45 protein-coding genes, 1 tRNA gene, 2 rRNA genes and 2 pseudogenes (2 of these 50 cut by a window edge) are annotated in these 49,944 nt (G+C 37.0%); 25 read left to right on the top strand and 25 right to left on the bottom strand.

Annotated elements, in window-relative coordinates; genetic code table 11:
• The 3 genes from TTHT_RS05795 to TTHT_RS05785 all read left to right on the top strand — a co-directional run.
• Positions 1 to 2,704: ribosomal RNA gene (locus tag TTHT_RS05795) — 23S ribosomal RNA — on the top strand; it begins 528 nt to the left of the window's first position.
• 36 nt (positions 2,705 to 2,740) lie between these two features.
• Positions 2,741 to 2,856: ribosomal RNA gene (gene rrf / locus TTHT_RS05790) — 5S ribosomal RNA — on the top strand.
• 328 nt (positions 2,857 to 3,184) lie between these two features.
• Entirely contained in the window at positions 3,185 to 4,303 is a 1,119-nt protein-coding gene (locus tag TTHT_RS05785; protein ID WP_201327034.1) for an IS110 family RNA-guided transposase, read from the top strand.
• Between the two features lie 426 nt (positions 4,304 to 4,729).
• On the opposite strand, the gene TTHT_RS05780 is transcribed toward TTHT_RS05785, so the two are convergent.
• From TTHT_RS05780 to TTHT_RS05755, 6 genes and pseudogenes are all read right to left on the bottom strand, one after another.
• Positions 4,730 to 6,049 carry an MFS transporter gene (locus tag TTHT_RS05780; RefSeq protein ID WP_201327033.1) on the bottom strand — a complete coding sequence of 440 codons (1,320 nt, stop codon included), beginning with the start codon at positions 6,047 to 6,049 and terminating at the stop codon, positions 4,730 to 4,732.
• 17 nt (positions 6,050 to 6,066) lie between these two features.
• Positions 6,067 to 6,695: pseudogene (gene upp / locus TTHT_RS11025) on the bottom strand (uracil phosphoribosyltransferase).
• Between the two features lie 2 nt (positions 6,696 to 6,697).
• A complete protein-coding gene (gene serS / locus TTHT_RS05770) occupies positions 6,698 to 7,972 on the bottom strand; it encodes a serine--tRNA ligase (RefSeq protein ID WP_201327032.1) in 1,275 nt (424 codons plus the stop codon).
• Between the two features lie 100 nt (positions 7,973 to 8,072).
• Positions 8,073 to 9,152: a glycosyltransferase family 2 protein gene (locus TTHT_RS05765; RefSeq protein WP_201327031.1), complete on the bottom strand. Its 1,080-nt coding sequence runs from the start codon at positions 9,150 to 9,152 to the stop codon at positions 8,073 to 8,075.
• Between the two features lie 38 nt (positions 9,153 to 9,190).
• Complete coding sequence (locus TTHT_RS05760) at positions 9,191 to 10,102, bottom strand: D-2-hydroxyacid dehydrogenase (RefSeq protein WP_201327030.1); 912 nt, start codon at positions 10,100 to 10,102, stop codon at positions 9,191 to 9,193.
• Between the two features lie 15 nt (positions 10,103 to 10,117).
• Positions 10,118 to 10,507: a response regulator gene (locus tag TTHT_RS05755; RefSeq protein WP_201327029.1), complete on the bottom strand. Its 390-nt coding sequence runs from the start codon at positions 10,505 to 10,507 to the stop codon at positions 10,118 to 10,120.
• A 127-nt stretch (positions 10,508 to 10,634) separates the two neighbouring features.
• Between TTHT_RS05755 and TTHT_RS05750 the strand changes: the two genes are divergently transcribed.
• Positions 10,635 to 11,714, top strand: a complete 1,080-nt coding sequence (locus TTHT_RS05750; protein ID WP_201327028.1) for an efflux RND transporter periplasmic adaptor subunit — start codon at positions 10,635 to 10,637, stop codon at positions 11,712 to 11,714.
• Complete coding sequence (locus tag TTHT_RS05745; RefSeq protein WP_201327027.1) at positions 11,704 to 15,018, top strand: efflux RND transporter permease subunit; 3,315 nt, start codon at positions 11,704 to 11,706, stop codon at positions 15,016 to 15,018. The genes TTHT_RS05750 and TTHT_RS05745 overlap by 11 nt, the downstream gene beginning before the upstream one ends.
• A 185-nt stretch (positions 15,019 to 15,203) precedes the next feature.
• Here TTHT_RS05745 and TTHT_RS05740 read toward each other — a convergent pair whose 3' ends face one another.
• From TTHT_RS05740 to TTHT_RS05675, 14 genes are all read right to left on the bottom strand, one after another.
• Positions 15,204 to 16,013 (bottom strand): prepilin peptidase, encoded by an 810-nt coding sequence (locus TTHT_RS05740; protein WP_201327026.1) that lies wholly within the window; start codon positions 16,011 to 16,013, stop codon positions 15,204 to 15,206.
• Positions 16,014 to 16,029: 16 nt separating this feature from the next.
• A complete protein-coding gene (locus TTHT_RS05735; protein ID WP_201327025.1) occupies positions 16,030 to 17,691 on the bottom strand; it encodes an acyl-CoA mutase large subunit family protein in 1,662 nt (553 codons plus the stop codon).
• Between the two features lie 91 nt (positions 17,692 to 17,782).
• Positions 17,783 to 18,772: a phosphate acetyltransferase gene (gene pta / locus TTHT_RS05730; protein ID WP_201327024.1), complete on the bottom strand. Its 990-nt coding sequence runs from the start codon at positions 18,770 to 18,772 to the stop codon at positions 17,783 to 17,785.
• A 163-nt stretch (positions 18,773 to 18,935) separates the two neighbouring features.
• Positions 18,936 to 19,244 (bottom strand): ATP synthase F0 subunit C, encoded by a 309-nt coding sequence (locus TTHT_RS05725; protein WP_201327023.1) that lies wholly within the window; start codon positions 19,242 to 19,244, stop codon positions 18,936 to 18,938.
• 57 nt (positions 19,245 to 19,301) lie between these two features.
• A complete protein-coding gene (atpB, locus tag TTHT_RS05720; RefSeq protein ID WP_201327022.1) occupies positions 19,302 to 19,979 on the bottom strand; it encodes a F0F1 ATP synthase subunit A in 678 nt (225 codons plus the stop codon).
• Positions 19,969 to 20,331, bottom strand: a complete 363-nt coding sequence (locus TTHT_RS05715) for an ATP synthase subunit I (protein ID WP_201327021.1) — start codon at positions 20,329 to 20,331, stop codon at positions 19,969 to 19,971. The genes atpB and TTHT_RS05715 overlap by 11 nt, the downstream gene beginning before the upstream one ends.
• The gene (locus TTHT_RS05710; RefSeq protein WP_201327020.1) at positions 20,321 to 20,584 is read right to left on the bottom strand and encodes an AtpZ/AtpI family protein; all 264 of its coding nucleotides are present in this window, start codon (positions 20,582 to 20,584) and stop codon (positions 20,321 to 20,323) included. The genes TTHT_RS05715 and TTHT_RS05710 overlap by 11 nt, the downstream gene beginning before the upstream one ends.
• Positions 20,585 to 20,740: 156 nt before the next feature.
• Entirely contained in the window at positions 20,741 to 21,286 is a 546-nt protein-coding gene (locus TTHT_RS05705) for a hypothetical protein (protein WP_201327019.1), read from the bottom strand.
• Between the two features lie 127 nt (positions 21,287 to 21,413).
• The gene (locus TTHT_RS05700; RefSeq protein WP_201327018.1) at positions 21,414 to 21,647 is read right to left on the bottom strand and encodes a type II toxin-antitoxin system HicA family toxin; all 234 of its coding nucleotides are present in this window, start codon (positions 21,645 to 21,647) and stop codon (positions 21,414 to 21,416) included.
• Positions 21,644 to 21,868, bottom strand: coding sequence for a type II toxin-antitoxin system HicB family antitoxin (locus tag TTHT_RS05695; RefSeq protein WP_201327017.1), 225 nt, complete (start codon positions 21,866 to 21,868; stop codon positions 21,644 to 21,646). Before TTHT_RS05695 ends, TTHT_RS05700 begins: the two co-directional genes overlap by 4 nt.
• Positions 21,869 to 22,211: 343 nt before the next feature.
• Entirely contained in the window at positions 22,212 to 24,719 is a 2,508-nt protein-coding gene (locus tag TTHT_RS05690; protein ID WP_201327016.1) for an RHS repeat-associated core domain-containing protein, read from the bottom strand.
• A 25-nt stretch (positions 24,720 to 24,744) separates the two neighbouring features.
• Positions 24,745 to 25,416, bottom strand: coding sequence for a hypothetical protein (locus TTHT_RS05685; protein WP_201327015.1), 672 nt, complete (start codon positions 25,414 to 25,416; stop codon positions 24,745 to 24,747).
• The gene (locus TTHT_RS05680; RefSeq protein ID WP_201327014.1) at positions 25,397 to 26,284 is read right to left on the bottom strand and encodes an RHS repeat-associated core domain-containing protein; all 888 of its coding nucleotides are present in this window, start codon (positions 26,282 to 26,284) and stop codon (positions 25,397 to 25,399) included. Before TTHT_RS05680 ends, TTHT_RS05685 begins: the two co-directional genes overlap by 20 nt.
• A gap of 72 nt (positions 26,285 to 26,356) precedes the next feature.
• Complete coding sequence (locus TTHT_RS05675) at positions 26,357 to 27,100, bottom strand: ankyrin repeat domain-containing protein (RefSeq protein ID WP_201327013.1); 744 nt, start codon at positions 27,098 to 27,100, stop codon at positions 26,357 to 26,359.
• 445 nt (positions 27,101 to 27,545) lie between these two features.
• Between TTHT_RS05675 and TTHT_RS05670 the strand changes: the two genes are divergently transcribed.
• Together TTHT_RS05670 and TTHT_RS05665 are read left to right on the top strand one after the other, a co-directional pair.
• A complete protein-coding gene (locus tag TTHT_RS05670; RefSeq protein WP_201327012.1) occupies positions 27,546 to 28,133 on the top strand; it encodes a hypothetical protein in 588 nt (195 codons plus the stop codon).
• Between the two features lie 83 nt (positions 28,134 to 28,216).
• On the top strand, positions 28,217 to 28,660 hold the full coding sequence (locus TTHT_RS05665; RefSeq protein ID WP_201327011.1) for an FKBP-type peptidyl-prolyl cis-trans isomerase: 444 nt from the start codon (positions 28,217 to 28,219) through the stop codon (positions 28,658 to 28,660).
• 71 nt (positions 28,661 to 28,731) lie between these two features.
• On the opposite strand, the gene TTHT_RS05660 is transcribed toward TTHT_RS05665, so the two are convergent.
• The 3 genes from TTHT_RS05660 to TTHT_RS05650 form a co-directional block, all read right to left on the bottom strand.
• Positions 28,732 to 28,986 carry an RNA recognition motif domain-containing protein gene (locus tag TTHT_RS05660; protein ID WP_201327010.1) on the bottom strand — a complete coding sequence of 85 codons (255 nt, stop codon included), beginning with the start codon at positions 28,984 to 28,986 and terminating at the stop codon, positions 28,732 to 28,734.
• A gap of 247 nt (positions 28,987 to 29,233) precedes the next feature.
• Entirely contained in the window at positions 29,234 to 29,491 is a 258-nt protein-coding gene (locus TTHT_RS05655) for an RNA recognition motif domain-containing protein (RefSeq protein WP_201327009.1), read from the bottom strand.
• Positions 29,492 to 29,592: 101 nt separating this feature from the next.
• On the bottom strand, positions 29,593 to 31,200 hold the full coding sequence (locus tag TTHT_RS05650; protein WP_201327008.1) for a carboxyl transferase domain-containing protein: 1,608 nt from the start codon (positions 31,198 to 31,200) through the stop codon (positions 29,593 to 29,595).
• A 143-nt stretch (positions 31,201 to 31,343) separates the two neighbouring features.
• On the opposite strand from TTHT_RS05650, the gene TTHT_RS05645 reads away from it, so the two are divergent.
• From TTHT_RS05645 to TTHT_RS05560, 18 genes and pseudogenes are all read left to right on the top strand, one after another.
• A complete protein-coding gene (locus TTHT_RS05645; protein WP_201327007.1) occupies positions 31,344 to 32,633 on the top strand; it encodes a M23 family metallopeptidase in 1,290 nt (429 codons plus the stop codon).
• A 63-nt stretch (positions 32,634 to 32,696) separates the two neighbouring features.
• Positions 32,697 to 33,458 carry an exodeoxyribonuclease III gene (gene xth / locus TTHT_RS05640; RefSeq protein WP_201327006.1) on the top strand — a complete coding sequence of 254 codons (762 nt, stop codon included), beginning with the start codon at positions 32,697 to 32,699 and terminating at the stop codon, positions 33,456 to 33,458.
• Positions 33,459 to 33,514: 56 nt separating this feature from the next.
• Positions 33,515 to 33,697 (top strand): hypothetical protein, encoded by a 183-nt coding sequence (locus tag TTHT_RS05635; protein WP_201327005.1) that lies wholly within the window; start codon positions 33,515 to 33,517, stop codon positions 33,695 to 33,697.
• Positions 33,648 to 34,490: a polyprenyl synthetase family protein gene (locus tag TTHT_RS05630; protein WP_201327004.1), complete on the top strand. Its 843-nt coding sequence runs from the start codon at positions 33,648 to 33,650 to the stop codon at positions 34,488 to 34,490. Before TTHT_RS05635 ends, TTHT_RS05630 begins: the two co-directional genes overlap by 50 nt.
• The gene (locus TTHT_RS05625; protein ID WP_201327003.1) at positions 34,490 to 35,245 is read left to right on the top strand and encodes an isoprenyl transferase; all 756 of its coding nucleotides are present in this window, start codon (positions 34,490 to 34,492) and stop codon (positions 35,243 to 35,245) included. The genes TTHT_RS05630 and TTHT_RS05625 overlap by 1 nt, the downstream gene beginning before the upstream one ends.
• Positions 35,235 to 36,062, top strand: a complete 828-nt coding sequence (locus TTHT_RS05620; protein WP_201327002.1) for a phosphatidate cytidylyltransferase — start codon at positions 35,235 to 35,237, stop codon at positions 36,060 to 36,062. Before TTHT_RS05625 ends, TTHT_RS05620 begins: the two co-directional genes overlap by 11 nt.
• Before the next feature lie 6 nt (positions 36,063 to 36,068).
• Entirely contained in the window at positions 36,069 to 37,220 is a 1,152-nt protein-coding gene (dxr, locus tag TTHT_RS05615; RefSeq protein WP_201327001.1) for a 1-deoxy-D-xylulose-5-phosphate reductoisomerase, read from the top strand.
• Entirely contained in the window at positions 37,207 to 38,529 is a 1,323-nt protein-coding gene (gene rseP / locus TTHT_RS05610; RefSeq protein WP_201327000.1) for an RIP metalloprotease RseP, read from the top strand. The genes dxr and rseP overlap by 14 nt, the downstream gene beginning before the upstream one ends.
• A 4-nt stretch (positions 38,530 to 38,533) precedes the next feature.
• Complete coding sequence (ispG, locus tag TTHT_RS05605) at positions 38,534 to 39,583, top strand: flavodoxin-dependent (E)-4-hydroxy-3-methylbut-2-enyl-diphosphate synthase (protein ID WP_201326999.1); 1,050 nt, start codon at positions 38,534 to 38,536, stop codon at positions 39,581 to 39,583.
• Positions 39,576 to 39,818 (top strand): DUF370 domain-containing protein, encoded by a 243-nt coding sequence (locus tag TTHT_RS05600; RefSeq protein ID WP_201326998.1) that lies wholly within the window; start codon positions 39,576 to 39,578, stop codon positions 39,816 to 39,818. Before ispG ends, TTHT_RS05600 begins: the two co-directional genes overlap by 8 nt.
• Positions 39,808 to 40,443, top strand: a complete 636-nt coding sequence (gmk, locus tag TTHT_RS05595; RefSeq protein WP_201326997.1) for a guanylate kinase — start codon at positions 39,808 to 39,810, stop codon at positions 40,441 to 40,443. The genes TTHT_RS05600 and gmk overlap by 11 nt, the downstream gene beginning before the upstream one ends.
• Complete coding sequence (rpoZ, locus tag TTHT_RS05590) at positions 40,444 to 40,707, top strand: DNA-directed RNA polymerase subunit omega (RefSeq protein WP_201326996.1); 264 nt, start codon at positions 40,444 to 40,446, stop codon at positions 40,705 to 40,707.
• A 3-nt stretch (positions 40,708 to 40,710) separates the two neighbouring features.
• Positions 40,711 to 41,979: a bifunctional phosphopantothenoylcysteine decarboxylase/phosphopantothenate synthase gene (locus TTHT_RS05585; RefSeq protein WP_201326995.1), complete on the top strand. Its 1,269-nt coding sequence runs from the start codon at positions 40,711 to 40,713 to the stop codon at positions 41,977 to 41,979.
• Positions 41,972 to 42,694: a uracil-DNA glycosylase gene (locus tag TTHT_RS05580; RefSeq protein WP_201326994.1), complete on the top strand. Its 723-nt coding sequence runs from the start codon at positions 41,972 to 41,974 to the stop codon at positions 42,692 to 42,694. Before TTHT_RS05585 ends, TTHT_RS05580 begins: the two co-directional genes overlap by 8 nt.
• On the top strand, positions 42,681 to 43,301 hold the full coding sequence (locus TTHT_RS05575; protein WP_201326993.1) for an IMPACT family protein: 621 nt from the start codon (positions 42,681 to 42,683) through the stop codon (positions 43,299 to 43,301). The genes TTHT_RS05580 and TTHT_RS05575 overlap by 14 nt, the downstream gene beginning before the upstream one ends.
• A pseudogene (gene map / locus TTHT_RS05570) lies at positions 43,288 to 44,034 on the top strand (type I methionyl aminopeptidase); the annotation flags it as partial. The gene TTHT_RS05575 and the pseudogene map, both read left to right, overlap by 14 nt.
• A gap of 155 nt (positions 44,035 to 44,189) precedes the next feature.
• On the top strand, positions 44,190 to 46,769 hold the full coding sequence (gene acnB / locus TTHT_RS05565) for a bifunctional aconitate hydratase 2/2-methylisocitrate dehydratase (RefSeq protein WP_201326992.1): 2,580 nt from the start codon (positions 44,190 to 44,192) through the stop codon (positions 46,767 to 46,769).
• Positions 46,770 to 46,826: 57 nt separating this feature from the next.
• Positions 46,827 to 46,902, top strand: a tRNA-Lys gene (locus tag TTHT_RS05560).
• A gap of 135 nt (positions 46,903 to 47,037) precedes the next feature.
• On the opposite strand, the gene TTHT_RS05555 is transcribed toward TTHT_RS05560, so the two are convergent.
• Together TTHT_RS05555 and TTHT_RS05550 are read right to left on the bottom strand one after the other, a co-directional pair.
• Positions 47,038 to 47,643 carry an ankyrin repeat domain-containing protein gene (locus tag TTHT_RS05555; protein ID WP_201326991.1) on the bottom strand — a complete coding sequence of 202 codons (606 nt, stop codon included), beginning with the start codon at positions 47,641 to 47,643 and terminating at the stop codon, positions 47,038 to 47,040.
• Positions 47,644 to 47,844: 201 nt separating this feature from the next.
• Positions 47,845 to 49,944 carry the 3' end of an SBBP repeat-containing protein gene (locus TTHT_RS05550; protein ID WP_201326990.1) on the bottom strand. The gene runs 2,403 nt beyond the window's last position, so only the last 2,100 of its 4,503 coding nucleotides appear in the window; its start codon lies off the right edge, out of view; its stop codon occupies positions 47,845 to 47,847.

The raw sequence follows: 49,944 nt of genomic DNA, 5'->3' as shown, positions 1-49,944 counted from the left end.
CGTGAGGGAAAGGTGAAAAGAACCCCTGTTAGGGGAGTGAAATAGAACCTGAAACCGTGTGCCTACAAGCGGTCGGAGCCCAGCACCTATTTTAATCTTATCTAAGGAGACGCTAATGTACTATGTATACCTAATCCAAAACGAAGAAGGCAAAAGATACATAGGCTACACCAAAGACCTAAAAAGAAGGATATCAGAGCACAACAGTAACGACAACACATCAACAAAAAGACATCAATGGGAACTAATATACTACGAAGCATACAAAAGTGAAAAGGACGCAAAGACAAGAGAGCAAAAGCTCAAACAAGATGGAAGAAGCAGAAGACAACTATACCAAAGAGTAAACAACAGTCTCAACAGGTAAAATTAAAATAGGTGCTGGGTGACGGCGTGCCTTTTGCATAATGAGCCGGCTAGTTACTGGTACCAGCGAGGCTAAGGGCTTAAGGTCCGGAGTCGAAGGGAAACCGAGTCTTAAAAGGGCGTAAAGTTGGTATCAGTAGACGCGAAACCAGGTGATCTATCCTTGTCCAGGGTGAAGTTCCGGTGACACGGGATGGAGGCCCGAACCAATGTGGGTTGAAAACCGCTTGGATGAGGTGAGGATAGGGGTGAAAGGCCAATCAAACCTGGTTATAGCTCGTTCTCCCCGAAATAGCTTTAGGGCTAGCCTCACATGATGCCTTACGGAGGTAGAGATACTGGATGGACTAGGGGGCATACCAGCCTACCGAATCCAACCAAACTCCGAATGCCGTAAGGTTGCAATGTGGGAGTCAGACTGCGTGCGATAAGGTTCGTAGTCGAGAGGGCAAGAACCCAGACCGTTGGCTAAGGTCCCGAAGAGTGTACTAAGTGGGAAAGGATGTAGTGGTGCTAAGACAACCAGGAGGTTGGCTTAGAAGCAGCCATCCTTTAAAGAAAGCGTAACAGCTCACTGGTCAAGTGCCACTGCGCCTAAAATGGACGGGGCTCAAGTACACCACCGAAGCCACGGTACCGACGCAAGTTGGTAGGTAGGGGAGCGTACCCTAGGCCTGTGAAGTCGTGTTGTGAGACACGGTGGAGGTATGGGTAGTGACTCTGCCGGCACGAGTAGCGAAAACTCGGGTGAAAAACCCGGGCGCCGTAAGCCTAAGGCTTCCTGTCCAATGTTAATCAGGGCAGGGTTAGTCGGCCCCTAAGGCGAGGCCGAAAGGCGTAGCTGATGGGAATCCGGTTAAAATTCCGGAACCACCTAATGTTTCGAAGGGGTGACGCAGAAGGGTATGCCTACCCACTGATGGATTAGTGGGGTCAAGCGTGTAGGGTGTCCCGGCAGGCAAATCCGTCGGGATAGACCTGAGGCGTGATGACGAGTCGCTTATAGACGAAGTGGCAAATCCCCCGCTGCCGAGAAAAACCTCTAAGGTAAGGCATTAGGTGACCGTACCGCAAACCGACACAGGTAGGCGAGGAGAGAATCCTAAGGCGCTTGAGAAAACTCTGGCTAAGGAACTCGGCAAATTAGCCCCGTAACTTCGGGAGAAGGGGTGCTCTAAGTAGGTGAAACCTCACGCAGGTGGAGCCGAAAGGAGTTGCAGTGAAGAGGCCCAGGCGACTGTTTAGCAAAAACACAGCACTCTGCGAACTCGTAAGAGGACGTATAGGGTGTGACGCCTGCCCGGTGCCGGAAGGTTACGTGGAGGGGTTATCTCGACTTTGTCGGGAGAAGCTCCGAAACTAAGCCCCGGTAAACGGCGGCCGTAACTATAACGGTCCTAAGGTAGCGAAATTCCTTGTCGGGTAAGTTCCGACCTGCACGAATGGCGTAACGATCTGGGCACTGTCTCGGCCAGAGACTCAGTGAAACTGTAGTAGCGGTGAAGATGCCGCTTACCCGCAGCAAGACGGAAAGACCCCGTGGACCTTTACTACAGCCTGGTATTGGTATCTGGTACATCATGTGCAGGATAGGTGGGAGGCTGTGAAGCCGGGACGCCAGTCTCGGTGGAGCCGCCCTTGAGATACCACCCTTGATGTATTGGATACCTAACGGAGGGGAGTGAATCCTCCCCCCGGACAGTGACAGGTGGGTAGTTTGACTGGGGCGGTCGCCTCCTAAAGCGTAACGGAGGCGTGCGAAGGTTGGCTCAGGCTGATTGGAAACCAGCCGCAGAGTGCAAAGGCAAAAGCCAGCCTGACTGCGAGACCGACGGGTCGAGCAGGGACGAAAGTCGGCCTTAGTGATCCGGCGGTTCCGAGTGGAAGGGCCGTCGCTCAACGGATAAAAGGTACCCCGGGGATAACAGGCTGATCTCCCCCAAGAGTCCACATCGACGGGGAGGTTTGGCACCTCGATGTCGGCTCATCGCATCCTGGGGCTGAAGCAGGTCCCAAGGGTTCGGCTGTTCGCCGATTAAAGCGGTACGCGAGCTGGGTTCAGAACGTCGTGAGACAGTTCGGTCCCTATCTGCTGTGGGCGTAGGATACTTGAGGGGGCCTGACCCTAGTACGAGAGGACCGGGTCGGGGGTAGCGCTAGTGTACCGGTTGTTCCGCCAGGGGCAATGCCGGGTAGCTATCTACCACAGGATAACCGCTGAAGGCATCTAAGCGGGAAGCCGGCCCCAAGATAAGGTATCCCAATGAGGAACCTTGGAGACTACAGGGTGGCGACACCTTTAGCTGACCGGTACTAATCATCCCACTGGCTTGACCATAAATCCTGTTTTGCATTCTCTTGATTTAAGATATTGCCTGGTAGCCATACCGAGGGGGCCACACCCGTACCCATTCCGAACACGGTAGTTAAGCCCCTCAGGGCCGATGATACTGCGGCGTTTAGTCGTGGGAAAGTAGGTCGCTGCCAGGCTTTTTTATTTTATGAATTATGAATTATGGATTCTGAATGCTGGATTGAGGAAGGGATTTTTTTAATTAAAAGGATTTTTACCTTAATCAAGAATTAAGAATTCATCATTTAACATCTTCTAAAAAAAAATTCTAAATTATGAATTATGAATTATGGATTTTAGATTATGGATTTTGGATTTTAGATTATGGATTTTGTTGCTATAAACAAAGTCAAGCCCCCGGGGCCTATTCTTCGAGGTCTATGCCTCACTATTTCTTTCACGAGGTCTGTGCCTCACTTTTGATAAAATAGGCCCTAAGAAACCCTTACAGAAAGGAGGCTTGACATGAAACATTGTACCTCAAAAAAACCGAAATTATACTGCGGAATTGACCTGCACACTAAAAAAAGTTACATCTACATTATAAACGAGCAGGGAACAAAGGTTAAAAGCAAAGAAATTGACACTGAAGAGCAAACATTTATTACCTTTTTTGAAAGCCTAATTGAAGAAAACGAAATCTATTCGGCAATTGAAATCAGTTCATTAACCTTTCAATACTGCAACATACTCAAAGCCATAGGAATATCTGTATATGTGGTAAACACCTTAAAAAACGCCTACATCTCAAAGTCAATGAAAAAAACAGATAAAGAAGATGCAAAACGGCTTGCAATAAGCTTATGGAAAGAAATCCTTCCAGAACCTGTATATATCCCGTCGGAAAAAGAACATAGTTTACGCAAACTCATATCCCACCGTGCTGACCTTGTAAAAAGCAGAACAAGGCTAATAAACAGAATAAGGCAAAGATTAAGGGAAAAAGAAATAAAAATACCTTTAAGAACACTCAATAAAGCTAAAAAGATTGAATCTGTTCTAAAAAGCATATCATCTGAAACACAACCTATACTCCACTTTGAAATATCCCACATGTTTGAACAATTCAAACTACTTGAAAAGCAAATAGAACAAACGGAACAATTAATACACTCTCAAATAAACAAAGATGCCGACTTTAAAGAAATGTACAATCTGCTATTAACCGTCCCCGGAATGGGGAAAATAACTTCTGCCGCATTTATCTCAAGGGTAGGAAAAAACATAGAAAGATTTAAAAATGTACGCAAACTCATATCCTACTTCGGTCAATGCCCTAAAATAAGAGAAAGCGGAGGCAAAACAATAGGCAATCAGGGAATAACCAAACAGGGAAACGGAATGCTCAGGGGATACCTCTCACAGGTGGCAATAGCTGTTTTAAGATCAAAAAGTTGTAACTCCATACCGCTAAAAAAATGGTATGAAAACATAAAAAGAAGAAAAGGCTGGAAAAAAGCAAGAGTGGCACTATCAAGAAAAATAGCGGCAATATGCTACGGGGTACTTATACACAAAAGGCCGTATAACCCAATGCTTGTAACGGGAGAAAACAAATGTGAGAAACCATTGATAACAACTTAAAGCAGGGAGCGGTTCGCCTTTCAATCAGGCGATTCCATTTAAGCCGGGACACCCTGTCAGAATTCATGTGCATATAAGCACTAAATTTTGTTTAGGAACCGGCTTATGGAAAGCAAAGTGAGGCAATGACCTCGGATAAATGAATGAAGAATCCCTGATAATGCTAAAAAGCAAAGGTGAACCGATAGATATATAACCTTTAACCTGAATTCAAGAAAGGAGGTGAAACAAAAAATTATTTCCCCACTTGACTTTGTTTATAAATGGATTATGAATGCTGGATTGAGGAAGGGATTTTTTAAATTAAAGTTTTTCCTCAATCCATAATTCAACATCCATCATCTAAAATTCAGAATCTGTTTAAAGTTGGTATAAAAAAAAGGGGGGGAAAATTCCCCCTTTTTTCTTTTATTTTAAATTTAAAAATTAAGGCTTTTCTAAAACTCCGCCTGCTTCTGCATCGGCTTTTTTAAGGAGATAAGCAAAGATTAGCCCAACAAATCCCAATGATGCAAACATAATCATTGATGCGGTGTATGAGTGGGTCACATCTCTTAGTTTTCCGTTTAAAAATGGGAATAAAGCAAGCCCTAAGTTTTGCACCATTGTCATTAAACCGTATGCAGAGCCCTGAAATCTCTCTTCCACAATTAGAGGTATTGAAGGCCACATTGCAGCAGGCACTAAAACAAATGCTGCTCCCAAAATCATCATTGGATATTTAGGCGGTACATAGGTAAATCCCATAATAAGGTATGCCACAACCATTAAAACAGAACCAAAGGTCATTAAGGTTGCACGCTTTCCTATTTTGTCCACTAAACTTCCTGCAAAGGGTGCAAGAAACATTGAAGCTGCAATGATAATTGTTGTTGTTCCGCCTGCTGTGTCAAACATGTGGATTATGTTGTAAAAAGCCTGATAGAAGAAGCCACCACCACTTGGCACTGTTAACGGCAGGTGATATTTGTCGTGGAAAAAGTCTGTTGAAAGTGCGGTAAATGGGAAGATTGCGGAATAGAATGTAACGCATAGAATTGTTACATACCAGAATGATTTAGAGAAAACTTTTACATCAGAAAGTTTTACTTTTTCATCAGCCAGAGGTTTTGGAAGGTTTAAAATATTCTCCCCGTGTTTGTCCATTATTGCGTAAACAAATGCCGCACCTAAAGAGAAGGCGCAGAAAATTACCGCTGCCCACAATGCTGCTTTGTAATTTCCAAAGTGTTTTGCAATTAATGCCTCTGTGTTAAATGAGAACAATGTTCCAAGTCTGCTTATTGTAAGGGCTATCCCGAATGATAGGGCAAGCTCTTTTCCTTTAAACCACCTTGCCAAGATTGCACTTTGAGCCACAACCAATGATTCGCTTCCAGCACCAAAGATAAACCTTCCAATCATAAGCACGGTAACATTTGGGGCAAAGGCAACAATAGCAGCACCTATTGTAACAAGAGTTGCAAATATTATTGTTGCAAGCCTTGTGCCGATAAGGTCAATAAGCATTCCGCCCAAGAAAACTGAAACAATAGCAGCGATTGAATAGACAGTGTACATTGTGCCTATGACGCTTCTTGAAACCCCTAACTCCTTAATCAGGGTGGGGGCTATTGCACCTATTGAGTCATAGGCAAAGTAAGAGCCGTAAGTCAAAAGGCTTACAAAAAAGAGAACTGTGAATCTGTAAAACCTTGTGGAAGGGTGAAAAAAACCAACTTCTTCCTGTAATGCGTTTTCTGTCATAACCAACTCCTTTTATTTTAAACTGTTCCGTATAGCCTGTCTCCTGCGTCTCCCAATCCAGGGAGTATATAACCCTTGTCGTTTAACTCTCTATCAAGTGCACAGGTGTATATTTCAATATCTGAATGCTTTTCATTGAATTTTGAAACTCCTTCGGGAGCAGATATCAGGTTCATAAATTTTATATTCTTTACGCCATTCTTCTTTAAAACATCAGCTGCAAAGCTTGCACTTCCCCCTGTCGCAAGCATTGGGTCTATAAGGATAAATAGATGGTTTTTTTGCAAGGGTTAAAGTAGTAACTTACAGGCTGTAATGTTTTATGGTCTCTGTAAAGCCCTATATGCCCTATTTTTGCAAAGGGGATTATCCTTAAAATGCCGTCAACCATTCCCATTCCTGCCCTTAAAATAGGTACAAGCACAACCTGAAAATCTAAAATTTGTTTGCACTTTGTCTTTTCAAGTGGTGTTTCTATTTCAACCTCTTTTAGGGGTAAATCCCTTGTGATTTCATAGGTCATCAACATTGCAATTTCGTCAATCAACTCTTTAAACTCTTTTCTTCCCGTGTCTTTGCTTCTTAAAAGGCTTAATTTGTGAACTACCAAAGGGTGATTAAGTTCCCTTAAATTTTTAAATTTCATACTCACTCCTTTGTGATTTTAGTAATTCCCCCCATATAAGGGACAAGGGCATCAGGGATTGTAACGCTTCCGTCTTCATTTTGATAGTTTTCAAGTATTGCAACAACTGTTCTCCCTATTGCAAGCCCTGAGCCGTTAAGGGTGTGTACATATTTCTTTTTCCCATCTTTATCTTTGAATTTTATTCCTGCCCTTCTTGCCTGAAAGTCTTCAAAGTTTGAGCATGATGATATTTCTCTGTAGGTATTTTGAGAGGGTATCCATACTTCAATATCGTAAGTTTTTGCAGCGGAGAACCCTAAATCTCCTGAACATAATGTTACAACTCTGTAAGGTAATCCCAATAGTTGTAATATGTATTCAGCGTCTTTGGTTAACTCTTCCAATTCATTGTATGAGTTTTCAGGGTGTGCAAATTTTACAAGTTCAACCTTGTTAAACTGGTGTTGCCTTATCAAGCCTCTTACATCTTTTCCATAAGAGCCTGCTTCAGCCCTGAAACAGGGGGTATAGGCGCAGTATTTTAAGGGAAGTTGTTCAAAGAAAAGGGTTTCTTCAGAGTGAAGGTTTGTTACAGGCACCTCTGCTGTGGGGATAAGATAGTACTCTTTTTCAGTGCAAAGTTTAAACAAGTCTTCTTCAAATTTCGGTAATTGCCCTGTGCCGTACATTGTTTTTGAATTTACAATAAAGGGTGGCAAAACCTCTTTGTAACCTTTTTTTGTATGGGTATCAAGCATAAAGTTTATGAGAGCTCTTTCAAGCCTTGCCCCAAGGCCTTTCATTACGGCAAACCTTGAGCCTGTAATCTTTGCAGCCCTTTCAAAGTCTATAATGTCAAGTTCTTCCCCTATTTCCCAGTGAGGTTTTGCTTTGAATGTAAAGCATGATGGTTCTCCCCATCTTCTAACCTCAACATTTGCGCTTTCATCTTCCCCAATTGGCACACTTTCGTGAAACATATTTGGAATTGTTTTCATTATTGAAAAGTATTCTTCTTCAATTTCTTTTAGTTTTTCTTCAAGGGAATTTAATTCCTCGCTTATACTTTTCATCTTTTCCATAACTGAAGATGCGTCTTTCCCCTCTCTTTTCAACATTCCTATTTCTTTGCCTAACTTCTTCTTTTCAGAGTTTAAGGCTTCAACCTTTCCTATTAAGTTTCTCCTTTCAATATCAAGTTTTTCAAGCTTATCTATGTCAACTTCAGTATGCCTTTTTTTAAGCATATCTTTTACTTTGTCAAGGTTGTTTCTTACAAACTTTAAATCAAGCATAACTCCTCCTTTTGCTATTCTTTAAACAATCATTAAGGATTTTACAGTAAATTCCGTTTTTATTAAAGGAATAAAATCAGGAATTAGATGACAGGCTTTTTTATAAAACAAAGGGAATGATTCTTTTTTTGTGGGTGTTGAAGAATTGTTTTAACTCTTCGTTTGGGTTCTGGTGTAAGGAATAGGCTAATATAAGGTATGAATTTGAATCAATCTGTTCTGGGGTAATGAGGGGAATCCCTCTCACTGTGCCTCTAATTCTTTTGCCTGAAAAATCAAGCACTCCCTTTAGTTCAATTTCATAGTGTTTTAATGCACCTATTAGTTTTTTTCCGAACTTTCCAACACCTATAACATAAACTCCGTTTTTGCTTCTTTTGTCAAAGTTTTTGAAAAAGTATGCCTTTTGAAAGAATAGTTTGTCTTTTTTCAAATTCTTGTTTGTCCTTGTTTCTCTGTTTTCGTGGTCTCTCCACTTTAAGAGTATTTCAGGAACCTTTCCTAACTTAAATCCTGAATATACTGCCCTGAAAACAAGGTCATAGTCTTCGGCAAACTCTGTTTCAGCATAGCCGCCTAATTTTTCAAAAAATTCTTTTTTTGCGAAAAATGTTGGGTGGACAATTGGACAGTCTATGTATAGGTTTTCAAGCATTTGTTCATGGGCAATTAAGGAGTTGTTCCACTTTTGATAAATTTTAACACCTTCGGTTAACTCCTTTTCTTTTTGAATGTTTTTCAATGCTGTTGAAAAGTCAATGTCAAGAGATTTTATCCTGCATCCGCAGTAAACAGGTGGTTTTTCATACTCTTTGAAAATCTCAACCTGTGTCCCAATTAAGTCTAATTCAGGGTTTTTGTTTAAGAATTCAATCTGCTTTTCAAGCCTTTCAGGGAGCATAATGTCGTCCCCGTCCATTCTTGCAATGTAATTCCCACTTGCCTTATCTAATCCATTGTTTAAGGCTTTAACAATCCCTAAATTTTTTTTATGGGTTAAAAGTTTAAATCCGTACTTTTTCTTTAGTTTTTCAAGAATGTAAGAGGTTTCATCAGTTGAGCCGTCGTCAATGACTATTAGTTCAAAGTCGTTGTGTGTCTGGGAATAGACTGAATCTATTGCTTTTTCAATATAGTCTTGCTGGTTTTTAACAGGCAGGATTATTGAAATTTCAGGCATAATACTAAAAATCCCCCCGAAATTCGGGGGGAGAAAAATTACATATACTCTTTCAAAATTTTAAGGATTTCGTCCCCAATTCTGTCCTGAGCCTCTTTAGTCTGTGCCCCTATGTGTGGGGATGCTTCAAAGTTGTCAAGTTCAAGGAGTTTTAAATCCTTGGGAGGCTCTTCTGCAAAAACATCAAAAGCCGCTCCACCTAATTCTCCGTTCTTCAGCCTTTCGTATAGCGCTTCTTCGTCAATCAATCCGCCTCTTGCTGTGTTTATAAGGCAGGCTCCCTTTTTCATTGAGTAAATTCTGTCTTTGTTGATAAATCCCTTTGTATGCTCATTTAAAGGCACATGAAGGGTTATAAAGTCGGAATTTTTAATTAACTCGTCCATATCGGTAAGGAATTTTCCGCCTAACTCTTCTAATTTTGGTTTGTTTGCGTCAACAACATCAAAGCCTAAAACATCCATTCCAATTCCCCTTGCCATTTTCGCAACGGTGAGCCCGATGTTTCCGACACCTATAATTCCTAATGTTTTGCCACCTAATTCAAAGCCTTTCAGTTTCTTCTTTTCCCATTTTCCCTCTCTCATTGTTCTGTCTGCATAAGCAATCTTTCTTGCAAGGGAAAACATATGAGCCATTACAAGCTCAGCAACAGCTCTTGCGCTTGCAGCAGGGGTGTTCCTGACGGCTATTCCCATCTCTTTTGCTGCAACTCTGTCAACATTGTCAAGTCCAACGCCTGCCCTTATTATCACTTTTAATCCGCTTGTTTTTTCAAGGATATCTCTTCTTAATTTGGTTTTTGACCTGATAATAACAACATCAAAGCCCTGTAACCTTTCTCCAACTTCTTCGCTTGTAAGTTCTGTTTCAACCACAACCTCATGCCCTTCATTTTTTAAGGCTTCAATTGTTTTTTCTGCAATAGGGTCAGCAACAAAAATCTTCATAGTTTCCCCCTTAATTTACCTTCCCTGAAAGTTGTTTTTCTTTAACAGGGAAATAATTTTGTTAACAAGGTCTTTTCTTTTAAAAGGCTTGGAAATCTTTTCTCCAACTTCTTCTTCAACAACCTTTGCCTCTTCTAAAAACGCAGAGAGAAGGAGAATTTTGTTTTTACCCTGTAATTCGTTTAGCCTTTTCACCCATTCTTCTCCGCCTAAAACAGGCATTTTATAGTCTGTTATGATAACATCAAAATTTTGTAATTCCATTAATTCTAATGCTTCCTGTCCATTGCTTACTGATGCAACGCAAAAGCCTTCCCTTATTAGAATCTTCATTAAGGTTTTTCTTAAGTTATCATCGTCTTCTGCTATTAGTATTTTTGCTGAAAGGTAATCAACCTGAGCCATAATTTACTCCTTATCTTTTTTATTTACAGAGGTATTTTACCATAAACAAAAGTTTATTTAAAAATCAGGAAACATTAGAGAAAAATTTTCGTAATAGTCTCTGAAAAAAAAATTTTTGGGGGTTGAGGTGAAAAAAGGCTTTGTGGAAAAATTATTGCTTGTTTTTGTTGCGATGATTTTGACTGTTTCAATTTCAGGTTGCAGGGGAAAAAGGGATTTTAAGAAATGGAATAAAGATAAAAAAGATATAAAAAAAACAGCAGTTCCTGTAAAGGTTGAAAAACTAAAGATTGGGGATATCTCTTCCTTTATCCTCTCTTCTTCAACAATTCAGGCTGAGTATTCAGTTGATGTTGTTGTTGAGACATCAGGCATTGTTGAAAAGATTTTTTATGACGAAGGGGATAATGTTAAAAAGGGAGATGTGCTTGCTGTTGTAAATTACGAAGAGTTAAAGTTAACCAAGGATAAGAAGTATATGGCTTACCTTGATGCAAAGAAGAAGTTTGAAAGAACAAAAAACCTTTTTGAGAAAAAACTTGTCTCAAAAGAGGATTACGATAAAGCGGAATTCACTTTAAAACAGAGTGAGATTGATTACAAAGATGCAAAGGTTAAGTTTGATAAGAGTATGATAAAGGCGCCATTTGATGGAGTAATTACCGAAAGGTATATAACCTTAGGTCAGTATGTTTCTCCCTCCCAGAAGGCTTTTTCAATTGTTAACACAAAGATTTTAAAGGCTATTGTTTATATTCCTGAGGAGAATGTTTCAAAGTTGAAGAAGGGACAGAGAGTTGTTCTTGAAAGCGATACTATAAACAAAGATTTTGAGGGAAAAGTTGAAAAGATTTCTTCAGTTGTTGACCCTGAAAGCGGCACTGTAAAGGTTACCGTGAGGGTTAAACCGGATAAAGATATAAGGCCTGGAATGTTTGTGAATGTGAAGATAATTACCGACACAAAGCACAATGTGCTTTTAGTTCCTAAAAAGGCTGTAATTTACCAGAATGATAGAAAGTATATTTTTGTTGTTGATAGAGATACCAAAAAGGTTAAAAAGGTTGAATTGAAAACAGGATACGAAAACAAAGATTACTTTGAATGCCTGAATAAGGGGTTTAGCGAAAAAACACTTGTTGTTGTTGCAGGGCAGAATACATTGAAGGATGGAGATAAGGTGAGGGTAATAGGAAATGAAAAATAAGACTATTTTTAACATTACTGTTACAAGGCCTGTGGCTATTACAATGATAATTCTTGCAGTGGCAGTATTTGGCTTTGTATCATACAAACAATTAAAGATGAATTTAATGCCAAATATCACCTATCCAACAATTACCATTAGGACTGAAATGGAAGGCTCTGCGCCGGAGGAGATTGAAAACAATGTTACAAAAAGAATAGAAGAAGCCCTTGCTGTTGTAAATAATTTAAAGAGGATTTCCTCTGTTTCAAGAACCGGGGTTTCAGATGTTATTTTAGAGTTTTACTGGGGAACGAATATTAATACCGCTGTTCAGGACATAAGGGAAAAACTTGACCAGGTTTTTCTGCCGGAAGAGGCTAAAAAGCCTGTTATTTTAAGGTATGACCCAACTTTAGACCCTATCTGTGTATTTGCCATTACTTCAGACAAGATGAATTTAATGGATTTGAGAACCTTTTGCGATGAACAGTTGAAGCCTGCCCTTGATAAACTTAAAGGTGTTGCTGCCGCAAAGGTAAGGGGAGGGCTTGAAGAAGAGATAAGGGTTGAGATTGACCAGAAAAAACTTGAAAACCTGAACCTGAATATAAACAGGATAAATACAAGGCTTGCAAACGAAAACATAAACCTTGCAGGTGGAATTTTAAGGGAAGGCTCAACTGAATACATTGTGAGAACTGTTAACCAGTTTAAAAACCTTGACGAAATAAGAAACCTAATAATAGGCAGATTTAATAATGCAGATGTCAGGTTAAAGGATATAGGCACTGTAAAAAAGACTTATAAAGACAGAGAGGTAATTACAAGGGTTAACGGTAAAGAGTGTGTGCTTTTGGAAATTTACAAAGAGGGTGGAGCAAACATTGTTCAGGTTGCAAACAGGGTGAAAAAGCAACTTCTTTCCGATAAAGGCAAAACAGTTTATTCAAGGTTTAAGGGGTTGATTAATGTTTCTCTTTTAAGTGACCAGAGTGTTTTTATTAAAAAGGCTATAGATGAGGTTAAATCAAATGCCGTTATAGGCGGAATACTTGCAATTCTTGTTTTATTCCTGTTTTTGAAAAACCTTAAGTCAACCTTTATTGTTTCTCTAACAATTCCCCTGTCTATTATTACCACATTTGCTTTAATGAATTTCTTTAATGTAACCTTGAATATTATGTCCCTTGGTGGAATTGCATTAGGTGTTGGAATGTTGGTGGATAACGCAATTGTTGTGCTTGAAAGCATTTTCAGGGTTTCAGAGCAGAGGGGAGATAGCGAAGAAAGTGTTGTAATAGGAGTTCAGGAGGTTGGAACAGCAGTTGTTGCATCAACATTGACAACAGTTGCCGTATTTTTCCCAATTGTTTTTATTGAGGGGATTGCGGGGCAAATTTTCAAGGATATGTCTTTAACCGTTGTTTTTGCACTTTTAGCGTCGTTGGTTCTTGCATTATTCTTTATCCCAATGGTTGCTTCAAGAAGGTTTGGCTTAAAGGCAGATAAAAAAGATTTAAATGTAAAACAAATGCTATTTACATTCTATTCAGTTAAATCATTTGCCGAAGATTTGTCAAATGCAAAGGGATTAAAAAGGTATGTCTTTTTTCTCTTTATCCTGATTAAATTTATAATTTATTTCATTCTTGAAATTGTTGGCAAAGTAATTGTTGGGATTTATTTAATTTTGCTTGGTATTGTTTTTGTTAGTGCTAAAATTTACAACTTTCTTGACAAAAATTTTCTTTCAAAAATTGTGGGCGGTTTTAATTCAGGCTTTTCCTGGTTTCAAAAGAAATTTTACCCCTCTATATTGGATTGGTCTCTTGAAAACAAAATAGCAGTTTTATTGATTATAATTCTGGCATTTGTCATTACCTATTTTTCTTTCAAATCCCTTGATGTTGAGTTGCTTCCCAATATGCACCAGGGTGAGTTTTCTGCAGTAATTACAATGCCTATAGGCACTCCTGTTGAGGAGATAGATTCAAGGCTTTTACCTTTTATAAAAAAGATTTCAAAGATAAAAGAGGTAAAAACTGTTTTTGTGAAAAGCGGGGTTGAAAGTGATTCTTACCCTAAATCCTATGAGGGGGAGAATATTGCAAATGTGGGGATTATTTTAAAGCCTTCAAAGAATTTAATTAAAACTGAAGAGTATGTAATAAACAGGGTAAGGAAAGTTCTTGCTGATATACCTGATGCTGAGGTAAGGATTAGATTCCCTGAACTCTTTACCACAAAACCGCCTGTGCAGGTTGAGATTCATACATACAACCTTGATGAATTGAAGAAGTACACAATGCTTGTTTACGAAAATATAAAGGATTTGCCTGAATTGAAAGATGTTCAGACAAACATAAAACCTGGGAATCCTGAGATTGAAATAAGGTTTGACAGGGATAAGTTGGCAAGGCTTAATTTAAATGTAAGAGATGTTGCAGACCTTGTAAAAAACGAAATTTTAGGGAATATTCCAACCAAGTTTGTAAAAGAGGATAGAAGGATTGACATAAGGGTGAGGTTAAAAGACAGTATTCATAAATCTATAAATGAGTTGAAAAACCTGATTATAAATCCCGGAGGGCAAAAGCCTATCCCCTTAAAATCTGTTGCTAAATTCAGCATTCAGGAAGGGCCGGGAGAAATCAGACGAATTGACCAGCAGAGGGTTGGTTTAATAACTGCAAATATTCAGGGAATAGGTTTAAAGAATGTGACCAACAAGATAGAGAGAATAGTAAATAACTTAAATCTTCCTGAAAATGTAACTGTTATGATGGGTGGCCAGCAGATGGAAATGGAAAAGTCTTCAAGCAGTTTATACCTTGCACTTTTATTATCTGTTTTTCTCGTTTACATTGTTATGGCCTCTCAGTTTGAATCTTTGATTCATCCACTTATAATTATGGTTACTATTCCACTTGCCCTGTTTGGTGTTGGGGTAACTCTGTATGCATTTAATATTCCCCTTTCTGTGCTTGTTTTTATTGGAATGATGATGCTTGCAGGTATTGTTGTAAACAATGCAATTGTATTAATTGATTACATAAACCTATTGAGAAGCAGGGGAATGGCTTTAAAAGAGGCTATAAAAGAGGCAGGCATTGTAAGATTAAGGCCGATTTTTATGACAACCCTTACAACTGTTTTAGGTTTGCTTCCAATGGTTATAGGATTTGGGGAAGGCTCAGAGATTAGAAAGCCTATGGCAATAACCGTAATTGCAGGCCTTATCTTTTCAACAATGCTTACCCTGATTGTTATTCCTGTAATTTACCACTTTGTTGAATCATTTCGTGAAAAAAAAGAACAGTAAAGAGTGTCCTGTGCTAAGTCCTGATATAAGTTAACAGAAACAACAATATCAGAAGGGATAGGATTTTAATTTCCTAAATCCAACATCCAACATCCAAAATTCAAAATTCAAAATTTATATAAAATGTACTTGCTTTTTGGGAATAGGACATAAAAAGGAAAAATTTTTCGCTATACACCTAAAAATTAATAATGCTGCAGAAAGTGTGTTACATAGTAATGGATTAAATTGTCTCCGTAAAGGTAAGTGATTACAGTGCCTATCGCAAGAAAACACCCAAATGGAATTTCATAATGTCTGCCTTTTTTCAGTACATAGATAATAAATAAGCCGACAATAGTTCCAATAATTGAGCCAATCATTAAGGCTAAAAATGCTTTTTTACCTAAAAATGTTCCCATCAGGGCAAGCATTTTAACATCCCCCATTCCCATTCCTTCAATCCCTTTAATTTTCAGATAGATGTAAGCTAACAGGAATAAAAGCCCTGCACCAATAACTCCAACAACAAGGGATTCTAAAAAGCCCCTTTCAGGGGAAAAGTATGCGAAGATTAAACCAATCGGGATAAATCCAAGTGTGATTTCATCAGGCAAAATCCTTTCGTATAAATCTGTGAAAAAGAGGATAAGCATTAAGGATGTTAGTACAATAAATTCAAGCGCTTTTAGACTAAAACCGAACTTGTAAACTCCGAAGGTAAAAATTAAAGCAGTTAATAATTCAACAAAAAAGTACCTGAATGATATCTTTGCCCCGCAGTATGCGCATTTTCCCCTTAAATAAAGCCAGCTGATTAAGGGGATATTGTAATACCAGGGTATAGTTTTGTTGCAGGATGGGCAAAAGGAGCGGGGTTTAATTATGGATAATTCTTTTGGTAGTCTGTAAATACATACATTGAAAAATGAACCAAACATTGAACCTAATACAAATGCAAAAATAAGCCCAATTTTAGATTGAAAAAATACATTTAAATAATCGGCAAAACTCATATATTACCTCTCTTTTTTATAGTGATACAGTATCCTGATACTCTCCGAAAACCTCTCTCAAGGTGTCTGCCATTTCCCCTAATGTACAGTAAGCCCTTACGCAGTCAAGTATGTAAGGCATAAGGTTATCTCTTCCTGATGCTGCCTTTTTCAAAGAAGTAAGCCTGTCTTTAACAAGGGAATTATCCCTCTCTTGTTTCAATTTTTTCAACTTCTCAACCTGTTTTTTTTCAACTTCTTCGTTTATCTTTAAAATTTCCAGGTCTTTTTTATCCTCTTCTATTGTAAACTTGTTTACCCCTACAACAATTTGTTCTCCACTTTCAATTGCTTTTTGATAGTTGTATGCGCTTTCTGCAATCTCCCTTTGAACATAACCGCTTTCAATTGCCTTTAGCATTCCACCCATTTTGTCTATCTTCTCAATGTATTCAAATGCTTTTTTTTCTATTTCATTTGTAAGGTTTTCAATATAGTAAGAGCCTGCAAGTGGGTCAACTGTATTCCCAACGCCGCTTTCATAGGCAATTATCTGCTGTGTTCTTAAAGCAATTCTTACCGATTTTTCAGTGGGAAGGGCAAGGGCTTCATCCATTGAGTTTGTGTGAAGGCTCTGCGTTCCCCCTAAAACAGCCGCTAATGCCTGTAATGTTACCCTTACTATGTTGTTTTCTGGCTGTTGTGCTGTTAAAGTGCTTCCCCCTGTCTGAGTGTGAAACCTTAGCATTAAAGATTTTGGATTTTTTGCTTTAAACCTCTCCTTCATTATCTTTGCCCACATTCTCCTTGCTGCCCTGAATTTTGCAATCTCTTCAAAAAAGTTGTTGTGTGCGTTGAAAAAGAATGAAAGCCTTGGGGCAAATTTATCAACATCAAGCCCTGCTTTAATTGCTTCTTCAACATAGGTGATTCCGTCTGCAAGGGTAAACGCAACTTCCTGCACCGCTGTTGAACCTGCTTCCCTTATGTGGTATCCGCTAATTGAAATTGTGTTCCACTTTGGCACATGGTTTGAACAGAATTCAAATATGTTTGAGATTATCCTCAACGATGGTTCAGGTGGATAGATATAGGTTCCCCTTGCTATGTATTCCTTTAAAATATCGTTTTGTATTGTCCCTGAAACCTTATCAAAGGAGATTCCCTGTTTTTCAGCCACGATTAAGTACATTGCAAGGAGAAATGCAGCAGTTGCGTTTATTGTCATTGATGTTGAAACCTTATCAAGGGGAATTCCGTCAAAAAGTATTTCCATATCTTTAAGAGAATCAATAGCCACCCCAACTTTTCCAACCTCTCCTTTTGCCATAATATTGTCAGAATCGTAACCAATCTGGGTTGGCAAATCAAAGGCAACAGACAAGCCCATTGTCCCCTGTTGAAGAAGGTACTTATACCTCTTGTTTGATTCTTCTGCAGTTGCAAAGCCTGCATACTGCCTCATTGTCCAGAACCTTGAGCGGTACATTGTTGGCTGTACTCCCCTTGTGAAGGGGTATTCTGCAGGGAAGGATAAATCTTTTACATAGTCTAAATTTTCAATATCTTCTGGGGTGTAAACCCTCTTTATTTCAATACCTGACGAAGTTTCAAACTTCTCTTTTCTCTCAGGAAACCTCTCTGTTGCCTTTTTAACTTTTTCTTCATAACTTTTTTTCAACTCTTTGTAATCAGACATATCCCCTCCGAATGCGTTTTAATCTATTATAAAAAAAAATCCCTCCGATTTATACATCGGAGGGAAAATAAAAGTATATTTTTCAAAAAAATTAAAGTGTTTGAATTACTGTTAAAACACCTGTGTCAACAATATCCTGCCAGGAGCATCCCCTTGATAAGTCGTTGCAGGGTTTGTTTAATCCCTGCAATACCGGGCCAATTGCGGCAGCGTTTCCAATCCTCTGGGTTAATTTGTAGCCAATATTTCCTGCGTCAAGGTCTGGAAAGATTAAAACATTTGCATTGCCTGCAACTGGAGAGCCCGGGGCTTTCTTCTTTCCAACAGAATCAACAATAGCAGCATCTGCCTGCAATTCTCCGTCAACAACAATGTCAGGCCTTCTTGTTTTAATGTATTCAAGGGCTTCCCTTACCTTATCAACATCAGGGTGGTTTGCGCTTCCCTTTGTTGAAAATGACAATAGGGCAACCTTTGGCTCTACTTCAAGGAATTTTTTGCAATTGTCTGCTGTATCAATTGCTATCTCTGCAAGCTGAATTGCTGTGGGATTTGGAACAATCGCACAGTCTGCAAAAAGCATTGCTCCGTCAACTCCAAATGCTGGATTCTGAGTAATCATCAGAAAGAATGAGGAAACTGTCTTGCTTCCAGGTTTTGTTCCTATAATGTGAAGTGCTGCTCTGACTGTATGTGCTGTTGTGTTTAATGCGCCTGCAACTGAGCCATCTGCTTTCTCGTCTTCAACCATCATTGCCCCAAAAAACAGCGGATCTTTCATAATCTCTTCAGCCTCTTCTTTTGTAATCCCTTTTGCCTTTCTCTTTTGATAGTAAAATTCAGCATATTTATCAAAAAAATCTGCCTTTAAATGGTCCAATACCTCAAAGTTCATCTCAATGCCTAACTCTTCGCACCTTTTAGAAATCTTATCAGGGTTTCCAAGAACAACAGGTTTAAACACTCCCTCTTTTACCGCAGCATTAGCCGCTTTTAGTGTCCTGTCATCTGTTCCTTCTGGAAGAACAATAGTTTTGCCAGCCTTTCTCGCTCTTTCTTTGAATCTGTCCATTAAATTCATTTTCTCCCCCTCATATACACTGATAGGTATAAGACCACACTCTAATTTTCTATTTTTTTGGAATTAAAATCAATAAAAAAGGAATAAAAAGATAAAAAAAAAGCAGGCATTGTGCCTGCAATTTTTATAGTTATGATGGGAATGAAGGCTTTTTTGCCGCAAATTACTTAATAGCAAACGCTATAACAAGAACATAAAGAACAAGAGACTCGATAAATGCAAGACCAATGAGAAGGGTGGTCCTGATATTACCGGTTGCTCCAGGGTTTCTTGCAATTCCTTCGCAAGCGGCAACAATTGCCTTCCCCTGTCCAATTGCGCCGAAAGCGGCAGCAAATGCAAGGGATATACCTGCTGCTACAGAGCCCCAGGGGGTTTTAGCAACTGCTTCTGCGCCTTCTGCAGCCATTGCAGGGTTTACAGCGAATAAAATTGCTGCTGCGATGATTGCTAATGAAAAAAACTTCCTCACAGCAAACCTCCTTTCATAGATTTATGATTACGGCTTCGGAAACCGTAAAAGCCTTTATTAATGCTCTTCAGCAACTGCTCCCGCAAGGTAAACAACTGTAAGCATAACGAAAATCAATGTTTGTATAAAGCAAACAAACAATCCCAGTGCAAGGAATGGAATTGGGATTACAAATGGGATAAGTGTTAAAAATACTAAAAATACTGAGTGGTCTCCAAACATATTTGCAAAAAGCCTTATTGAAAGAGAGAAAGGCCTTGCTAAATGGGAGATAATTTCAATTGGTAGCATTAAAGGAGCAAGCCACCACACAGGCCCTAAAAAGTGTTTAATGTATTTGAATCCGTGTTTTTTTATCCCTATGTAGTTGTAGTAGAAAAATACAAGAATTGCCAATGCGGCAGTAGTGTTTAAGTTCCCTGTTGCAGCAGAAAAGCCGGGAATTAACCCTAATGCATTGGATATAAATATGTAAATAGCAAGTGTAGTTACAAAGGGCAGAAACTCTTTTCCTTCCTTCCCTATATTATCTTCAAGCATTGTGCTTATACTATTTATCACACCTTCGTAAAACTGCTGGGCAGGTGTTGGAATAATGTCAGGATCTTTTTTCAGGATTACAAAAATAATAAATGAAACCAAAAAGGCAATAACTCCCATTACCACATTGTCGTGTAAGTGAGTATGGAACAAATTATTGATAAACTGAGTAATTAATGATGCTTCATGACCCATTTTTCTTTATACCTCCCGAAATTGGTGAAAGAAATAATCCAAAAACAAGTGCTGTCATCCCTATAACAAAGGGGATAGCTTTAAAATTCTTCCACTGGATAATACCATAAATGATTAATGCTATCAAGGGATAACGAATAAGATTTATCAGTATTATAACTTTTGCCTGAGATGGATTTTTTGAGGTAACTGAAAGTGTTAATTTTTCAAGGTAAATAAAATTTACAAATACCAGAATAAAACCTGCAGCAAAATTTAAAATCCCATAAAAATCTCTTTTAAAGGTAAAAAACAATATCCCGCATATAAAGTAAATCAAACTTGCAATCTTTACCAATCTCTCAGTCTTCATCTTTTAACTTCCTCTCTTTTTCTTCTAACTTTGTCAATTGTGAGTTTAGCCTGAATATATTTACAAACGCTGCAACAACTCCAAAAATTGAGAAAATAATTGTTAAATATGGATAGGTATTAAACCATTTGTCTAAATACTTGCCCATAAAATAGCCTATTCCAATGCTTACGGGAAATTGAATTCCCGCTGAACTTAATTCTGCCCAAAGTCTTCTTTTTTGTGCCCTTATTTCTTTATCTTTGTTTTCCATAGCTGTTTTATTTTACTTAAACAAACACTAAATTCAAAGCATTTTTGGATTAGTTTTTTGTATTAACTTTCTTGAAATAAAGGTGTAGAAGTTTCTACTATGAAATTACATATAAAAAACAAAGAAGATTTTCAGAAGATATTAATAAAACTATATTTAACATAAGTTTTTTCGAGTTAATTTGTTTCTTTCAATTTTTTCTAATAATTTTTTTAATAATACTTCTCGATTTAATGGACAAATATAGAATTCTTGAGGGTATCCTTTTTTCATCTTGAACCAAATTTTTTTAGAAAGTTTGAATTTTTTCAAAGATATTTGTTCAACATCTTTATAAGAAAATTTAAATATCTTAAAAACCCAGACAATAACAAAAAAATCTTTATATAAACTTATTCTCGACAAAGGATAAGAAGCGCAATTAAACATTAAGCGGTAATTAGAAAGATTACAAAACTCAACTTTACATGAGTATTCTTTTTTACTTGTTAACTCTGTTGGCTCAACAAAAATTTCATTTATATTAGATACAAAGTAAAAAATTCCTGCTGAAAATAAAATAAAGGATAAAACAGATAATGGGATTATAAAATTATCCCATTCTGTTTTATTGTTGTGTAATAGCAATAGTATGAAGCAAAAAGGTGTTTCCGTTAAAACAAATATAATTAGATATTTAATTAACTTTTGCTTTAATATCATAATGCTCTTTCCGAAAGTTTTTGTGGTGCTTTATCCTGTCGTTTTCAAAGGGTGCGGTGAGTTCTTTGCCATTTGAAGTTGATAGGTAAAAAATTTTTTCATGAATAATAATTTTATTCATATTGGCTTATTTCTTTAGTATTTTTCTCAACTCTTCAACAGTTATATCGGCGTCATTAAGTATACTCTTTAACAGTTTTGGGTGAAGGATTTTGCCAGAATGAAAGGAGACTGTTACACGCAGCCCTTTTGCATTTCTATATATTTTGTGGCTTCCACTTTGCCTTGCAAGTTTAAATCCTTTTTGTTCTAAAACTTTAATTATTTCACTGGCAGTGATTCTCGGAAGCTTTTTTGTCATACCTCAACTTCCACCGCTGTTAAACTTATAAATTCAGATTGAGGAATTTCTTCATTGTTTTCAAGTCTGTCTTCTATGTTCAATTTTATAACATCTTTTATGTTCTCTATTATTTCATCGTATGTTTCCCCCTGTGTATAACAGCCCTGTAATTCGGGACAGAATGCAAAGTATCCTTCTTTTGTTTTCTCTATAACAACAGACAATTTATAATTTTTCATTCTTCCCCCCTGTTTTTATGTTTCTTAATTTTATTTTACATTTTCATATTCCTTTTAACAATAAAAAAAGCAGGCCGATGAAGACCTGCAGAGTTATTGAGAATTTTGTATTTAAATTGATAAAAATAATAGAAAGAAAATTATTATCATTATTACCTTCAAAATACGCCTGAGCAAATTATTGGTTATCTCTATCTCGCTCCAACCTCTACCACCAATAGCGATTTTTTTTGTTTCCTTTCTAATTATATCTCTCACCATCAAATCATACAAATAAACAAAAATTATTAAGAAAAGAGAGAATTTTAAAAAAACGACTGTTGCATTCACTATTAACCTCTCATTAATTATCATTATTTTGATCTTCTGCATAACTGAAAGCAGAATCTACTATTGTGGACAAAACATTAACAACTTTATTAAAAGTACCATCATTATTTGGTATTGTAAAAGACAATGACCATCCACCTAAAAAATTAATTGATGCAACCCCTAACTGAACTCTTGTCATTTCTAAATTCTTCTTATTTTTTTCTGTTGGGTCAAGCTTGTACTTTGCCTCTGCATAATGCATTTTACCCCAGCCAGCAACGAAATAAATTCCCTGACCTATGCCCTCAAATACAGGGGAACCTGAAAAAGTCAATGGAGTAGCCACATAGGTCTGTATATTGTTACATACTCGTTCACCTGTTTCAGATCCTTCTCTAGTTTTACCATAATTAGCAGGTGGATTTATTGTTTTCTTCGCTAAAGGTCCTATCATTAATTTTTTTATTGAGGTATCTACTTTGCTCCAATCAACATGTTTTAAATAACCATTTACCTTTAAATCTATTACCGTTGAATTAAAATCCTCCTGTCCACTATATTCTGCGTTCCATTCATTGTATTTGTCCATTCTGTCCTGAAGAATTGAACGAATTTCCTTGTCAAGTTCTTTAAACTCGCCTTGTTTATATAATTCTTCTAACCTTTTCTTTTCTTCGGTTGATAATTCTAAACCTGTTGGGTCAAAGTGGTTAATCGGATTCCCCCTCACATATGCGTACAGGTTCCAGGACATTGGGTCTAATTGGTCGTAGTCGTAGCCGGGGTCGGGGGAGAGGAAGCGGCCTGTCTCGGATGAGTAATACCTTGCGAGCATATATGTTAAATCTGTTTCGTAGTCTTTTTCGTGGCCTGTGTAGGTTATTGTGTTTAACACTTCGTCTTTGTTGTTTTCGTAAGGTGCTGTGAGTTCTTCTCCGTAGGCAAGGGTGTCTGTTGTGTGCAGGATTTCTCCTGAATCGTTTGTTATGTATCTTGTTGTGCTAAGGTGGTCCTGGTGATAGAAGGTTAGATTAAATGGCATGTTGATTAGATTTATTTGTTTGTGTGTTGTGTCTGTTGATGCATAGTGTGTTGTATAGACTTGTATTGTATAACTTGTGTTTTGTGTGAGGTTCTGTGGCATCTGTTGTGGCTTTTCTGTGTAGCCAAAGAGGTAATATTCTGGGATGGTGATTGTTATTTTGTTGTTTTCGTAGTCTTCTTTTACTTCGGTTATTTTCTGGTTGTTTTCGTCGTAGGTTGTTGTGATTTCTGTTTTAGGAAGTATTATTTCAGTTCCTTTCATTATTTCTATCCATCTTCTTAGTTTCGGTTGGTTGTCTCCATTTTCTAATGTTTTCCCTGTGAAGTGGTCTGAGTTTATTGTAATGGTTATTTTGCCTTTTTGCAATGTGTCAAGTTTCATGGTTGCTGTGTTGATTGTTGAGGGGGTGATTGTGGTTTGGGGGGTTGTGTAATGGCTTGTGATTGTAATTTTTGGAAGTAGATCTGCTCTGTCTGGTAGCATTTCAAAGAGTTTGTAGGTGTTATTTTCTGGTTGTAGGATTACTGCTTTGTATGTGCCTGCTGGTATGTTTTGGTTGAAGGTTATTAGATGGCATTCTAATTTTTGAGGGTCAAAGAGGTCGGGGGTGAAGGTTGTGGTTGATAGGTAGCATATTGGATTTTGGTTAGGGTTTTGAGATTCAAGACAATCTTGTATTTTGCTAGGACTAATTGTTTGTGGGTCATCGTCTTTTGATATGTTTGTATTTTCAGGGATTAAGAGGAGTTTTAAATTCTGGTATTTTAAGATGTTTGTATCATCCTGGGTTTTGATTAGATAGTTTAGTTTTGGAAGTGTGATTGAGAGTGTTGTTTTTGTGTTTTCTGCTGATGAGATGTAGGTTGCTTTGTAGAGCTTTTGTGGGTGGAGTTTGAAGTTTGTGTCTGGGGTTACTTTCATCCTGAGTATGGCTTCCGGGGTTGCGATTTGATTTGAAGGGAAATTGATATCGTTTAATTGAATCAGGCAGTTGTATTCTCCTTTGGTTATTGAGTGGGATACGAGGAAGTTTTGGAGGCTTTCTGTTGATGTGTCTATTACTGGAATGAGTATGTAGGTGTAGTATAGGATTGTGCTTCCTTCTTCCTGGGGTCTGGTTAACTGGATTATGGGTATGTTTCCTGTGTTGGTTGTGGAGGTTAGGTCTGTATCAAGGTTTAGAGCTTGAATGAGGCTGTCTCTATCTATTGTTCCGTCTTCATTTATGTAGTTGTTGTTGTCAGCACTTATGTAATTTTTTACTTTGGAGTTGCTTCCTACTGTGAGGCTGTATTTTTCTATGCCGAGGGAGTTGTTTGGTGTGGGCTGGTAGATTGTGGATTTTATGTTTATTGGGTCGTTGTTCTGGATGGTTATTTGTCTGGTGGTTTTTAGTACTGCATAGCCGAGTATTGGTTTATCAAGCCAGCTATAGAGGATTGCTTGTTTTTCGCTTATTGGAGTGTACTGGTATATGGTGGCGCTTAGAAACAAAAAAGCAGGCCGTATGGCCTGCGGGTTATTTATTTCTTGGTTTTAAGATGTTTCCCTCTAACACATATATACATTTTACGCAATCTATATTGCTTACAAAAATCCTATATTTAAAAAACAAATATGCTTGCAATGAGATGGCTTTTTGAGGTGTTTTGAATTTTTCATAATCCCAGACATAGCCATATAATTTATTGTAAGTGGTATATTTTGACAGTAATTCATCTAAACTTAATTTATCCCATTCTTTTGCAAGTTTTTTGTAATAATCATACCGAACAAAAACGGGACAAAATTTATAAAGATTTTTTTTCATATCTTTATCAACAGAAATCGGAAAATTAAATTCTAAAAGTTTTGTGAGAAAAACTGAATAACCATACAAATCAAAATCGTTTTTACACTTGCAAGGAAAAATACGATCTCTTAATGTGTTAAGATTCAATATTATAATATATTTTGTTTTCCCGTCTGTAATCCTTAAAGGAATGTCATAAAACTGCGAAGAGCCACTTTTATATATGCCATAGAACTCATTTCTCTTTAATTCCTTTTTAATCTCCTTTTCTCTCCTAACCATTTCATTTTTATTATCTATGTACTTTTTGTGTGTGGAGTACAAAAGATATGCTTCAAATAACAATACAACACTTAAAATAAGCAAAAGCAACTTGCATTTAAAAATCATCTTCATCATAGTCGTCCCCCAGAGCATACTTGAACATTTCTTCAGTTATTGATTTTCCTCCATATTTAAATCTCAATTTATTGTCATAGGTTCTTGTTCTCACTATATTTTCATAATATACAGCTCTTATTTCTCCCATTTTAACTCCTTTATAACGAACTTCCATATCTTTATAATTATGGTCATCATCCCATGCGTGTTTTACTTCATGGGCTAATGTTGCTAAAGGTGAAGCAATTTTTCCATCATATCCTTCATTCCCCAATAAATGCAACACATAAATATGAGTATTTCCTGATGTCGAATCATCTTTTACTACGGCATCAGGAACACGATCCCCATAATATTTAATGTAAGATTTAATTTGCATAACATGATGATTCTTTGATTTAACCAGATCTCTCACTAATTTATTTAATTTCTTATGGATTCTCATTAAACTTGTTAGAGCTTGAGCCATTCGATGAATCTTTTCCCCATATTTTTTAGGGTCATAATATTTTCCTATTTTAAATTTAACAATTCTGTCTCCATCCTTTAAATAGATTTCTTTCCTATTTTTATCAATAAAATTCACTGGATTCCCCCTTACATAGGAGTACAGGTTCCAACTCATTGGGTCTAATTGGTCGTAGTCGTAGCCGGGGTCGGGGGAGAGGAAACGGCCTGTTTGGGATGAGTAATACCTTGCAAGCATGTAGGTGAGGTCTGTTTCGTAGTCTTTTTCGTGGCCAGTGTAGGTTATGGTGTTTAGTACTTCGTCTTTGTTGTTTTCATAAGGTGCGGTTAGTTCTTCTCCGTAAGCAAGGGTGTCTGTTGTGTGGAGGATTTCCCCTGAGTCGTTTAATTTTAATTTTAATCTTTTATCACTATTCAATCCCTAATCCTTATTCTTTTTACAAAAATTTTATCAAATCACACCACACAAAAAAAGCAGACCAAATGGGAATTATTCCTCTTTTGCTCCGTATTGTTTGAGGAGTTTTACTATGTCTTTGTAACCTTTCTTTTCTGCCAATTTCAAGGCTGTGTAACCTTTATATTCTCCCTTTTTAACCTTCAAGTTCGGGTTTGCTCCATGTTCAAGCAATAGTTTTACAATATTAAAATGGCCATTTTTTGATGCCACCATAAGTGCAGTAAATCCGTCTGGTATTGTATAATTCACATCAATTCCTTTTTTAATAAGTTTCTTAATCAAAGATTCCATTCCTGCCCAGCTTGCTTGCATTAAATAATTACTCCTATCCTCTGTTTTAGAGTTTATATCTATACCTTTATCTACTAAAAGGAGAGCAATTTTTTCTATTCGTTTTGCCTTCTGTTTGTCATGTTTTTTATAATAAGCGTAACCACTTATTGCAAAGTATAAGGCTGTTTGTCCTTCCAATCCAGCTAACATTGTCCCATAATATTTTTTATTTACATTTGCCCCTTTCTTTAAAAGCAATTGGGTTAATTCAATGTAACCATTATACGCAGCAACCATTAGACCTGTTAATCCATCATCTGTTATATCAGGGTCAACTCCCATTGCAAGCATTAGTTTTATTTCTGATATGTTATTGGCTTTGCATGCATTTATAAATTCTTTTGCTGTTTCTTTGTTGTTTGGGAGATGACATCCCATTGTAAATGTTAAAATTAAAATCAATAATACCTGGGAAAATCTTTTAAAAAATCTTTTTTTCATAGTTGACTCCTTAAATACAGTTTAAAGTTGATGTTCTATCCAAAAAATGGATAGATTTTTATAATCCCTTTTAAGGGAGAACTTTCAAAAGAGATTAAATAATAAACACTAAAATTATTAAGCAATTAAAAGAAAAATTCAAGGAACAATTGGCAGCGTGATTTTAAAAGTAGATAGATAATTTAAATGTAAATAATGAAAAGTAAAGAAAGGAATAAAAAGTTTGTATCTCTCTGATTTAAGAATACTGGTTGTAAAAATAAGAGTTTCATGTATTTGGAAGTTGAAATATAGAATTTAAGAAATCTAAATTAACCAATGTGATTGTTTATAATAAAACTTTCTTTAATAGAGAGAACAATTAACTTTATACATCTCGTATTTTTGCAAGATTTAAGTTCAAGGATTATATTTTTAATAAAGAATAATCTTAAGGAGAAAATCTATGGGTAAAAAGTTTGTTGAAATGGTTTTTGATTGTCCTTTTATTCTTTTAAAAGGCTTTTTAAGGGGGTTAATTAGTTGTAAAGATGAGGAAGTTGAGTATTTTTTCCCAAAACTTGCAGGGATTGAGGCTGAGACTTTAAAAGAAACACTTAAAGAATGGTTGGGGCTTGAAAGTCATGTTCATCTGTGTATTGAGAAAAAATTCGCAGATTATTTGCAGACAGCCCTTGAAAAGAATTATGAAAGGCTAAAGGTTAAGGTTGTATCAAAAAGGGAAATTGAGAAGGCTTATTTTGATTTTAAGTTTGCTTTTTTTGAAGAAAAGGCTTTGAATGAATTTAGAAAGAAAATTGAAAACGCTGTTAAAGGATGTGAAGGATGCAATGTGAAGATTGAAAAGAGCGAGGGTTTTGAGCCTTTGTCAGATGATTTTGGCGGGGGGTTAGCCCCTGTTGTGCCTGCAAAGAGGTATTTTCTTGAGGGAAGAATTGAGGGATACCTTCCTTCAGTTGTAAAAATGAGAGATTTTATGGTTAACGAGAGGATAGGGGATATTTCAAAAATCAAGCTTGTTTTAAAAGATTAACTTAAACTTTATTTTTAATAAATGAATTAATCTGTTAACATTGTGTTGAGGTTTATCCTCGTAAAAAAATTAGGAGTATTTTTATGACCAAAGCACAAAATGGAGACAAAGTAAGGGTTCATTATACAGGAACTCTTGATAGTGGAGAGGTGTTTGATTCCTCTTATGAAAGAGAACCTTTAGAATTCGTTATTGGAGAAGGGAAACTTATTCCTGGATTTGAAAAAGCAGTTGAAGGTATGGAAGTTGGGGAAAAGAAAAATATTAAAATCCCTTATCAGGAAGCATACGGAGAAAAAAGAGATGAGCTTATGCTTGAAGTTCCTAAAACTGATTTGCCTGAAGGTTTAGAACCGCAAGTTGGAATGCAGTTTCAGTTAAACACTCCAACAGGGGGAACAATTATTGCTGAATTGACAGAGGTGAGGGATGAAACTGTTATTCTTGATGCAAACCATCCTCTTTCAGGGAAGGATTTGAATTTTGAGATTGAGCTTGTTGAAATAGTAAGCCCAATAATTACATAAGATAATTTCAAATCAAATAAAAAAAGGCGGGAAATTTTCCCGCCTTTTCTTTTTTAAGTCTATTTTTAAACTTAATAATTTCTTGGTTTAGATAAGCTAACCTTTAAGTTCCTTCCTCCAAGGTCAGAACCGTTTAAAGCTGTAATAGCAGCGTTAGTTTCTTCTTCGGTTGACATTTCAACAAAACCAAATCCTCTTGACCTGCCTGTTTCCCTATCCCTGATAATCTTAACATTATCAACATTACCGTGTGCTTCAAAAACTTCCCTTAAATCGCTTTCCTGTGTGTTGTATGGCAGGTTGCCAACATAAATACTCTGAGACATAAAATAAACTCCTAAAAATTTTCTTTCACTAAAACCCACTAAGTTGTGCGTTCCGTGTTCATTAACAATAACACATAAAAAGCCTATTGCAAGGAAAAAGATAAAAAAGTTTAATATTTATTTTTAAAATAGGTTTTGGAATGATGAAAATTGTGAGAGTAAAAGAAAGTATTTTTATTCAAGGTTTTTCAATAAATAAAAAAGGCGGGATATTTCCCGCCAAATTTTTTTAATTGCTTTATTTTGCTTATCTGTTTTCTCTTGGTTTTGAAAGGCTAACCTTTAAGGTTCTTCCTCCCAGATCTGAGCCGTTTAAAGCGTTAATAGCTGCGTTTGTTTCTTCTTCAGTTGACATTTCAACAAAACCAAATCCTCTTGACCTGCCTGTTTCCCTATCTCTGATAATCTTAACATTTTCAACATTACCGTGTGCTTCAAAAACTTCCCTTAACTCTTCTTCCCTTGTGGAATAAGGCAGATTACCAACATAAATACTCTGAGACATAAAAAACTCCTAAAAAAAAATTCTTAACGAAAACACACCAAATTGTGATGTGTATCGCTGGAATGAATTTATCACAAAAAATAAACTTTTCAAACACTTTTTTACATTCTAAATACTCCAAACCTTGTCGGTGCAAATGGCATATTTAAGCTTGCTGAAAGTGCAAGCCCTAACGCTTCTCTTGTTGTAAGCGGATTCAGTATCCCGTCGTCCCATAACCTTGCACTTGAATAGTATGGATGGCCTTCCTTTTCATACTTTGCAAGTATGGGGTTGACTATTTTTTCCTCTTCCTCTTTTGTAAGTTCTTTTCCTTCCCTCTTTAATTGCTCTCTTTTTACAGTTAAGAGAACGCTTGCAGCCTGTTCTCCCCCCATAACAGAAATTCTGCCGTTTGGCCACATAAAGAGAAATCTCGGGTTGTATGCCCTTCCGCACATCCCGTAGTTGCCTGCGCCGAATGATCCACCCATAATAAGGGTAATTTTAGGCACATTTGCGTTTGAAACAGCCATAACCATTTTTGCTCCGTCTTTTGCAATTCCCTGGTGTTCATACTTTTTCCCAACAATAAAGCCTGTTATGTTTTGCAAAAATAGAAGGGGTATGTTTTCTGTGCAGCATAACTCAATAAAATGCGTTGCTTTAAATGCACTTTCGGAGAACAACACGCCGTTATTTGCAAGAATTCCAACAGGTATTCCGTAAATGTGTGCAAAGCCTGTAACTATTGTTGGCGCATACATCTTTTTAAACTCAAAAAACCTGCTTCCGTCAACAAGGCGGGCAATTATTTCGTAAGCGTCCATATTCTTTTTCAAATCAGTTGGAATTATCCCTAAAATCTCATCGGCAGGGTACAGAGGGTCTTCTGGGGTTTCAAGTTTGAGGCTTTGCCTTTCTCTTTTTCCTAAATGCTTAACTATATCCCTTGCAATTAAAATTGCGTGGTGCTCGTTTTCAGCATAGTGGTCTGCAACTCCGCTAATCCTGCAGTGAACATCGGCACCGCCTAACTCCTCTGCAGATACATCCTCCCCAGTTGCCGCCTTTACAAGAGGTGGCCCCCCTAAGAATATTGTACCGGTGCCTTTTACTATTACTGTCTGGTCGCTCATTGCAGGGATATACGCCCCACCTGCTGTGCAGTATCCAAATACAACAGAAATCTGTGTTATTCCCTTTGCAGACATTCTTGCCTGATTATAAAAGATTCTTCCAAAATGCTCTTTGTCAGGGAAAACCTCAGCCTGTAAGGGCAAGAATGCCCCACCTGAATCAACAAGGTAAATGCAGGGTAAGTTGTTTTGCTCTGCTATTTCCTGTGCACGAAGGTGTTTTTTTACGGTTATAGGGTAATAGCATCCTCCTTTAACAGTTGGGTCGTTTGCAACAATCATTACCTCTCTTCCCTCAACTCTTCCCACACCTGTTATTATTCCCCCTGCCGGCACTTCATCTTGATAAAGGTTGTATCCTGCCAATGTTGAGAGTTCTAAAAATGGTGAGTCTTCGTCTAAAAGAAGTTCTATCCTCTTTCTTGCCGGTAATTTATTTAATTGCTCAAGCCTCTTAAAAGCCTTTTCTGGTCCCCCTTTTCTTGCCCACTCTAATTTTTCCTTTAAATCTTCTATAAGCCTTTTGTTATGCTCGTAATTCTTTTTAAATTCCTCTGATTTTGTGTTTATCCTTGATTTAATAACAGGCATTCCCCCTCCCTTTTCTTTTTAAAAACTTATATTTAATTTAATCAGAAATTCCTTTTGCAGACAAGATATTTTGATTGCAGGGGTTAAGTTAAAAAAATTAAAGTTAAATTTTTCCTGTAATTTATGCTATAACTTTTATCGGCATGGATAAATTAATTGATTTTGTATTTAAAAATAAATATAGAGTTGTTTTTTATCTTTTTCTATTTTTTTACCTTACTTTGGGGATTTTATTTTTTGCCTCATTGAAGTTTGATTTTTTTAGATGCACACCTAAAAACGACAAAAATCTATTGAAGGCAATAACAAACAATCAGGCAGATTTATGGTATTTTGGAGAGATTCTTCCATATAAGGGGTTTGAAGATTCAATAATGGCTGTTGATGGGGTTAAACTCTATCAGGCTTTAAAAATAGTTAACTCTTTGAGAAATTATGTTGATTTCCGATTTTTAAAAGCCGGGGAGAAATTTCGCTTTAAACTCTCAAAGGATGGAAAGGTTGTTGAAAGGTTTATCTATTGTCCAAATCCCGTTATATTTCATATTCTTGAGTGGGATTACAAAAGTGGTAAATATATTTATTCTAAAAAAGTATTGCCAACAAAGATAAGGTATAAATTGATAGAGGGAGAATTAAAGACAACTTTAAACGATGCTTTGAAAGAAACAGGTGTTAGTGATAATGTCAGGAATACTGTAAACAATGTAATTGAGTGTTTCGTTCCAATTAGAACTTCTGCAAGAAGGGGAGATAAGTTTAAAGTATTGCTTGAAGAGAGGGTTTTTGATGGAAGGGTTGTACTTCCTGAAAAGGTTTTGTATGCCTGTTACAACGGAAAGAAGACAGGCAGGAAAGAGGCTTTTTACTATAGAGAGGCAGATGAGAAATCTTCTTACAACGGGCATTACTCTGCCGACGGGAAAGCATTGATTGCCTCTGCATTTCGTTATCCTTTAAGGAGAATTCATGTAACTTCAACATTTGGCTGGAGAAGGCATCCTGTGACAGGGAAAAGGAGTTTTCACAATGGGGTGGATTACAGGGCAAGGGTTGGAGAGCCTGTTTTTGCAGTTTACAACGGGGTTGTTATTCAAACAGGCTATTCAAAATACAATGGGAAGTTTATTGTTATAAAGCATCCTGGGAATATTAAGACCTATTACCTTCATTTAAGCCGCATTCTTGTTAGAAAGGGCTTAAATGTTAAGGCAGGGCAGATTATAGGCAGAACAGGGGCAACTGGAAGGGTTAATGGGCCACACCTTCACTTTGGGATAAGGGATGCAAGGGGAAAGTGGGTTAATCCTCTGTTAAAGAGAATGATTGCAACGCCTAAGTTAAAGGGAAAGAGGCTGAAAGAATTTAAAAAACAAGTGGAAGAGATTAGAAAAATCCTTAAAAGTATTGAGAAGGAAAAGTTAAAGGGTTAAATCTTTAAAATAAAGTAAAAATTATTTAAAATAAAAAAGAGGAAAAACAATAAGGAGTTATATATGAAATTAATTTCATGGAATGTAAATGGAATAAGGGCAATACATAAAAAAGGATTTGTTGAATGGGTGAAGGAAGAAAATCCTGATGTACTCTGTCTTCAGGAGACAAAGGCAACTGAAGAGCAAATTCCAAAAGATATTAAAAGCCTTGATTACTTTCAATTTTATTCTTCTTCAAGGGCAAGAAAGGGGTACAGCGGAGTTGCCTTGTTTACAAAAGTACAGCCTGAGAGGGTTGAGTATGATTTAGGGGTTGAAGAGTTTGATGTTGAGGGAAGGGTTATTGCTGCGTATTTTAAGGATTTTATTCTTTTTAATGTTTATTTCCCGAACGGTAAGGCAAGTAAAGAAAGGCTTGATTTTAAGTTAAGGTTTTATGACAAGTTTCTGGAGATAGTGAATAGTCTAAAGGATAAAGGCTATGGAGTGATTATTTGCGGGGATGTTAACACAGCACACAAAGAGATTGACCTTGCAAGGCCTAAAGAAAATGAAAAAGTCTCTGGTTTTTTGCCTGTTGAAAGAGAATGGATTGACAAATTAATTGCTTCTGGATTTGTTGATACCTTTAGAATGTTTAATAAAGAGGGTGGCAACTATACCTGGTGGGATTACAAGTCAAGGGCAAGGGAGAGGAATGTTGGCTGGAGGATAGATTACTTTTTTGTTAGTGAAAATATTAAAGACAGGGTGAAAGACGCTTTTATACTCTCTGAAGTCTATGGGTCAGACCATTGTCCTATAGGGATAATTTTTGAATAAAAATTAATGGTATATTTGTGATAAAATGATTAATCGTTAGTCTAAAAGGAGTTGTTGTGGCTGTTGATTTTTTAAAAGGTATATCAAAGGAATTAAAAAGCGTTGAAACTTTGATTGGCGATAGATTAAAGTCTGAGTATTCTGAAGTTTCCCCTCTTGTTGAGCATTCTCTTAAAAAAAACAGGAAAAATGTTGAGGCCTGCCTTTGCAATTCTCTTTGGAAAGATTGTAAAAATTGAAGATGAAAAGGGGATAAAGATAGGGGCAACCCTTGAGTTGTTGCACAATTCAACCCTTGTACACGACGATGTTATAGACAATGCAGATATGAGAAGGGGGCAAAAAACGCATAATTCTATCTGGGATAACACATTAACGGTACTTTACGGTGATTATATGTTTGCAACCGCAATGAATATAGCGGTTGAATTAAAGAATATTGAAGTTTTAAAAAGGATTGCTTTAGTTTCAAAGTCTCTTGTAACAGGAGAGTTACTCCAGAATGCCAACGCCTTTAACTTTCCCCCTAAAAAAGAGGTTTACTTTGAGATTATAAAATTAAAAACTGCTGTTTTGTTTTCAGCATGTTGTTCCCTTCCTTTAATTGTTGCGGAAAGAAATGATTTATTGCCTCTTGCTGAAAAGTTTGGAGAAAAACTGGGAATTGCATTTCAAATTGTTGACGATTGCCTTGATTTTAAGGCTGATTTAAAAAAGTTGGGCAAGCCTAAATTGATAGATTTGCCTGAAGGAAAGGCAACTTTACCTGTTCTTCTTGCAATGGAAAACAATGAGGAAGAAGTAATTGATATTGTAAAAAGGGTTTTTGATTCAAAAGGCGAGGTTTTTGAAGCAAAGGATAAAAAGAGGCTTGTAAACATTTTAGAAAAAAAGGGTTATTTGAAAAAAGCCTTTAGTTTTGCAAAAAAATTAATTTCAGAAAATATGGAAATTTTAGACAACTTTGAGGATAGTGAGCATAGACAGACACTTTTAAAGATTTGTGATTTTATTATAGACAGGGAGTTTTAATGAAACCGCCTGCAAATGCAACAGAGAAAGAACGCTTGCTGTGGCTTGAAATAGATGAAAACAAAATCCCTGAGCATGTTGCAATAATTATGGATGGCAATGGCAGATGGGCAAAGAAAAGGGGTTTATCAAGGATAAAGGGGCATAAGGCAGGTGCAAAGGCTATTGAAAATGCACTTGATTCTGCTTTGCATTTAGGGGTTAAAGTAATTACAGTTTACGCTTTTTCAACTGAAAACTGGATAAGGCCTGAATACGAGGTTTCTGTTTTAATGACTCTTCTCTTTCAATTTTTAAAATTGCAGAAAAAAAAGTTAATGGATAAAGACATAAAACTGTCAATAATTGGAGATAGAAGCAAGTTGCCTTTATTTGTAAACAGGGAAATAGATAGGGTTTTAGATGAGACAAGAGAAAATAAATCCTTAATTTTCAATATAGCCTTAAATTACGGCGGCAGGGCAGATATTTTAAATGCTGTAAAAAATCTAATTGAAGCAGGGATAAAGCCTGATGATTTAAACGAAAAACTTTTTTCTTCTTATCTCTATACAAAAGATTTGCCTGACCCTGATTTGTTGATAAGGACAAGCGGGGAGATAAGGGTTTCAAATTTCCTTTTATGGCAGATTGCCTATTCAGAGCTATATTTTACAGATATTCTATGGCCTGATTTTGATACAATAGAGATGTTAAAAGCAATTTTAGAGTATCAAAAAAGAGAAAGAAGATTTGGGGGGACAGGTGGCATTTAATATTAAATCTTTTATTTTAAGAGCAATTTCCACAATTGTTTTTGTTCCGCTTTTTTTTGTTGTCGTTAAGTATTTGCCTGTTTATTACTTTTATTTTCTCGTTATTATTGCTATATTTTTAGGCATTCAGGAGTTTAAAAGCCTATCGGTACACATTGGTTCAAACTTTTATGCAGTGCCTGCATTTATAATTGCCGCATTGATTCCCACAAGTTTTGTATTGAAAAATCTATCATTTGAGTTTGTTATATCAGGCGGTTTTGTTTTCTTGTTAATATATGCTTTTTTTAAAGACCCTGATACTGAAAAATCTTTACAATCGGTTGCAAATACTCTTTTAGGGGCTTTGTATCTTGGAATTCCATTAGGCTATCAGGTTGCCTTGAAAAACTCCAACAGGCTTTATGAGGGATTGGGGGCTGACCTTGTGTTTCTCCTCTATGTTGTAATCTGGTTTGGAGATTCAGGTGCATACTGGATAGGCAGTATGTTTGGTAAGCACAAACTTGCACCAAATATCAGCCCTAACAAATCTATTGAGGGGGCAATTGGGAATATAATCTTCAATTTTTTAGGTGCAACGCTTGCAAAGATGTGGTTTTTTACAAGGCTTACCTGGCACGATGTTATAGCAATAACAATTATAATTGGAGTTAGCGGGATAATCGGTGATTTGATAGAATCTTTATGGAAAAGGTGTGCAGGAGTCAAAGACAGTGCAACCTTAATTCCGGGGCACGGCGGGATTTTAGACAGAATAGATTCTTTTGTTTTATCTTCTCCGCTTCTTTACTTTTACTTCCTTTATTTAATGTAGAGTAATATGAAAACATTGAAGATATACGGTTCAACAGGTTCAATAGGGAAGAGTTGTTTAAAATTATTAAAACTTAAAAGGGAAGATTTTTCAGTTAAACTTCTTGCAGCAGGGAACAATATTGATTTGTTGAAAGAACAGATAGTTGAATTTCAGCCTGAATTTGCAACAATATTTAACGGTGAAAAGGCAAAGGAGTTAAAAACTTTCCTTGAAAATTTAAGCATTAAAACAAGTTTCATTCCCTTTGAGGAATCCTTTTCCCTTGAATCGGATATAACTCTATCTGCAATTGTTGGCAGTGCAGGTTTAATTCCAACCTTTAAATCAATACCTTATACAAAAAGGCTTGCTCTGGCAAACAAAGAGTCAATGGTGCTTGCCGGGGAATTTGTAAACAGCGAGTGCGAAAAGTATAACACAGAGTTAATCCCTGTTGATAGCGAGCACAATGCTATTCATCAATCTTTAAGGGCAGGTAAAAAACATGAGGTAAAATCCTTAATCCTTACAGCATCAGGGGGGCCTTTTTTCGGAAAGGGTGTTGAGGAGTTAAAAAATGTAACTGTTGCCCAGACATTAAACCATCCAACCTGGGATATGGGACAGAAGATTACAGTTGATTCAGCAACCTTAATGAACAAAGGGCTTGAGGTAATTGAGGCACACTTTCTATTTGGAATTGATTACGACAAAATCAATGTAAGGATTCACCCTCAAAGTGTTGTGCACTCAATGGTTGAGTTTATAGACGGTTCTATTATATGCCAGATGGGAAAAACAGATATGATGCTTCCAATTCAGTATGCCCTGTATTTTCCTGAAAGGGTGCATACTGAAGACTTCTCCTTTGACTTTGGAAAGGCTTTAAGGCTTGATTTTTTTGAGCCTGATATTGAAACATTTAAATCTCTTAAGCTTGCCTATAAGTGCGGTAAAGGGGACATAGGGGATAGAGTTATTTTAAATTCTGCAAACGAGGTTGCCGTAAATTACTTTTTAGATGAAAAGATTAAATTTCTTCAAATTCCTGAATTTATTGAGAGAATGCTTGATAAAATAGAGAGGCCTGTTATTAGAACAATAGGCGATGTTATTGATTTTAATGAAAGAGTAAAAAATATATGTATTGAGGAGGTAAAGAGTGGGAATTTTTAACTTGCCAATAATCGGCAACATAGTTGCCGTTGTAATAATGTTTGGGGTGCTTGTAACAATACACGAATTCGGACATTTCATAATGGCAAAGCTTTTCGGGGTTTATGTTAAAACCTTTTCAATAGGGTTTGGGAAGAAACTTGCCTGCAAAAAATGGGGAGAAACAGAGTACTGCCTATCATTGGTTCCTTTAGGCGGATATGTTGCAATGTTAGGGGAAGAGCCAGATGAAGCTGAGGACGATAACCCAAGAAACTTTAACAACAAACCAAAATGGCAGAGGTTTATAATTCTTGTTATGGGGGCAACCTTAAACATAATTCTTGCAATAGTCCTTTTTACCTTTGTAAATGCTTTACACAGGCCAGTTCCAGTATGGAAAGACAAGCCTGTTGTTGTTGGCTGGGTTGATAATGAATCCCCTGCTTTTGTTTCAGAGTTAAAGTATGGGGATAAAATACTTTACTTTGACGATAAAAAGGTTGAAAATTGGGACCAGTTTTTAATTCTTGTTGCAACAAATCCAAACAGAACGGTTAATTTAAAGATTGAGAGAAACGGTAATTTAATTGAAAAACAGGTAAAGATTGTTGAAAAGGGGAAGGATAGGGCAGGTTATTTGGGAGTTTTCCCAGCTTTAAGGGTTCAGGTTAGAATGGTTATGCCAGATTCCCCTGCAGAGAAGGCTGGAATAAAGCCTGGTGACAAAATAATTTCAGTTAATGGGAAAAATATTGTAAAAGGCCTTGAACAGTTTATTGATTTGGTCAAGCATTCAAAGGGAGAGCTTGAAATAAAGTTAGAGAGAAACGGTGAATTAAAAACTGTTAAGGTGTTGCCAGAGGGAGAGGGTGAAAACAGGAAGATTGGCGTGGTTATTGAGTTGCCCTATAAAATTGTTAAATTACCTTTAGGTAAAGCCTTTGTTACTGCATTGAAAGATACAAAAAAGTATACAGAGTTAACATTTAGCGTAATTGGGAAGCTGTTAAAGGGAGAGATGTCAATAAGGAGTATTTCAGGCCCTGTTGATATTGCCAGAATTTCAGGTCAGGCTGCAAGAAGCGGGTTAACCAATTTTATTTATATAATGGGATTAATCTCTTTACAGTTGGGAATATTTAATTTGCTTCCAATCCCAATGCTTGATGGTGGCCATATATTCATACTCTTGATAGAGGCTATAAGGAGAAAGGATTTAAGTGCAAAGTTAAAGGAGAGAATTACAACTGTTGGTTTTTTCCTTTTAATAACCTTAATGACACTTGTAATTATTAGTGACATTCTCAAAAACCTTAACTTGAAGTGAGGAAATGTATAAAAAGACAAAGGTAATCTATGTAGGGAATATTCCCATAGGTGGCGGGAACCCAATCCCCGTTCAAACAATGACAAAAACAGATACAAGGGATGTTGAAGCAACCTGTGAGCAGATTAAAGACATTGTTGGGGCAGGGTGCGACATTGTCAGATGTGCTGTGCCGGATATGGAAGCAGCGGAGAGGATTAAGGAAATTGTTGAATTTTCCCCAATCCCGATAATTGCGGACATACACTTTGATTACAGGCTTGCAATAAAGTGTGCTGAAAACGGGGTTGCCTGTTTAAGGATTAACCCGGGAAATATTGGAAGCAAACAGAGGATAAAAGAGGTTGTTGCAGCCTGCAAACACTATGGAATACCAATTAGAATAGGGGTTAATTCAGGTTCTCTTGAAAAGGATTTGCTTGAGAGGTATGGGAATAGCCCAAAGGCAATGGTTGAAAGTGCAAAAAGGCACATAGGTTTCCTTGAAGAATTCAATTTTTACGAGATAAAGGTTTCACTAAAATCTTCAGATGTAAAGAAAACTGTTGAAGCCTGCAGAATGTTTGCAAAAGAATTTGAATATCCCCAGCACATTGGGGTAACTGAAGCAGGCACTGAAAATATTGGCACATACAAGTCAGTAATAGGAATTGGTGCACTGTTGCTTGACGGAATAGGGGATACCTTAAGGGTTTCATTAACAGATAGCCCTGTGAAAGAGGTAATTGTAGGAAGAAATATTTTGAAAGCATTAAACCTTGTTCCCAACACTCCAAAGTTTGTTTCCTGCCCAACCTGCGGAAGGATAGAGTTTGACATTAAAAAATTTGCCTCAATTATTGAAAAAGAGGTTGATGGGATAAAAAAATCAATAACAATTGCCGTTATGGGTTGTGCGGTTAATGGTCCTGGAGAGGCAAGGGAAGCTGATTACGCTATTTGCGGCGGTAAAGGGTATGCAGCAATATACAAGAAGGGTAAACTTGTTAAAAAGGTTAAAGAGGACAACCTTATTGAGGAATTCTTAAAGATTGTAAGGAGTGAAAATGAGTGATTTTATTTCACTTGGATTTGACAACTTTGTTGATAGAAAACGAATTGTTGCTGTTTTGAAGCCGGGTTCTTCCCCAATGAGAAAGTTAAAAGAGTTAAAGAAAAAAGAGGGGTTGCTTGTTGATGCAACCTCAGGTAAGCCGACAAGGAGTTTTATTCTTTTAGATAACGGGGTTTTGTTTTTGTCTTCCCATTTGCCAGAAACAATAATTGAAAGGATTGGAAATGAAAATTAGACTGAAAACAAGGGGGGAACTCTTTATAATCTCTGCCCCCTCTGGAAGCGGAAAGAGCACTTTGATTAAACTTCTTCTTGAGCAGGTGGAAAACCTTGAGTATTCAATTTCATACACAACGAGAGAGCCGAGAAAGGGAGAAATAAACGGGAAAGATTACTTCTTTGTCTCTGAAAAAGAGTTTAAAAAAATGATAGAAAATAACGAATTTATTGAGTATGCAAAGGTGTTTGATAAGTTTTATTACGGAACTTCAAAAAAACAGGTTTACTCAAGGATTAAACAAGGCAAAGATGTAATTATGGACATTGATGTGCAGGGTGCATACCAGATTATGAAAAAGAAAGAATTGGATTTTACGTCAATTTTTATAATCCCCCCTTCAATTGAGGAATTAAGAAAAAGGCTTATTAGTAGAGGAAGAGACAGTATTGAAGAGATAGAAAAAAGATTGAATACTGCAAGAAATGAGTTAAAATATTTAAGGCATTTTGATTACGTTGTTGTTAACGATATACTTGAAGAAGCATTATCTTCTTTAAAATCAATAATTTTTTCTGAAAGACACAGGGTAAAAAGGCTTGTGGATACAGAAAATATTTACAAACACTTTGCGGAGGAATAAATGACTGCTGAAGAAACACTTAAAAAGGTACTTGAAAATCCTTTCAGGTTAATTTTAGTTGCCGGAGAGAGGGTTGAACAATTGAGGAAAGGGGCAAAGCCAAAGGCAAAGGCGCCTATTAACAAACCAACCTTTATTGCCCTTGAAGAATTAAAACAGGGGAAATTTGAAATTAGGCTTATTGAAAGAGAGAAGGAAGAGGAAGGATTCTCAGCTGAAGACCTTGATTCTCTGGTTGACGAAATTGAAGTAACAGAAGAATAACTAATGAAACTTATAGATTATCAAGCAGGCATTCTAATAGGGGTATCAAGCGGAATTGCCTGCTACAAATCTATAGAAGTTATAAGGGAATTACAGAAAAGAGGCTATAAAAATATTGAAACGGTGTTAACAAAAAACACCGTTAATTTTTTATCCCCGAATCTTTTTGAAGCAATAACTGGAAATAAGCCTTACATTGATGTCTTTGAAGAGGGAAGGCTTCTCTCTCACATTAAGGCTGTTGAGGATAAAAAGGTTTTTGCTATAGTTCCTGCAACTGCAAACATTATAGGAAAACTTGCAAATGGAATTGCAGACGATTTTTTAACAACCTGTTACCTTGCATTTAAAGGTAAAACATTGATTTTCCCCTCAATGAATGTAAATATGCTTGAACACCCTGTAACAGAGAGAAATCTTTTAAGGTTGCAGCAGGATGGTTGCTTTGTTGTTGAGCCTGATTCAGGTTACCTTGCCTGCGGATACAGCGGAAAGGGAAGATTGCCTTCAATTGAAATAATTGCCGATTACATTGAGTTATTCGCAAATTTAAAAGGCAAAAGTATATTTAATCAACCTGTGCAGATTAAAATGTTTGAGAATGAAGAGCCGGCACCAGAACCTATAGACCCCCTTGCAGGGAAAAAGGTTTTAATTACTTCAGGGGGAACAGTTGAGCCGATTGATTCTGTTAGAGTTATTACAAACCGTTCAAGCGGTACAATGGGCAGGCAGCTGGCAAAGGTTTTTTCAATTTTAGGGGCTGATGTCACAGTTATTACAGGAAATCATTCTGTTAGATACCCTGTTTATGCAAAGGTTGTTGAGGTTAAAACTGTTGAAGAGATGTACAGAGAGGTTGCAATTAGATTTGAGGAATCAGACATTGTTGTTATGGCTGCTGCAATTTCAGATTTTAAAGTAAAAAATTATTCGTCCAACAAAATAAAGAAAAAACAAAGTTTAACACTTGAACTTGAAAAGACAATTGATATTTTAGAAACTTTAGGGAAAACAAAAAAACACCAGATTCTTGTTGGTTTTGCGGCAGAAACTAACGATTTGCTTGAAAATGCTAAAGACAAATTGAAAAGGAAAAATGCAGACTTGATTGTTGCGAACAAGGTTGGGGAAAATTCAGGCTTTGGTGACAGAAAGTTAGATGGATATTTTGTTTTTAAAGATGGAAGAGCTGAAGAGTTTTCTTTGACAAAAACAGAAACTGCTGAAAAGATTGGTGAAATAGTTATAAAGGAATTTTTTAATGGATAATGAGATTATTGAATACCTTAAGTTTTTAAAAGATATAGGAATTGATGAAATCCCAAGAGTAAAGCTAACCGTCTCAAAGCCTGTAAATACAGAGAAAAAAAGCGTTGAAGAGGTTTTAAAACAGATGGCTAAAGAGGTTGCAAACTGCAAAGCCTGTCCCCTTTCTCAGAAGAGGCAAAACAGCGTGCTGGGAGAGGGCAATCCCCATACAGACTTAATGTTTATTGGCGAAGGGCCTGGTGCAGATGAAGACAGGCAGGGCAGGCCGTTTGTTGGAAGGGCAGGGCAACTGTTAACAAAGATTATCAACGCAATGGGGCTTGAAAGAAGCGATGTTTATATCTCAAATGTTGTAAAGTGCAGGCCGCCGTTTAACAGAGACCCTGAACCTGAAGAGATTGCAGCCTGCTGGCATTTTATTGAAAAGCAAATTGAATTGATAAAGCCAAAGGTAATATGCACTTTAGGAAGGATTTCAACAAAGACAATTCTAATGACGACAGAATCAATTTCAAGGTTAAGGGGAAGGTTTGGGGAGTACAAAGGAATTAAGGTAATGCCAACCTTTCACCCATCATACCTTTTAAGAAACCCATCAGCAAAAAAACAGGTCTGGGAAGATATGCAAAAGATTATGCATTACCTTGCTGAACATTCAGAAACTTTAGGGGAAAAGATTAAGAAAAAGTTAGAAGAGTACAATGGAAAAAATTAAAGTTCCTGTTGAAGAAAAAAAAGAATCTCTAACGATAAAAGGTTCAAAGTTTATTTCAACTATAATTCCTGTAAAAACAAGGGATGAGGCTGAAAGTACTCTTGAAAAAATAAGAAAGCATTACTATGATGCAACCCATAACTGTTTTGCATACAGGATTTACCCTGATATTGAAAGGTATTCTGATGATGGAGAGCCTTCCAACACAGCAGGTAAGCCAATAATGTCTGCTATTAAAGGAGAAGAAATGTACAATACCCTTGTTGTTGTAACAAGGTATTTTGGGGGAACAAAGTTGGGAGTTGGGGGGCTTATAAAGGCATACACCGAAAGTGCTAAAAAGGTTCTTCAATCTGTAAAAACCGTTTACCTTGAAAATATAAAAACAGTAAATGTTGAGGTAAACTTCAACGAGGTAAATTATGTTTACCACCTTACGAGGCTTGAGAGTGTAAAAATTAGCGGAGAGGAATACTCCAACAATGGAGTTTCCTTTACAATAAGGTTAAAAGCAGATATGCTTGAAGTGTTAAAGGAAAATTTAAGGGAGAAATTAAACAGAATCCCTGAAATTATTGAACTGGAGGAAAGACTTGATACGCTTTAAAACAAAAGAAGAAATAGACATAATGAGGGAATCAGGCAGATTAACCGCAATGGTATTTGCCTATTTAAAAAACTATGTTGAACCTGGAATAACAACAAGGGAATTAGATAGAATTGCGGAAGACTTTATCAGAAAGAACGGGGCTGTACCTTCCTTTAAAGGTTACAGAGGCTACAGGCACACTTTATGCACCTCTGTAAACAATCAGGTTGTGCACGGTATTCCTTCAAAGTATAAGTTGAAAAAGGGAGACATTATTTCAATTGATGTTGGAGTATTCAAAAACGGTTTTCACGGAGATGCAACAAGAACATTTGTTGTTGGTGGAAAAACCTCAAAAGAGGCTTTAAGGCTTGTTAGAACTGTGTACAAATCAATGCTTCTTGGAATAGAGCAAGCAAAACCAGGGAAAAAGTTAGGGGATATTGGCCACGCAATTCAATCATTTGCTGAAAAAATGGGATATTCGGTTGTAAGGGAATATATTGGTCACGGAGTTGGCAGGCAATTGCACGAAGACCCAGAGGTTTTACATTACGGAAGGCCAAACACTGGAATTAAACTTGAGCCTGGAATGGTTATTACAATTGAGCCTATTTTAAATCAGGGGGCAAGGTTTTGCAGAACATTAAAAGATGGCTGGACTGTTGTTACTGCTGACAAGAAACTATCAGCACAATTTGAAAATACAATTGCAATACTTGATGACGGAAATGAGGTTTTAACAAGGCTTGAGGACAACTCAGACATCCCTGATTGCGTAAAAGATATAACGATAGATACTTTTATAGAATAACTGAAGTCTTTGACAGCCTAAATTTCTTTATAAATTAATATCCATACTGTATAATCAAAAAGTACACTATTTATTAGTTTCTGGGAGGGAATATGTTAGAAGAATATTTAAAACATGCTAAAGAGCGTGAAGAAATGGGAATACCCCCGTTGCCTTTAAATCCTGCACAGGTTGAAGAGTTAACAAAACTTCTTGAAAACCCGGGGGATAATGATACAGCTTTTTTAAAAGACTTGATTACAAACAGGGTTGCCCCAGGTGTTGACCCTGCAGCAAAGGTTAAAGCGGAGTGGCTTTACAGGGTTGCAAAGGGAGAGGTTTCATCACCTGTTATCTCAAAGGAAGAGGCTGTAAGGCTTTTAGGTACAATGCTTGGCGGGTACAATGTTCAGCCTTTGATTGATTTGTTGAATAATGACGAACTTGGAGATGCTGCAGCTGACGCTTTAAAACACACAATACTTGTTTACGCTGCCTTTGATAAGGTTGCAGAGCTTTCAAAATCGAATGATAGGGCAAAATCTGTTATTGAATCCTGGGCAAATGCAGAGTGGTTTTTAGAAAAAGAGGCATTGCCAAAGGAGATAAAGGTAAAGATTTACAAGGTTGATGGAGAGATAAACACAGACGATTTTTCACCTGCAAAGCATGCGTGGAGCAGGCCAGACATTCCATTGCACGCTCTCTCAATGGGGGAGACAAGATTTCCTGATGGAATTGAGACAATAAACAAATTCAGAGAAGAGGGATACAAGGTTGCTTTTGTTGGTGATGTTGTTGGTACAGGTTCTTCAAGAAAGTCTGCAACAAACTCTCTTATGTGGTGGATTGGGGATGATATTCCCTATGTACCAAACAAAAGGAGAGCAGGTATTGTTATAGGTGGGCTCATAGCTCCCATTTTCTTCAATACATGGGAAGACTCCGGCGGTTTGCCGATTATGTGTGATGTTTCAAACCTCAAAACTGGAGATGTTGTAATAATTGATACTGAAAAGGGAGAGATAAGAACAGAAGACGGAAAGGTTCTTACAACATTTGAATTAAAACCAAAAACAATAAAAGACGAATTTAGAGCAGGCGGAAGACTTTCTCTCATTATAGGGAAAGATTTAACAGAAAAGGCAAGGATGTTTTTAGGGTTGGGAGAGTCTGAAATCTTTATAAAACTTGATAACCCAAAACCAAAAGAAGGGCAAGGATATACACTTGCACAAAAGATTGTTGGAAAGGCTTGTGGAATTGACGGAGCTCTTCCAGGTGGCTACTATCAGCCTAAAATGGCAACCGTAGGCTCACAGGATACAACAGGTTTAATGACAGCTGACGAATTAAAAGAGCTTGCCTGTCTTGAATTTCAATGTGGGTTATTTATGCAGTCGTTCTGCCACACAGCTGCTTATCCAAAGCCTGCTGATGTTAAAATGCATCAGAATTTACCTGAATTTATTGTTGAAAGAAAGGGTGTTTCACTGCTTCCCGGTGACGGTGTAATCCACACCTGGGTTAACAGGCTTGGGTTACCAGATACAGTTGGTACAGGTGGTGACTCACATACAAGATTTCCAATGGGAATATCCTTTCCTGCAGGAAGTGGTCTTGTTGCCTTTGCTGGTGCATTAGGGTTTATGCCACTTGATATGCCAGAATCTGTTCTTGTTAAGTTTAAAGGAGAATTAAATCCTGGAATTACCTTGAGGGATGTTGTTAACGCAATTCCTTATTATGCAATAAAGCAGGGCTTGTTAACAGTTGAAAAGAAGAATAAGAAAAACATATTCAACGGAAGAATTCTTGAAATGGAAGGCTTGCCAAATTTAACAGTTGAGCAGGCTTTTGAATTGACAGATGCTTCAGCAGAGAGAAGTGCCGCTGCGGCAACAATTAAGCTTTCAGAAGAAAGTGTAATTAATTACCTTAAATCAAATATAGCTTTAATGAAAAAGATGATTGAAGCAGGTTATCAGGATGCTGATACATTAAAGAGAAGGATTGAAGAGGCTGAAAAATGGCTTGAAAACCCTGTTCTCCTTGAAAGGGATGAAAACGCAGAGTATGCAGCAGTAATAGAAATTGACCTTGCCGACATAAAAGAGCCTATTGTTGCATGCCCAAATGACCCTGATGATGTTAAGCTTTTAAGCGAAGTTGCTGGAGATAAGGTTGACGAGGTATTCATAGGCTCATGTATGACAAATATAGGCCATTACAGGGCAGCAGGCCACATCTGGAAGGGAGAGCCTTATATTACCCACACAAGGGTATGGCTTGCACCTCCATCAAAAATGGATAAGGCACAGCTTATGAAAGAAGGCTATTACTCAATATTCTCAGCTGTTGGTGCAAGAACTGAAATTCCAGGTTGCTCTTTGTGCATGGGTAACCAGGCAAGGGTTGCACCAAAATCAACTGTTTTCTCAACATCAACGAGGAACTTTGACAATAGAATGGGAGATGGTGCAAGGGTTTACTTAGGTTCTGCAGAGCTTGCAGCAGTTACAGCACTTTTAGGCAAATTGCCTCAGCCAGAGGAATACTTTGAATTCTTGAATAAAAAGGTTGTTCCTCACAGGGATGAAATTTACAGATACCTTGAATTCCACAAGATGGAAGATTTTACCCTTGACTATGTTGAAGTTGCGTGCGAAATGTATCTAAAAATGAAAAGATAATTCTTGACTTTTTGGCCAAGCCGTTGTAAATTATTACACGGCTTGACCGCTTTCGGTGGGGTATTAGCTCAGTTGGTAGAGCAACTGACTCTTAATCAGTGGGTCGGGGGTTCGAATCCCTCATACCCCACCATTTTTTTATGCCTCAAATTAAAATCCCAGAAAAACCTGTTTTAAACTAAAATAACCGAAAATGTTAATTATCGTCAAGATTGTAATTTGGTAAAAGATTATATCGGGTTATTTGCTGAAGGGATTTAGGGTGGTTTTATTTTTGTTTCACAGCTTCTAAAATTTTTTCAATCAAATCTGTTAATCCCTTTTCTTTTGCATAATCAAGGGCTGTTTTGCCTTTTTTATCCGCTGAGTAAATATCTGCTCCGTGTGAAACAAGTATAAGTGCAATTTCTTTATGTCCCTCTTCAACTGCAAAGTGAAGAGGAGTCCAGTAAACACTTGAATTAAGGTTGGTTTTAGAGTTTACATCTGTTCCCTTTGATATCAGAAACTCTACCATTTCTTGATTCCCGTACAAAGCGGAATAGTGCAATGGTGTAAAGCCATCCTCATCCTTTACATCTACTTTAACACCTTTTGATAACAGATAATCTGCTATCTTTACACAATTTCCCCTTGCTGCAAAGTGAAGAGGGGTACGTCCCCCTCTCCATCCACCTATTGTTTTTGCATTTATATTTGCACCTTTTGAAATAAGGAATTTTGCAATCTCAAAATGGCACTCTTCAGCAGCAATATGCAGGGGAGTGAATGCGGTTTCAGTTTTCTCGTTTACATTAGCACCTTTATTTATGAGTAATTTAACGGCTTCCAAGTCTCCATTTTTTACAGCTTCAAAAATGAGTTTTCTATCCATAATAATAAACTCTTTTAAAATCTTTTTTATTCTAAAATAATTGGCTAACTTGTCAAGGTAATGTTAATTTTTTTGTGACATCCAGTATTAAATTTTTAAGAATGTCTGTATAAAAATTCTTAATTCCTTTTTTTCTCTTACCTGTTTTGTTAAAAAAGGCGGCCTTTTTCAGGCCGCCTGAATTATGCAAGTTGATTACTTTTACTCTCTTCCAACGAGGGAAAACATAAATGTTCTGTCTAAATCTCCACTAACCGATATCGCAATTACTGATATTGTTGATTTGTAATAGATATAGTCAGTTGATTCAATTTCAACATCTGCAAATAAGTCTTTTACAACTGACTTATACCTTGCCATTGATTGTAATTCAATCTGTTTTGTGTCTTTTACAATACCATCCTTGCTTATTAGACTTATATCAACAGTTGCTGTTTCATTGGATGGATTGGTTATTGCTATCCCGTTCCAGTAATTGTCTCCGGTTATAAGCTCAGGTAAGTACCCTTCTGTCGTTGCAAGGGATGGTAATGCAAATCCACATATCCCGTTTGCAACTGTACCGTATATTTCCATTCCAATTATGTCTTTGTCTGAACGGATTATTCCCCATTCTGCACTGCCATTAGCCTCTCCAAATAAATCACTTGCCAATGCTTTAAGTTTTGTATTTGCCTCAATTGTCATTGGGATTGACGCAACCTGTTCTCCATCTTTGGTGTACAGGTCTACAACAATGTTTGCATCCTCATCATTTGGGTTTACTATGGCAAATCCTGTCCAGAAAATGTCTGTTTCTTCTGGAATATGCGGGATAAATAGTGTTCTACTTCCTGATGATTGTAGTTCTATTGCCGCACCGTCTGTTTCATTGTGCTGGAATACCTCAAATCCTCCTAAAGGTTGTGTGTCTTCAAATGGATTATTCTGAATAGATTCAACTGTACCCCAGGTTTTTGCTTCATTTACATCATCTCCCAATAAATCTTCGAGGTTTATTAGTTGTGAGAATACAGGAATGTTGTAAGTGTTTTCATTTTCTCCAACCTTAACTTTAACATCTGTTGATTCAAGTGATGATATAAACATAGAGGTATCCCAGTAATCTGTCTCTTCAGCAACATGCGGGATAAATAATTTATCACTCATCTGCGGTAACAAATAGGATGTCATCTGACCTGTTGCTGTCATAACCTTTGAATAGGCTATAAAGTAACTATCGCTTTCAATTTTTGCCTGATTATAATCAGTGTATCCGTTAGAGTTTGGATTGAGAGAGAATTTTTCACCTGGTGCAATGGTGTAACGATAGGTTAGTACATTGTTCCCATTAGCATCAAAGTATTTAATACTTATATGTGATTTTTCGTTGGTAAGGTTTAGAATGCTTGTTACAATATTATGGATATTAATGTCTTTTGAAGAGTTTGCTGATTTGCCAATAGAAACTACTGGTAATGGCATAACAAGATTAAAGTGTTGTGGATTTTCTACAACTATGGTTGTATCTTCGTTGGTGAAATCTTTTAAAACCACGGAAGCCGATTCTCCCTCATCATCAATTACAGTTACAGAAATATGGTAAGTATCAGGTTTTACAAACATGTAATTGCATAATCCATCAAAGGTTACAACTGTGTCTGAAAAATCATCCCCATCAATGTGCCAGATGTATCTTACAATAGCTCCGCCATCCGGATCGTAAGCATTACAGGTAAAATTAACCTTTAATGGTAATTGCCCTCTTAAACTTTGAGCTTTTGCACTTGTAATTGTTGGAGGCAATGTGTCAGTGAATACTGCATGAATTTTATGGTCAGAATGTACATTATAGAAAGTATAGGTTTGAACTCTTCCAACAGAGTGTCCATCAACAGTTACATCTTCAATAAAATTTCCACTATCGGGAGTGATTGTAAAAGTAACATCATCTCCATAATTTACTGTTATATCACCACTAGGGTTTATTGTCCCACCTGTTCCTGCTGTTGCTGTTATTGAGTATGTAATCTGACTATTTGCTTCAAATTGGGCCTCTATTGTGTGGTTTGATGTTACATTTTGGAAGGTATAAGTTGATACTGCCCCTACACTTGAACCATCAACCAACACATCCTTTATGTGGTAACCACTATTTGCACTAATTGTAAAGGTTATATTTCTTCTTTCGTTTACTATTACATTTCCGCTTGGGTTTATTGTCCCACCTGTTCCCGCTGTTGCTGTTATTGAGTATGTAATCTGACTATTTGCTTCAAATTGGGCCTCTATTGTGTGGTTTGATGTTACATTTTGGAAGGT

Origin of the sequence: Thermotomaculum hydrothermale (assembly GCF_016592575.1) — a bacterium.
Classification (GTDB): Bacteria; Acidobacteriota; Holophagae; order Thermotomaculales; family Thermotomaculaceae; genus Thermotomaculum; species Thermotomaculum hydrothermale.
Note: the sequence above shows the minus strand (reverse complement) of the source record. Positions and strands in the feature narration are given on the sequence as shown.

Coding starts and splice junctions, on each gene's coding strand:
- TTHT_RS05785 (WP_201327034.1), top strand. CDS start 3,185: ATGAAACATTGTACCTCAAAAAAACCGAAATTATACTGCGGAATTGAC.
- TTHT_RS05780 (WP_201327033.1), bottom strand. CDS start 6,049: ATGACAGAAAACGCATTACAGGAAGAAGTTGGTTTTTTTCACCCTTCC.
- serS (WP_201327032.1), bottom strand. CDS start 7,972: ATGCTTGATTTAAAGTTTGTAAGAAACAACCTTGACAAAGTAAAAGAT.
- TTHT_RS05765 (WP_201327031.1), bottom strand. CDS start 9,152: ATGCCTGAAATTTCAATAATCCTGCCTGTTAAAAACCAGCAAGACTAT.
- TTHT_RS05760 (WP_201327030.1), bottom strand. CDS start 10,102: ATGAAGATTTTTGTTGCTGACCCTATTGCAGAAAAAACAATTGAAGCC.
- TTHT_RS05755 (WP_201327029.1), bottom strand. CDS start 10,507: ATGGCTCAGGTTGATTACCTTTCAGCAAAAATACTAATAGCAGAAGAC.
- TTHT_RS05745 (WP_201327027.1), top strand. CDS start 11,704: ATGAAAAATAAGACTATTTTTAACATTACTGTTACAAGGCCTGTGGCT.
- TTHT_RS05740 (WP_201327026.1), bottom strand. CDS start 16,013: ATGAGTTTTGCCGATTATTTAAATGTATTTTTTCAATCTAAAATTGGG.
- TTHT_RS05735 (WP_201327025.1), bottom strand. CDS start 17,691: ATGTCTGATTACAAAGAGTTGAAAAAAAGTTATGAAGAAAAAGTTAAA.
- pta (WP_201327024.1), bottom strand. CDS start 18,772: ATGAATTTAATGGACAGATTCAAAGAAAGAGCGAGAAAGGCTGGCAAA.
- atpB (WP_201327022.1), bottom strand. CDS start 19,979: ATGGGTCATGAAGCATCATTAATTACTCAGTTTATCAATAATTTGTTC.
- TTHT_RS05715 (WP_201327021.1), bottom strand. CDS start 20,331: ATGAAGACTGAGAGATTGGTAAAGATTGCAAGTTTGATTTACTTTATA.
- TTHT_RS05710 (WP_201327020.1), bottom strand. CDS start 20,584: ATGGAAAACAAAGATAAAGAAATAAGGGCACAAAAAAGAAGACTTTGG.
- TTHT_RS05705 (WP_201327019.1), bottom strand. CDS start 21,286: ATGATATTAAAGCAAAAGTTAATTAAATATCTAATTATATTTGTTTTA.
- TTHT_RS05700 (WP_201327018.1), bottom strand. CDS start 21,647: ATGACAAAAAAGCTTCCGAGAATCACTGCCAGTGAAATAATTAAAGTT.
- TTHT_RS05695 (WP_201327017.1), bottom strand. CDS start 21,868: ATGAAAAATTATAAATTGTCTGTTGTTATAGAGAAAACAAAAGAAGGA.
- TTHT_RS05685 (WP_201327015.1), bottom strand. CDS start 25,416: ATGATGAAGATGATTTTTAAATGCAAGTTGCTTTTGCTTATTTTAAGT.
- TTHT_RS05675 (WP_201327013.1), bottom strand. CDS start 27,100: ATGAAAAAAAGATTTTTTAAAAGATTTTCCCAGGTATTATTGATTTTA.
- TTHT_RS05670 (WP_201327012.1), top strand. CDS start 27,546: ATGGGTAAAAAGTTTGTTGAAATGGTTTTTGATTGTCCTTTTATTCTT.
- TTHT_RS05665 (WP_201327011.1), top strand. CDS start 28,217: ATGACCAAAGCACAAAATGGAGACAAAGTAAGGGTTCATTATACAGGA.
- TTHT_RS05660 (WP_201327010.1), bottom strand. CDS start 28,986: ATGTCTCAGAGTATTTATGTTGGCAACCTGCCATACAACACACAGGAA.
- TTHT_RS05655 (WP_201327009.1), bottom strand. CDS start 29,491: ATGTCTCAGAGTATTTATGTTGGTAATCTGCCTTATTCCACAAGGGAA.
- TTHT_RS05650 (WP_201327008.1), bottom strand. CDS start 31,200: ATGCCTGTTATTAAATCAAGGATAAACACAAAATCAGAGGAATTTAAA.
- TTHT_RS05645 (WP_201327007.1), top strand. CDS start 31,344: ATGGATAAATTAATTGATTTTGTATTTAAAAATAAATATAGAGTTGTT.
- xth (WP_201327006.1), top strand. CDS start 32,697: ATGAAATTAATTTCATGGAATGTAAATGGAATAAGGGCAATACATAAA.
- TTHT_RS05630 (WP_201327004.1), top strand. CDS start 33,648: ATGTTGAGGCCTGCCTTTGCAATTCTCTTTGGAAAGATTGTAAAAATT.
- TTHT_RS05625 (WP_201327003.1), top strand. CDS start 34,490: ATGAAACCGCCTGCAAATGCAACAGAGAAAGAACGCTTGCTGTGGCTT.
- dxr (WP_201327001.1), top strand. CDS start 36,069: ATGAAAACATTGAAGATATACGGTTCAACAGGTTCAATAGGGAAGAGT.
- ispG (WP_201326999.1), top strand. CDS start 38,534: ATGTATAAAAAGACAAAGGTAATCTATGTAGGGAATATTCCCATAGGT.
- TTHT_RS05600 (WP_201326998.1), top strand. CDS start 39,576: ATGAGTGATTTTATTTCACTTGGATTTGACAACTTTGTTGATAGAAAA.
- gmk (WP_201326997.1), top strand. CDS start 39,808: ATGAAAATTAGACTGAAAACAAGGGGGGAACTCTTTATAATCTCTGCC.
- rpoZ (WP_201326996.1), top strand. CDS start 40,444: ATGACTGCTGAAGAAACACTTAAAAAGGTACTTGAAAATCCTTTCAGG.
- TTHT_RS05585 (WP_201326995.1), top strand. CDS start 40,711: ATGAAACTTATAGATTATCAAGCAGGCATTCTAATAGGGGTATCAAGC.
- TTHT_RS05580 (WP_201326994.1), top strand. CDS start 41,972: ATGGATAATGAGATTATTGAATACCTTAAGTTTTTAAAAGATATAGGA.
- TTHT_RS05575 (WP_201326993.1), top strand. CDS start 42,681: ATGGAAAAAATTAAAGTTCCTGTTGAAGAAAAAAAAGAATCTCTAACG.
- acnB (WP_201326992.1), top strand. CDS start 44,190: ATGTTAGAAGAATATTTAAAACATGCTAAAGAGCGTGAAGAAATGGGA.
- TTHT_RS05555 (WP_201326991.1), bottom strand. CDS start 47,643: ATGGATAGAAAACTCATTTTTGAAGCTGTAAAAAATGGAGACTTGGAA.